General features: G+C 62.0%; 48 protein-coding genes (1 of these 48 cut by a window edge). 27 read left to right on the top strand and 21 right to left on the bottom strand.

Annotated elements, in window-relative coordinates:
• The 7 genes from BQ8794_RS14330 to BQ8794_RS14300 form a co-directional block, all read right to left on the bottom strand.
• Nucleotides 1–825: the 5' portion of a glycosyltransferase family protein gene (locus BQ8794_RS14330; protein WP_077378576.1), read on the bottom strand. The gene continues 462 nt to the left of window position 1, outside the view; the window shows 825 of its 1,287 coding nt (coding positions 1–825); its start codon is at nucleotides 823–825; its stop codon lies off the left edge, out of view.
• A 35-nt stretch (nucleotides 826–860) separates the two neighbouring features.
• The gene (locus BQ8794_RS14325; protein ID WP_244554959.1) at nucleotides 861–1,604 is read right to left on the bottom strand and encodes an SDR family oxidoreductase; all 744 of its coding nucleotides are present in this window, start codon (nucleotides 1,602–1,604) and stop codon (nucleotides 861–863) included.
• Nucleotides 1,601–3,034, bottom strand: coding sequence for an FAD-binding protein (locus tag BQ8794_RS14320; RefSeq protein WP_244554958.1), 1,434 nt, complete (start codon nucleotides 3,032–3,034; stop codon nucleotides 1,601–1,603). The genes BQ8794_RS14325 and BQ8794_RS14320 overlap by 4 nt, the downstream gene beginning before the upstream one ends.
• Before the next feature lie 11 nt (nucleotides 3,035–3,045).
• Nucleotides 3,046–4,053, bottom strand: coding sequence for an NAD-dependent epimerase/dehydratase family protein (locus BQ8794_RS14315; protein WP_077378573.1), 1,008 nt, complete (start codon nucleotides 4,051–4,053; stop codon nucleotides 3,046–3,048).
• A complete protein-coding gene (locus BQ8794_RS14310; protein ID WP_077378570.1) occupies nucleotides 4,028–4,483 on the bottom strand; it encodes an EamA family transporter in 456 nt (151 codons plus the stop codon). The genes BQ8794_RS14315 and BQ8794_RS14310 overlap by 26 nt, the downstream gene beginning before the upstream one ends.
• Nucleotides 4,484–4,767: 284 nt before the next feature.
• On the bottom strand, nucleotides 4,768–6,162 hold the full coding sequence (locus BQ8794_RS14305; RefSeq protein WP_143744555.1) for a UbiA family prenyltransferase: 1,395 nt from the start codon (nucleotides 6,160–6,162) through the stop codon (nucleotides 4,768–4,770).
• Between the two features lie 243 nt (nucleotides 6,163–6,405).
• Nucleotides 6,406–7,773 carry an exopolysaccharide biosynthesis polyprenyl glycosylphosphotransferase gene (locus BQ8794_RS14300; protein WP_167378740.1) on the bottom strand — a complete coding sequence of 456 codons (1,368 nt, stop codon included), beginning with the start codon at nucleotides 7,771–7,773 and terminating at the stop codon, nucleotides 6,406–6,408.
• Nucleotides 7,774–8,161: 388 nt separating this feature from the next.
• Here BQ8794_RS14300 and BQ8794_RS14295 point away from each other — a divergent pair, with 388 nt between their 5' ends.
• The 3 genes from BQ8794_RS14295 (at nucleotide 8,162) to BQ8794_RS14285 (ending at nucleotide 10,930) form a co-directional block, all read left to right on the top strand.
• On the top strand, nucleotides 8,162–8,884 hold the full coding sequence (locus tag BQ8794_RS14295) for a Crp/Fnr family transcriptional regulator (RefSeq protein ID WP_077378561.1): 723 nt from the start codon (nucleotides 8,162–8,164) through the stop codon (nucleotides 8,882–8,884).
• Nucleotides 8,885–9,409: 525 nt separating this feature from the next.
• On the top strand, nucleotides 9,410–9,703 hold the full coding sequence (locus BQ8794_RS14290; protein WP_077378558.1) for a hypothetical protein: 294 nt from the start codon (nucleotides 9,410–9,412) through the stop codon (nucleotides 9,701–9,703).
• A 255-nt stretch (nucleotides 9,704–9,958) separates the two neighbouring features.
• Nucleotides 9,959–10,930, top strand: a complete 972-nt coding sequence (locus tag BQ8794_RS14285) for a Vgb family protein (RefSeq protein ID WP_077378555.1) — start codon at nucleotides 9,959–9,961, stop codon at nucleotides 10,928–10,930.
• Nucleotides 10,931–11,023: 93 nt separating this feature from the next.
• On the opposite strand, the gene BQ8794_RS14280 is transcribed toward BQ8794_RS14285, so the two are convergent.
• The 3 genes from BQ8794_RS14280 to BQ8794_RS34685 form a co-directional block, all read right to left on the bottom strand.
• The gene (locus BQ8794_RS14280) at nucleotides 11,024–13,174 is read right to left on the bottom strand and encodes a GDSL-type esterase/lipase family protein (protein ID WP_077378552.1); all 2,151 of its coding nucleotides are present in this window, start codon (nucleotides 13,172–13,174) and stop codon (nucleotides 11,024–11,026) included.
• Nucleotides 13,171–13,590: a hypothetical protein gene (locus BQ8794_RS14275; protein WP_143744554.1), complete on the bottom strand. Its 420-nt coding sequence runs from the start codon at nucleotides 13,588–13,590 to the stop codon at nucleotides 13,171–13,173. Before BQ8794_RS14275 ends, BQ8794_RS14280 begins: the two co-directional genes overlap by 4 nt.
• A 524-nt stretch (nucleotides 13,591–14,114) precedes the next feature.
• Complete coding sequence (locus BQ8794_RS34685; RefSeq protein ID WP_143744553.1) at nucleotides 14,115–14,519, bottom strand: hypothetical protein; 405 nt, start codon at nucleotides 14,517–14,519, stop codon at nucleotides 14,115–14,117.
• Here BQ8794_RS34685 and BQ8794_RS14270 point away from each other — a divergent pair.
• Both BQ8794_RS14270 and BQ8794_RS14265 read left to right on the top strand, forming a co-directional pair.
• Nucleotides 14,499–15,782: a hypothetical protein gene (locus tag BQ8794_RS14270; protein ID WP_143744552.1), complete on the top strand. Its 1,284-nt coding sequence runs from the start codon at nucleotides 14,499–14,501 to the stop codon at nucleotides 15,780–15,782. The genes BQ8794_RS34685 and BQ8794_RS14270 overlap by 21 nt on opposite strands.
• A gap of 186 nt (nucleotides 15,783–15,968) precedes the next feature.
• On the top strand, nucleotides 15,969–17,318 hold the full coding sequence (locus BQ8794_RS14265) for an SGNH/GDSL hydrolase family protein (protein WP_244554957.1): 1,350 nt from the start codon (nucleotides 15,969–15,971) through the stop codon (nucleotides 17,316–17,318).
• 59 nt (nucleotides 17,319–17,377) lie between these two features.
• Here BQ8794_RS14265 and BQ8794_RS14260 read toward each other — a convergent pair whose 3' ends face one another.
• Nucleotides 17,378–18,418 carry an EscU/YscU/HrcU family type III secretion system export apparatus switch protein gene (locus tag BQ8794_RS14260; protein WP_077378542.1) on the bottom strand — a complete coding sequence of 347 codons (1,041 nt, stop codon included), beginning with the start codon at nucleotides 18,416–18,418 and terminating at the stop codon, nucleotides 17,378–17,380.
• A gap of 84 nt (nucleotides 18,419–18,502) precedes the next feature.
• On the opposite strand from BQ8794_RS14260, the gene BQ8794_RS14255 reads away from it, so the two are divergent.
• A complete protein-coding gene (locus BQ8794_RS14255; protein WP_077378539.1) occupies nucleotides 18,503–19,306 on the top strand; it encodes a tetratricopeptide repeat protein in 804 nt (267 codons plus the stop codon).
• An 80-nt stretch (nucleotides 19,307–19,386) separates the two neighbouring features.
• Here the strand turns inward: BQ8794_RS14255 and BQ8794_RS14250 are convergent, their stop codons facing one another.
• From BQ8794_RS14250 to BQ8794_RS14220, 7 genes are all read right to left on the bottom strand, one after another.
• Complete coding sequence (locus tag BQ8794_RS14250; protein WP_077378536.1) at nucleotides 19,387–19,836, bottom strand: hypothetical protein; 450 nt, start codon at nucleotides 19,834–19,836, stop codon at nucleotides 19,387–19,389.
• Between the two features lie 13 nt (nucleotides 19,837–19,849).
• Complete coding sequence (locus BQ8794_RS14245; RefSeq protein WP_077378534.1) at nucleotides 19,850–21,199, bottom strand: type II and III secretion system protein family protein; 1,350 nt, start codon at nucleotides 21,197–21,199, stop codon at nucleotides 19,850–19,852.
• Nucleotides 21,200–21,256: 57 nt separating this feature from the next.
• Entirely contained in the window at nucleotides 21,257–23,419 is a 2,163-nt protein-coding gene (gene sctV / locus BQ8794_RS14240; protein WP_077378531.1) for a type III secretion system export apparatus subunit SctV, read from the bottom strand.
• Nucleotides 23,416–23,727, bottom strand: a complete 312-nt coding sequence (locus BQ8794_RS14235; protein ID WP_023799520.1) for a tetratricopeptide repeat protein — start codon at nucleotides 23,725–23,727, stop codon at nucleotides 23,416–23,418. Before BQ8794_RS14235 ends, sctV begins: the two co-directional genes overlap by 4 nt.
• Before the next feature lie 23 nt (nucleotides 23,728–23,750).
• A complete protein-coding gene (locus BQ8794_RS14230; RefSeq protein WP_244554956.1) occupies nucleotides 23,751–24,185 on the bottom strand; it encodes a hypothetical protein in 435 nt (144 codons plus the stop codon).
• Nucleotides 24,182–25,156: a SctD/MshK family protein gene (locus tag BQ8794_RS14225; protein WP_077378529.1), complete on the bottom strand. Its 975-nt coding sequence runs from the start codon at nucleotides 25,154–25,156 to the stop codon at nucleotides 24,182–24,184. The genes BQ8794_RS14230 and BQ8794_RS14225 overlap by 4 nt, the downstream gene beginning before the upstream one ends.
• Nucleotides 25,157–25,268: 112 nt before the next feature.
• The gene (locus tag BQ8794_RS14220) at nucleotides 25,269–25,448 is read right to left on the bottom strand and encodes a hypothetical protein (protein ID WP_023799517.1); all 180 of its coding nucleotides are present in this window, start codon (nucleotides 25,446–25,448) and stop codon (nucleotides 25,269–25,271) included.
• Between the two features lie 215 nt (nucleotides 25,449–25,663).
• Between BQ8794_RS14220 and BQ8794_RS14215 the strand changes: the two genes are divergently transcribed.
• Together BQ8794_RS14215 and BQ8794_RS14210 are read left to right on the top strand one after the other, a co-directional pair.
• Complete coding sequence (locus tag BQ8794_RS14215; protein WP_077378669.1) at nucleotides 25,664–26,512, top strand: MurR/RpiR family transcriptional regulator; 849 nt, start codon at nucleotides 25,664–25,666, stop codon at nucleotides 26,510–26,512.
• Between the two features lie 89 nt (nucleotides 26,513–26,601).
• A complete protein-coding gene (locus tag BQ8794_RS14210; RefSeq protein ID WP_077378526.1) occupies nucleotides 26,602–38,184 on the top strand; it encodes a LysM peptidoglycan-binding domain-containing protein in 11,583 nt (3,860 codons plus the stop codon).
• Here BQ8794_RS14210 and BQ8794_RS14205 read toward each other — a convergent pair.
• Both BQ8794_RS14205 and BQ8794_RS37195 read right to left on the bottom strand, forming a co-directional pair.
• Nucleotides 38,157–39,119: a LysR family transcriptional regulator gene (locus BQ8794_RS14205; protein ID WP_077378523.1), complete on the bottom strand. Its 963-nt coding sequence runs from the start codon at nucleotides 39,117–39,119 to the stop codon at nucleotides 38,157–38,159. The genes BQ8794_RS14210 and BQ8794_RS14205 overlap by 28 nt on opposite strands.
• A 39-nt stretch (nucleotides 39,120–39,158) precedes the next feature.
• Nucleotides 39,159–40,214, bottom strand: a complete 1,056-nt coding sequence (locus BQ8794_RS37195) for a L,D-transpeptidase (protein ID WP_342188135.1) — start codon at nucleotides 40,212–40,214, stop codon at nucleotides 39,159–39,161.
• Between the two features lie 58 nt (nucleotides 40,215–40,272).
• On the opposite strand from BQ8794_RS37195, the gene BQ8794_RS14195 reads away from it, so the two are divergent.
• The 16 genes from BQ8794_RS14195 to BQ8794_RS14120 all read left to right on the top strand — a co-directional run bounded on the left by BQ8794_RS14195 (nucleotide 40,273) and on the right by BQ8794_RS14120 (nucleotide 54,307).
• Complete coding sequence (locus BQ8794_RS14195; protein WP_244554955.1) at nucleotides 40,273–40,749, top strand: type III secretion protein; 477 nt, start codon at nucleotides 40,273–40,275, stop codon at nucleotides 40,747–40,749.
• 20 nt (nucleotides 40,750–40,769) lie between these two features.
• Nucleotides 40,770–41,417: a hypothetical protein gene (locus BQ8794_RS14190; protein ID WP_077378520.1), complete on the top strand. Its 648-nt coding sequence runs from the start codon at nucleotides 40,770–40,772 to the stop codon at nucleotides 41,415–41,417.
• Nucleotides 41,418–41,426: 9 nt separating this feature from the next.
• A complete protein-coding gene (gene sctJ, locus BQ8794_RS14185) occupies nucleotides 41,427–42,266 on the top strand; it encodes a type III secretion system inner membrane ring lipoprotein SctJ (RefSeq protein ID WP_342188134.1) in 840 nt (279 codons plus the stop codon).
• A gap of 47 nt (nucleotides 42,267–42,313) precedes the next feature.
• Nucleotides 42,314–42,886 (top strand): SctK family type III secretion system sorting platform protein, encoded by a 573-nt coding sequence (locus BQ8794_RS14180; protein ID WP_167378738.1) that lies wholly within the window; start codon nucleotides 42,314–42,316, stop codon nucleotides 42,884–42,886.
• 5 nt (nucleotides 42,887–42,891) lie between these two features.
• A complete protein-coding gene (gene sctL, locus BQ8794_RS14175) occupies nucleotides 42,892–43,512 on the top strand; it encodes a type III secretion system stator protein SctL (protein WP_077378512.1) in 621 nt (206 codons plus the stop codon).
• Complete coding sequence (locus BQ8794_RS14170) at nucleotides 43,509–44,867, top strand: FliI/YscN family ATPase (RefSeq protein WP_077378509.1); 1,359 nt, start codon at nucleotides 43,509–43,511, stop codon at nucleotides 44,865–44,867. Before sctL ends, BQ8794_RS14170 begins: the two co-directional genes overlap by 4 nt.
• A 13-nt stretch (nucleotides 44,868–44,880) precedes the next feature.
• Nucleotides 44,881–45,342, top strand: coding sequence for a hypothetical protein (locus BQ8794_RS14165; protein ID WP_143744551.1), 462 nt, complete (start codon nucleotides 44,881–44,883; stop codon nucleotides 45,340–45,342).
• Between the two features lie 202 nt (nucleotides 45,343–45,544).
• Nucleotides 45,545–46,462, top strand: a complete 918-nt coding sequence (gene sctQ, locus BQ8794_RS14160; protein WP_167378737.1) for a type III secretion system cytoplasmic ring protein SctQ — start codon at nucleotides 45,545–45,547, stop codon at nucleotides 46,460–46,462.
• Nucleotides 46,455–47,108: a type III secretion system export apparatus subunit SctR gene (sctR, locus tag BQ8794_RS14155; RefSeq protein ID WP_023799504.1), complete on the top strand. Its 654-nt coding sequence runs from the start codon at nucleotides 46,455–46,457 to the stop codon at nucleotides 47,106–47,108. Before sctQ ends, sctR begins: the two co-directional genes overlap by 8 nt.
• Nucleotides 47,109–47,126: 18 nt before the next feature.
• A complete protein-coding gene (locus BQ8794_RS14150; protein ID WP_023799503.1) occupies nucleotides 47,127–47,396 on the top strand; it encodes an EscS/YscS/HrcS family type III secretion system export apparatus protein in 270 nt (89 codons plus the stop codon).
• Nucleotides 47,397–47,405: 9 nt separating this feature from the next.
• Nucleotides 47,406–48,221 (top strand): type III secretion system export apparatus subunit SctT, encoded by an 816-nt coding sequence (gene sctT / locus BQ8794_RS14145; protein ID WP_077378500.1) that lies wholly within the window; start codon nucleotides 47,406–47,408, stop codon nucleotides 48,219–48,221.
• Between the two features lie 165 nt (nucleotides 48,222–48,386).
• Complete coding sequence (locus tag BQ8794_RS14140; RefSeq protein WP_077378497.1) at nucleotides 48,387–49,208, top strand: D-glutamate cyclase family protein; 822 nt, start codon at nucleotides 48,387–48,389, stop codon at nucleotides 49,206–49,208.
• A 151-nt stretch (nucleotides 49,209–49,359) separates the two neighbouring features.
• Nucleotides 49,360–50,751 carry an endo-1,3-1,4-beta-glycanase EglC gene (gene eglC / locus BQ8794_RS14135; protein ID WP_077378493.1) on the top strand — a complete coding sequence of 464 codons (1,392 nt, stop codon included), beginning with the start codon at nucleotides 49,360–49,362 and terminating at the stop codon, nucleotides 50,749–50,751.
• A 91-nt stretch (nucleotides 50,752–50,842) separates the two neighbouring features.
• Complete coding sequence (locus BQ8794_RS14130) at nucleotides 50,843–52,597, top strand: type I secretion system permease/ATPase (protein ID WP_077378490.1); 1,755 nt, start codon at nucleotides 50,843–50,845, stop codon at nucleotides 52,595–52,597.
• Nucleotides 52,597–53,907 (top strand): HlyD family type I secretion periplasmic adaptor subunit, encoded by a 1,311-nt coding sequence (locus BQ8794_RS14125; protein ID WP_077378487.1) that lies wholly within the window; start codon nucleotides 52,597–52,599, stop codon nucleotides 53,905–53,907. The genes BQ8794_RS14130 and BQ8794_RS14125 overlap by 1 nt, the downstream gene beginning before the upstream one ends.
• Nucleotides 53,908–53,998: 91 nt before the next feature.
• Nucleotides 53,999–54,307, top strand: coding sequence for a hypothetical protein (locus BQ8794_RS14120; RefSeq protein WP_174654447.1), 309 nt, complete (start codon nucleotides 53,999–54,001; stop codon nucleotides 54,305–54,307).
• A gap of 415 nt (nucleotides 54,308–54,722) precedes the next feature.
• Here the strand turns inward: BQ8794_RS14120 and BQ8794_RS14115 are convergent, their stop codons facing one another.
• Nucleotides 54,723–54,950 carry a DUF982 domain-containing protein gene (locus BQ8794_RS14115; RefSeq protein ID WP_077378485.1) on the bottom strand — a complete coding sequence of 76 codons (228 nt, stop codon included), beginning with the start codon at nucleotides 54,948–54,950 and terminating at the stop codon, nucleotides 54,723–54,725.
• A 106-nt stretch (nucleotides 54,951–55,056) separates the two neighbouring features.
• Here BQ8794_RS14115 and BQ8794_RS14110 point away from each other — a divergent pair, with 106 nt between their 5' ends.
• The 3 genes from BQ8794_RS14110 to BQ8794_RS14095 all read left to right on the top strand — a co-directional run bounded on the left by BQ8794_RS14110 (nucleotide 55,057) and on the right by BQ8794_RS14095 (nucleotide 57,550).
• A complete protein-coding gene (locus BQ8794_RS14110) occupies nucleotides 55,057–55,581 on the top strand; it encodes a metallophosphoesterase family protein (protein WP_077378482.1) in 525 nt (174 codons plus the stop codon).
• A gap of 520 nt (nucleotides 55,582–56,101) precedes the next feature.
• Nucleotides 56,102–57,256, top strand: coding sequence for a DUF3182 family protein (locus BQ8794_RS14100; RefSeq protein ID WP_077378479.1), 1,155 nt, complete (start codon nucleotides 56,102–56,104; stop codon nucleotides 57,254–57,256).
• 72 nt (nucleotides 57,257–57,328) lie between these two features.
• Nucleotides 57,329–57,550 (top strand): hypothetical protein, encoded by a 222-nt coding sequence (locus BQ8794_RS14095; protein ID WP_077378475.1) that lies wholly within the window; start codon nucleotides 57,329–57,331, stop codon nucleotides 57,548–57,550.
• The last annotated feature ends 121 nt before the right edge of the window (nucleotides 57,551–57,671 follow it).

Below are 57,671 nucleotides of genomic sequence, written 5' to 3'. Positions count from 1 at the left end.
CTCGTCGAAGAGGTGGTCCACGGCTGATCGCGGATGGGTTCGCAGGAACGGGTTGTTGTTACGCGCCAGGTTCTCCTCGGCGGTCGTCGCGAAGAGGACGAAGCCGTTGTGAATCAAGTTCTGTGCCACAATATAGGGCCCGCCTATTGCGAGGAAGCCGATCAAGAACATCGCGCGGGCGCGCCGACACAGGCAGGCGAGCACCGAAAGGTAAAGCGCGGCGAAGAGGAAAACCGCGTGGGTCAGGCAGATGAGCGCTGCGAGGATTCCGGCCGTCCCGTAAGCGCCCCGCCAGCGGGCGTTCCCTTCATCGGCCGAGAACAGGCCCTTGCGCATTATTAGGAAGATCAGGGCGGTGATGAGCAGGATGGCAAGGTTCTCGGGCCGAATCTGGAAGTAGTTTCGGGTACCAAGCACGAACAGGACGGCGAGGATCACGCTCGCGGCCCGGAGACGCGCATCCGTGATGGCGGCCGCAAGGAGCACGAACCCGGCATAGGCCATCGCCATGTTGAACACGCGCAACGCAGCGAGATCGGCCCCGGTCAGGCGCTGCACGAACCCTATGGTCATGGAGTAGAGCGGCGGCCAAATCCCGCCGGCGTAAAAAGTCCCGATGGTGTTGAGGGAAATGTCTCCCCCCACCATGCGCGAGAACAGGAGGGCGCGGCGATAGTGCTCGGCCTCGTCCGAGTAGGTTTGCGGATTCCACAGGACGCCATTGCGGCTCAACATCCAGAGATTGAGCAGGAACAGGTGACCGAGTAGCACCACGTAGAGGTTGCGGGTGAGCCACCGGTCGTGCGGGGAATTGAGCTGGTCCATCGTTCGGCTCCCGAAACACCGCAGGCCCGGTCCGGTCAGATCTTCATCCGCATGAAGATCGGCTCCGGCAAGAGGCGGATGACGAGCATGATGAGACGCCAGCGCCCGAGGATGTAGATCACGGTGCGCCCCGCGAGCTGCGCCTCCACGATAACCTTGGCAACCTGATCCGGGCTGGCCGTTAGGGCCTTGGAGAGCTTCAGGCCGCGTGTCATGCGGGTTGCGACGAAGCCGGGCTTCACGGTCATCACCTGCACGCCGCGCCCGGCGAGCCGGTTTCGCAAGCCAGACAGAAAAGCCGTGAAACCCGCCTTGGCGGAGCCGTAGACATAGTTCGTCGCCCGGCCCCGATCGCCGGCCACCGAGCTGATGCCGATGATCGTTCCCGCGCCTCGCTCGCTCATGCGGTTCGCCAGAGCCGAGAGGAGTAGCGCCGGAGCGACATAGTTGGTCTCCATGATCATCCGCGCGGCCTCGGGATCGGCCTCGGCCGCCTTCTGGTCGCCCAGTAGGCCGACCACCGAAACCACCGTGCCGGGTACCTCGTTGAGCCCCACCAGAAACGCCTCGCGCTCGGCGGGGTCGAGGATGTCGAGCTCGACCGCCCGGGCCGTGGCCCCGTGCCGATGCAGGAGGTCGCGAAGATCGGGGTCGAGCCGCTCCACGCGACGGGCCGCCAGCACGAGGGAGGCGCCCCGGCGCGCATATTCATGCGCGAGGGCGCGGCCGATATCCGACGAGGCGCCGATGATCAGGACCGGTGACAGGATCGCGGTCAAAGCCCGAGCCTTTCCGACTGGACGGACGCAAAGTGGCGTTTGGGATCGAAGCGGTCGCGCAGGCGCGCGAAGTCCCGCAGGCGCGGATAGCCCCTTTCCATCACGGCGATGCCCGCGCGGGCGTCCTTGGCGAGATAGAGCCGCCCGCCATGGTCGGCCACGATGGCATCGAGCTCAAGCAGGAGGCTGAGATTGGCGGTCGTGCCGGGGAAGTCGAGGGCCAGGGTGAAGCCCCTCATCGGAAACGAGAGCGGGCCCGCGCCCTCGGCACCGCACAGCTTGAGCACCGCCAGCAACGACCCGGCGTCCCGGGCGGAGATCAGCGAGAGCATCGTCTCGAGCCCGTGCCGGCTCGCCTCCTCGGGCAGCACGCTTTGGTGCTGCACGAAACCAGCGCGGCCATAGATGCGGTTCCAATGCGCAATAGCATCGAGGGGATAGAAGTACGGATCCAGGGGAACCAGCGCGGTGCCTGGGCGCCCCCGGGCGTAATAGAGCTCGTTGAAGGCGGCCACGGTGAAGCGGTTCAATGTGAAGCCCGGAAAGTCGAAGGGGACCGAGCGCATCTGCCCACCGCGGGGGAGGTAGGGCCGGCCCTTGCGCTCCTTTGGCAGATCATCGAGGGCGACGTGTTCTCCCCGATAGACCAGGGACCGGCCGAGGCGGCCGCCCCGGGCCAGGCAATCGATCCAGGCCACAGAATAGTTGGCGATGGAGGCCTCCTTGAGCCGGGCCATGCTCTCGGCGAGGTTCTCCGCCCGGATCGTCTCCTGCCGGACGAGGTCCGTCTCGATGGCCCGGAGCCGGAAGGCCGCCCGCAGGATGACACCGGTGAGACCCATGCCGCCCTGGGTCGCCCGGAACAGGTCGGCATTCTCCGTCGGCGAGCAGCGAAGGGTGCGACCATCCGCCAGCGCGAGGTCTAGATACGCCAGGTGGGCCCCGAAGCACCCGTCCCGGTGATGGTTCTTCCCGTGCACGTCGGACGCGATCGCCCCGCCCACTGTGACGAACTTGGTGCCCGGCGTGACCAATGGAAACCAGCCCCGCGGGACGAAAATGTCTGCGATCTCGGCGAGAGTCACCCCGGCCTCGCAGGTCAGAAGCCCGCTCCCGGAATTGAAATCGAGGATGCGGTTCGAGGCGGTCATGACGAGGGTCGCACCCCGATTCAGGGCGGCATCGCCGTAGGAGCGGCCGGCCCCGCGGGCGATCAAGCTGCTGTTTTCCGCAATGGTTGCAATCACTTCTTCCTCGCCGCGCGCCTCGAGGACACGGCAGGACACGCGCGGAAACCGTCCCCAGCCCGACAGCATCATAGGGCGGGCGCCATAAATACGCTTCGGCTTGACGATCGACGCCGGCGCAAGCTCGGGTGCGGAAACGACGGCGCGGGGCCCGACCTCGGCCGGCCTAGCCATGACGGTCATCAAAGGCTCTCCTATCCGGAGGGAACGTGAGAGGCGGCCAGTGTGTGCCCCTTTTTCTTCAGTCGGTATTCCTTGTAGGCCGCGATCAGCATGCCCTCGTCGCGGTACTGCGGCACCCAGCCGAGCTGGTGCTCGGCCTTGGAGACATCGAGCACGCAGACCTCGTCGGCGATGAGATACTGCTCCGGATCCATGATCGGCAGGTTGAGGAGATCGAGCAGGTCGAGCGTGCGCTTCACCGCCCACGCCGGCGTCGGGATCAGCAGCGACTTCGAGCCGGCATGGCGGATGAGGTCGCCGAGCAACTTCTTCACCGGCGGCGGGTTGAGCGATCCGAGATTGTAGGCCTCGTTCGGCGCGCCAGCCTTGAACGCCAGCCGCGCGGCTTCCGCGCAGTCGAACACCGAGATGAACTGGTAGGGGTTCTTGCCGGAGCCGATCATCGGTACCGGCAGGTTCAGATCGATCAGCTTGAACAGCTTCTCCAAGATTCCGAGGCGTCCAGGGCCGATGATCAGGCGCGGCCTAAACAGCGATATCCGCATGCCGCGCTTGCGCCATTCTGCAGCGAGCTCCTCGGTCTTCAGCTTCGAGAGGCCATATTCGCCGAGCGGCGCGACCGGGTGCTCCTCGGTCATTGGATGCGTGACGGTGTGGCCGTAGATCATGTCGGTCGTGAATTGGACCAGGTTCGACGCGCCGGCCTTGTCCATGGCGAAAATGACGTTCTCGGTGCCGTGGAAATTGACCGGCCAGAAGAACTCGCGCCGCTTGGCGCGCACCTGGATCGGCGACAGCATCTTGGCCGACAGGTTGTAGACCATGTCGTCAGCCTTGATGCCGACCGCGGCGACCGCGGTCCGGTTGGTGACGTCGGTTTGGACGAAGCGCACGCCACGATAGTGCGGCAGGTCGCTGCGCTGGATATCGGCGACGATCACCTCGTGGCCGTCGGCCAGAAGTTTCGGCGCCAGGTGGCGGCCGACAAATCCGTCACCGCCGAAGATGATGTGTCTCATTGGGAAGCTCGCTGGAGTGGGCCGAGGAATTCGAGACGGACATGACTTCGCCGGCATGGCCGCGGCCACTCTGGGCGATCAGCACCGTGCCGACGCAGATGAAGGCAATGCCGGCGATGCGGTAGGCGTTGAGGTCCTCGCGGAAGACGAAATAGGCGAACACGGCAACCGCGACATAGGCGAGGCTGAGGAAGGGATAGGCGAAGGACACCTCGACCTTCGACAACACGTAGAGGTGCGAGGCCATCGAGATGACGAACACGCAGAGCCCGAAGAAGACCCAGGGCGAGAAGACGATCTGGATGAGCTTCAGCAACGGGTGAACGCCTTCGAAGGAAGCCGGTCCGAGCAACATCATGCCCTGCTTCAGCATCAGCTGAGCGGCGGCATTGGTCATCACCGTGCACAGGATGAATGGGAGGTATTTCATTGTCAGGCCCGCATCTTTGTCTTGCTAGTGAGAGTGTAGAGCGAGAGCTTCTTGGCATGCATCTTGGCGCCGCGGGATAGGTCCTGGAAGATCCACCGCTTGTCGAGCGAGTACTTCTTCACGAGCCGTCCCGCTCACCAAGGCGAACTGGAACGGCAACGTCTCGACCCCCACCCCGGTGCGGATCGCGAGGGTCTTGACCAGCCATCGCACGCCGAGGTTCGCCCCCGTCGCAACGAGGCAGAAGAGCCCGTACATCGCAATGAGACGCACGCCCGCCCACCTCACATGCTCGCCATAACGATGAAGGCGCAGAGGAGCCCAGTGACGAGGCTCACCCGATCCCGCACCGCGAACACCACCGGATCATCGTTCATCTCGCCCCGGCGGGTCTTGATGATGATCCGGCTGATCCAGAACAGGATCGCTATGCAGATCAACCAAAGGCGCTCGGGGTGGCGGTAGAGGGAGGTGACCGCCTCGCTGTTCAGGTAGAGTGCCATCACGAGGGCGGTGAGATAGCCGCTCGCCGTCGCCATTGCCTCCAGGCTCGGCAGGTCGCCGAGCTGATAGCCCCGGCCCGCCGGATCGCCTTGCCCGCTCTTGACGCGTTCCACCAGTTCCGTGCAGCGCTTCACCAGGGCGAGGCTGAGGAACAGGAACATTGAGAGGGCCTCGAGCCAGTGCGAGATCGCCACCCCGGCCGCGACGCCGCCGCCCACGAGCCGCAAGGCATAGAGGATCGCGAGGGTCATCACGTCCGCGATGATCTTGCGCTTGAGATAGAGCGAATAGGCCGTGGTCAGGGCCAAGTAGCCGCCGACGACCAGCAGGAAGGTGGGCGTCAGCGTCAGTGCCAGCAGCAGCGAGGCCAGGAGCAGGGCCGGCACCATCGCGATCCCGTGGATCAGCGGCACAGCCCCTGACGCGAAGGGCCGTCGGCATTTGCGCGGATGCTCTCGGTCGGACGGAAGATCGAGGAGGTCGTTGACGATGTAGACCGCCGAGGCGCAGAAGCTGAAGCTCAGGAATGCGATGATACAGTTCAGCGCTGAGGGCACGATCACGTGGCCAGCGATGGCCGGAGCGAAAACGAGAATGTTCTTCAGCCATTGGTGCGGCCGCAGGGCCCGCACGTAATCGCGCCAGTGCGATCCGCCCTCGTCCAGTGACACGGCGAACGGCATGGTGCCGCGCAATTGCCGTAGCAGCCGCGGGGTGCCGCCGGCCACCAAGGCCTCGCCGCAGCGGCTCCAGACGTGCAGATCCACCCGGTCCCCGCCGATATAGGCGAAACCGCGCTCGCCGAAGCGTTCGCACAAAGCTTCCGCCTTGGTCTTTCCAGCGAGATTTACCTCTTCGCCCGAGCCGAGCACGCCATCGAAGAGGCCGAGATGGCCGCTCACCGCCCGGACGAGGCGTATATCGGATGCAGAGGCGAGGTAGATTGGCCGGCCTTTCGCTCGCTCGGCTTCAATGTAAGCGAGCACGCAGGCATTGTAGGGAAGGCGCGCCACATCCACCACGAGTTCGTCCACAATCCGAGTCTTGAACGCTGCTTTGCCCTCGCGCAGCGCGGCCAACGTCCGGAGCGCCACAAATGGCTTATTGGCGAAGAGCGCCAGGAACGACTCCATCAGCAGGTCGGACTGGATTAGCGTCCCGTCGAGATCGACCACAAGAGGGCCCTGCCCAACGCCGGACGGCGGTTTCGCGGTGCAAGAAGGGGGAAGCTCCGAAGATGTAACGGACCGCTGGTCCACGCCTGTCAATGATGACACCACATCCTTCTCTTTCCCTCGGCTAGAGGATACTTGAAAAACCTTGCTCCCGATAACTTCACCCAAACTATCCGTTCAATCAATCAGTTGGACGACAGAGTGCATATAATCCATGCAGGCTTCCTGAGAATCTGCTATACATCAATAAGCGTTGCGATCCGCAAACATCAGTAAAGCAGTTTTCCAAATTATCTTAATGTCGAGAAGCATGCTCCAGGATTGTATATACCAGAGGTCATGCTCAATGCGTTTTTCCATCCTCCAGAGTTCCTTCGTTTCCCCTCGAAAGCCATTGATCTGGGCCCACCCTGTTAGACCGGGTTTTACATGATGGCGATAAGCATAGCTCGCAATGTTCAAAGTATAGGTGTCGTCATGAGCGACGGCGTGAGGTCGGGGCCCAACCAGGGACATCTCCCCCCGAAGCACGTTGAACAATTGCGGCAGCTCGTCGATGTTTGACCGGCGCAATATTCGGCCAAGTCGCGTAACCCGCGCATCATTACGCTGAGCCTGGCGAATTTGTGTACCGTTCTCCTGCACCGTCATCGATCGGAATTTGTAAATATTGAACGGCTTACCACCAAAACCTCGTCGCATCTGCCGGAACAGCACAGGGCGACCGCTCTCGAGCGCTATGGCACATGCGACCAAGGCCATCAACGGACACAGGAACAGCAGTAGCAGGGATGCAACAGCAATGTCGAACAACCGCTTGAGCAGGCGTTCGGCAGGCCTCAAAGGCATACGCTGGACTTCGAAGGCTCGCTGCCAGCCGGTGTGCAGCGGGCTTCCAGCCAGAATTCTATCTATGTAGGCGTCGGCGAAAAGATAAATCGGCAGCGGGAGGCGGGACATTTCCTCCAGGATGCGTTCGATCAACTTCCGCTGGTCCCAAGAGCAAAAGAGATAAACTGCCCCATACGAGCCACTACGGAACGCAGCCTGTGCAGCTGCGACGGCGGCATGCACCGATCGTGCTGCGATCGTGTCATCATGGTTCTCGATGTTCGAAACACCCCAAACCGCGATGCCCTGTTGCCCAAGCTTGTTGATTATCCCCTGTTCCTTTCCAGGAACGCCAGAGTAAAACAGATAAACTGTGCGCAACACGAGTTTCTCAGCCGCCAGAAGCCGTTTCAGCCCACGCGCTAGAACCACGTGGCCAGGCAGCAGGATTGGGAATCCGACCGCAAACGCCAGCGTCAAGGAGCCGCGCGAGAACGTCGACGTCGTCTTCGTGAGAAAGGCGAGCCAGAGAATTGAAAAGAAAACAAACAGCCAGCCGCCAAAGAGTGTTTTGATCCTGCAGTGATCGTCCAGGATGCCACTAACCGTGTAGGCGCCCCTGGCGGTCATGAATGCGACCAGCAATAGGCCGGCGGTAACACTTAGGCAGATCGAATCCCAGATATCTGGCGGCCTCATGCCGAAGGCCCTATGGTAGAGCTCAATTGACGCAAGAAGTATTGTCTGTCCAAGGAGGAAATCAGCAGTTGCGAGAAACACGCAAACTGCTCCCACGGGGAGCCGTAGCGGCTCTACGCTCCGCTTCCAGAGCGCACGCGACGCCTCGGTTGGTGCATGCCGCATAAGACGACCCCCCGAATCCTGTTGCATCCCTTCTCCTCTTTGGGTCATGGCACACGCCATCCCATAAGGAAGGGGGTTATCCCAACGGCTTCCAGTCGGTTAGATTTGGTTTAAATCTCTCAGAGACATGTCGCTGTTACCCCGGGCACAGACGAGTCGCTATTTTATCGTATCCTAATGTGTTAGTATTTTCTGTCTTGACGCGTTTGCGCGAGAACGGACTGGAGGTCGGACTCGTTCAAAGAGGTGGTCAAGGCAATGCTTTAGGGGGGCGGGGCGCATACCCTATCAGGGAGAGGGAGCCATGACAGAGAATGGCGCTGAGGTTCGGGTCAAACAACTGAACAACATACGCTTGTTCCGGCAATTTGGGCAAGATACTCTTAGTGAAATGGCGAAAGCAGCCATCTTACGGAGTGTTCCAAAGAATAAAGTCTTAACTCGCCTTGGAGACATACCGCGTTATATTTACTACATAATCCATGGAAAAGTTCGTCTTAGTGTTCCCCTCTCAGATGGCCGAGAATTCATCTATTCCGATCTCGGTCCAGGCGACACTTTCGACTTGACTAGATTGTTCATCGCGCGACACAGTAACATGAACGCTGCATCAGTTGTGGACAGCGACTTGCTCCAAATCGAAGCAGCTTTCATGGCTAGTGTCTTCGACAAGCACCCAGATCTCGCACTGAAGGTGATCCCGCACTTATGCCAAGCAACGCACGACGCGCAAGAGCGAGTGATCCACAGTGCGTCGAATGCCCTATCCATTCGATTGGCGAGCACGCTGTTGCGATTGACTGAGACCCCGCACAGCACGGCTACCGTGAATGGAGCTCTGAGAATCCACATTTCGCAGACCGACCTCGCGGCAATGATCCCGGCGTCTCGAGCGAAAGTGAATCGTTGCCTGAGAGAATGGGAACGGCGGTATCTGACCCAATACGACCACGGCTCGCTGACAATTCTCAATCGCACCGCATTAGAGTCTGTTGCTCTTGGCTACTCGCGTTTGATCGTTCAATGATGCCTTTCCCGTGTGCTCGGGCATCTCCACGCCACCCTCCCGGAAGATAATGAACCGGAAGTGGTGCCGGTCGTGCTCGGATCGCTCTGTAAAAGTCCTTTGCGTCGGCGTCGTAGGTCGCCGCACTGGACACTGCCGGCGAGATGGCAACGCACTCGCGCAGCCCCGAGCATCCCCCCGGACCCTCGGCTCCCGGTGGAATTGGAGCACCGCCAGACCGGCCGGCGCAACTCCTGGCCCAGATGCGGCTCGGCAGCTTGCGAAATGAAGCAGCAAAGGGTCGACTGTTTGCCCAAGGTCAGCTTGCCGCTGGAACGCGTCGCGAAAAAAATTATGGCTCGGCGTCAGGAGCCGCCCAGCCAGCTGCCGCGAGCGACCGGTAATCGGCGGCGCTTTTTTGTACCGCCCGAGATTGGACGATGGCACGCACCGGGGCACCGCCTCTTTGCCGTGCGTGGTGCAACTTTGCTGTTGGGGAATCCGGGACTATTATCGGCCGCCCATGTAGATCACGTCGGTGGAAAAATGGATCTGCAAGCCTTCAGGGATTCGATTGCGAAATCACAGCCGCCCGCCGGCTTGAGCCCTGCCCTGCAGGCGCTGTGGTGGGATGCAAAGGGCGATTGGGATAAGGCGCACGAGCGTGCGCAACTGCGCGACGATACGGCTTGTATGCGCGTGCATGCCTACCTGCATCGCAAGGAAGGCGATCAATCCAATGCGGAGTATTGGTATCGTCGCTGCGACGCCGTGCCGTCGACGTTGACGCTTGATGCGGAATGGCAAGAGGTGGCGTTGGAACTTTTGCGGCAAAGCTGACGCCTTCCGCGCGTCAAGTCTGATTGCGGGCCGCGGTTGCGTCGTCGTAATGCAGGTTTTCCCACGATGCTACCGCCTATCGACGATTCTGGGCTTGGAGGCCTAGGCGAGGGCAGGGGCTACATTAGCTCCTGACTTTGATCAGCAAGCGGCACCGCGAGCTCGCCATCTGCAGTTCGGCCGCCGCAGTGGCGCGAAAAGGATACGTGGATCGCTCGCTGTGCAAATTGAAACGCGCGATGTGAGGAGTTCGCCATGTTCCGTACGATTGCGTCGGCGCTGTTCGCCGCGTTGCTCTGCACGGTGGCCGCGCGTGCCGCTGCGGAGAAGGTCCGCTACCATCCCGTTCCGGAGGGCGCTGGCCCGCACGATGTCGCTCCGGCGCCGGATGGCTCCGTATGGTACACCGCCCAGGGACAGGGCGCGCTTGGGCGGCTCGATCCTGATACAGGCGCGGTCAAGCACATCACCCTCGGCGACGGCTCGGCGCCGCACGGGGTGATCGTCGGTCTCGACGGCGCCGCCTGGGTGACCGACGGCGGCCTCAACGCCATCGTGCGCGTCGATCCCGAAACGGAAGCGGTGAAGGCCTTTCCGCTCCCCGAGGGGCGCGGCAACGCCAACCTCAACACCGGTTCCTTCGACAAGGACGGGAGGCTCTGGTTCACCGGGCAGGAGGGCATCTACGGCAGGCTCGATCCGGCGAGCGGCAAGGTCGACGTTTGGGACGCGCCGCGCGGTCGCGGCCCCTACGGGATCACGACCACGCCGTCCGGCGAGGTCGACTACGCCTCGCTTGCCGGCAACCATTTCGCCAGGATCGATGTTTCGACCGGCGAGGCTTCCCCGATCGACCCGCCGACCGCGGATCAGGGCGCCCGCCGCGTCTGGTCGGATTCCAAAGGCCGCATCTGGGTCGGCGAATGGAACGCCGGCGAGGTTAGCGTCTTCGATCCGCCAGCAAATGATTGGCGCAGCTGGAAGCTGCCCGGAGACGAGCCCCAGGCCTATGCCGTCTATGTCGATGAACGCGACAAGGTCTGGCTCACCGATTTCAGCGCGAACGCCATCGTCCGCTTCGACCCGGAAACGCAGACCTTCGCGAGCTTCCCGTCCGACCGCGACAACGCCAACGTGCGCCAGCTCAACGGGCGCTCCGGCGAGGTATGGGGTGCGGAGTCCGGTACCGACCGCCTTGTCTTGATCGAGACCGAAACGGGCGAATAAAGCAAAAGAGGTCGAGGCAACGACGAAGGGCAATTTGCGCGAAGAGACCGCATGTCAGCGACTGTCTTTGACATAGCGTAGGGAGATGCCGCTCTACACGAAGAGAAAATCGCTGTTCGAGACGCTTGCGACGAGGACACCGTTTAGTGAAAGCGTGTCACTGTCGGAGAAGACGACCAGCGTGTCGCTCCCGACCTGCCGGAGTTCGCTATAATTTTGGTATCCTGAAATCTCCAGGAGATCATCGCCGGAAAGGTCGAAGTCGGTGATGGTGTCGTGGCCATGGCCGGCGGCGAAGACGAAGCTGTCGTTTCCCGTTCCGCCGGTGAGGATATCGGTGCCAAGACCACCGACGAGCCGGTCCGACGCGCCGCGGCCGTCCAGCCGATCGCCGCCGCCGAGGCCTTCGAGCGTGTTCGCTGCGCCGTTGCCCACCATGGTGTTGGCGAGCTCGTTGCCTTTTCCCGCCAGATTGGCAGCCGACCTCAGGAAGAGGTTTTCGACGTTGTCGGCCAGGGTCCAATTTAGATAGGCGTGCGTCTCGTCGAAGCCGCCATTGGTCTCTTCGATGGTTTTGTCACCGGCATTGTCGACATAGAAGACGTCATCGCCCGCGCCGCCGACAAGCGTGTCGGCGCCCGCTTTTCCGTTCAAGACGTCGCTGCCGTCCATTCCATAAATGACGTCCGCACCGGAACCGCCGGTAAGCGTATTGTTGCCGTCGTCCCCTACGATTGACCCCGGCGGCGGCTCATGGGGTGGATCGATCCAGACGAAATCCGAACTGCTCAAGGAGGCACTGGTCACGCCTTTGAGGAGAACAGTGTCACTGTCGGAGAATACGACCAGCGTGTCGCTCCCGACCTGCCGGAGTTCGCTATATCTTTGGTAGCCTGAAATCTCCAGGAGATCGTCGCCGGAAAGGTCGAAGTCGGTGACGGTGTCGTGGCCGTGGCCGGCGGCGAAGACGAAGCTGTCGTTTCCCGTTCCACCGATGAGGATATCGGCGCCAAGACCCCCGACGAGCCGGTCCAACCCGCCCCGGCCATCCAGCCGATCGTCGCCGCCGAGGCCTTCGAGCGTGTTCGCTGCGCCGTTGCCCACCATGGTGTTGGCGAGCCCGTTGCCTTTTGCCGCCAGATTGGCAGCCGACCTCAGGAAGAGGTTTTCGACGTTGTCGGCCAGGGTCCAGTTTGTATAAGCGTGCGTCTCGTCGACGCCGCCATTGGTCGCCTCGATGGTTTTGTCACCGGCATTGTCGACATAGTAGACGTCATTACCCGTGCCGCCGACGAGCGTGTCGGCGCCGACCCCGCCGATGAGTTGGTCGGAGCCGCCGCGGCCCTCCAGCAAATCATCGCCGGCCAGCCCATCCAGCAAATTGGCTCCCTCGTTTCCGCCGAGTTGGTCGGCAAAGGAAGAGCCTGTAAGATTTTCAATGCTGGTGAAGGTGTCGCGGTCGCTTCCGATACCGGTCCCGTCCAGGTCGAGATGTTGTTCCAAGGCGTCGATCCAATGTGAGGCGATTTTTGCATAGCCCCCGGCAGTCGGATGCAGCCCGCTATCAAGCGGTGGTGCGGTGATGTCATCCGGTGTCAGATCACGCATGTCGACAAAGGCGACCTTATGCCCCTGGGCGGCCAGTTCAGAGATCAGACCGGGCATTGCATCATTATACGCATCGACACGGTCTGCACGCGCTTGTGACTGTTGGCCGACGCGAACGGGAGGCAAGGAACCGACGAAGACGGTCAAGGCGGGATCGCTGGAGGTCAGGCTGAGCAAAAGGCTGCGCAGATCCTGCAGCATCGTTGGCACGCTATCGGTCGAGCTGTCGTTGGTTCCGGCGATCAGCAGCACGGCGTCGGGTTTCGTAGCTGCCACAACATCGTTGTCGATGCCGTTCAGTTGATTGAGCGTCCAGTTGCGGTGACCCTCGTGATCCCGATCGCCCATGCTGGCGGGTCCGTTGGACGAGGAACCGACGAAGTCGATCTTCACATTGAGTGCCGCCAACTGTTCCAGCATGAACTTCCGATATCCGCCGCTTTCGGTATCGGAAGAACTCGCGATCACTCCATATGTAATGGAATCGCCCAGCGGCAGTATCGACAGCAACTTGTAAGCATGACCGGAAGCCAAATCGGCGATGACTCCACGGGACGAAGCGCCGTAAGTGACTGCGTCCGAACCGGCACCGCCGACGAAAGCGTCTGGACGGCTGCTATCATAGAACACCGTCATGGTATTTTCCCCACCTGGCAAAGCTTCTCGCGGGGATCACCGCCTGGGCCGCAGCACAAAGGTTCGAGATCGTCATAGCTGATCGGCCAGTCGAGACCGATGCCGTCATGGCCTTTCAGCCTGAAGTCGTTGGCATGGAACAGCGGCGTCTGCCCGAACCAGTTGTTGGTTCCGCCGACCAGGCCGATCGTGTAATTCCACGATCTGCCGGCGTCCTCGTCCCGGATATTGCTGTTTGCGCGGCGTGCGAGCTGCCGATCATCCGTGTTGTGGCGTCCCCATTCGGGGACGAGAACACGAGCTTTCCTCCGTCCGACGAACTGGTGCAGGAAAAAGACTGAATCGAAGCCAGCGCCGATCACGACGATACCATGGTGCTCGCCGGCGACTTGTTTGGCCCGGGTGTCGAGTACCATTGTCCATGGCCTCTTCAGCCACTGCCTTGCACCTGACGCCGATGCGATCGGCTTCCTGCAGGTCAGCGAGACAAATTCAATGTTGCATCGCACACGCAAATATCGCAACGCAGCATTTGCTACTATTTTAGGTGGTCATGCAACACTTTTTTAACCTTCACCCTGGCGCGTCACCGGGCACGGTGGCGCTGCCCGGGCGATCACCGTTGCTGTTGTGTACGAAAATTAGGAGGAATGGCAATTTAACGCGGACCTTTATCGATAATTGGCGCAATTCTGCGCGCACTGGGCCAAGGCATCTTGAAACGCCGTCGTTGCCTGCATGGTTAAGTTGTAGTACGCTGCCTTGCTGCAGTGCAGCAATGTGGCGGCAAGTCCGGCCGCAAGACGGCTCATCCGGTCACCGGAAAGGTGAGCACCGAACACCGAAGAGGTGACGCGAAAATTCCGAAAGACGGGAGAAGCATGGGATGAGCATCGGAGCGGGCAGCGCCCGGCGTTGGCCGTCAGTCGGCATCGAGCGTTCACCCGTTGAGCGTTATGTCCTTGCAGCACTTCTTTTTTTCCCGTTGCTGTGCGGGGTCGTTCCGATCCTGCTGTACGAGAAGGCGGCATCCCGCGTGGCGTGGCACGATCCTGCCCTCGCCACGGTAAGCGCCGTCGGGTTGGCTCTGCTTTGCTGCCTTTTTGCATTCGTGCGCTATCCCGCCGAGGCGCGGGCTGCGCGAATTATCGTCGTCGGCCTGGCGATAACGCTGGGCCTCTTCAGCTTCGGGCTTGGAGACGAACTCGGCATTGCCGACGCAGCTCGCGCCGACGCGTTGGGCAATGTACTTGTCTATTCTCGCCTGATTGCGCTTGTGGCGGCGCTTTTTTCGATCCTGCGGCCATCCTTCGCCATTTTCCCGATGGTCTATTTCGCCTTCCACAAGAATGTCACGCGGGCAGTCTCCGGTGCTGCGGAACTGGGCCGCAACGACTATGCGCCGTTGATTGAGGTCGGTCTCTTCCTGGCCTGTGGCCTGTTGGGCCTTGGCCTGCTGCAGAGCTTAAGCCGGCTGAAGCCCTTCACCAGCAACCTGCCCAACCTTGACGAACTCGGAACCAGGAATTTCGCGGCCCAGGCTGTCGGCATACTGCTGCTGGCCGGGATCGGCGCCCATTTTGGCAACTACTTCATGTCCGGGATGGCCAAGGTCACGCTTGACGGAGGGCCGTTGAGCTGGATCCTCGAGAACCCGACCAGTTCCATCATGCTGGCCGGGTACGGCTTAGGCGCGGCCCCGCTGGGCTTTTCCGAATCGCTGCTCGCTCATGCTTATGAAGCAGTCAGGGCGGTCCAGATTCCGATGAATGTCGTTATCCTGGCTGCGCAGCTTCTATGCTTTCTCGCTTTTTTGCGCCGGCGGTGGCTCATCGGACTGACCGCGTTCTTCGATATCATGCATATCGGGATCTTCCTTCTGAGCGGCGCCCTTTTTCTGCACTGGATCATCTTGAACAGTCTGATCGTCGCGGCTCTGACGAGAACGAAGGAAAATTCGTTTTCCAAAATTGCCATCGTAACCGGGATTGTTGTCACCATATTCGGCGACGCGGTCTTTTATAACGCGCGGCTCGGCTGGTACGATTCAAGGCAAATCCGGCAAGCACATTTCGAGGCGCTGACGAAACAAGGTGACTGGGTGCGGGTCGCACCGAGCTTTTTCCGCGACGCTTCCTATCTGCTCTATGCCCGTCACTTCGGCTATCAGGAATATCGTCGTGAATCCGGCCACGTTCCGACCTCAGCTTGGGGCCAGATCGGGATCAGGAAGGTGCAGCCAAAGTCGTCGGACGTTGCCTCGTCCAACTATGAGGTCATGAAGCTTACCCGGGAGTGCGCCTATCCAGTCGAACTGCCAATCACGCCGCCTGACTACGATGCGGCCCGCCCGGCGCCGTTTATTCTTGGACAGCACAATCGCGCCGCGAACTTGGCGAACTCGGCTGTTGCGGTCGGTTACAACTTCTATCCACACCATCATTATTCCATGCCGTTCCTGCACCGCGCTTTTGAGGCGCTGGAGCCTCGCGACATCGTGGCGTATCGATACCTGGTCGATACCGTCTGCCTCGATGTCGCAGATGGCAAGGTCGTGCGGCGGGTCATGACCCAGACATTGGGACCCAGGATCGATGTCCGCCAGTGAATCCGGCGAGGGCGCAGCGGACGTTTCAGCACGCGAGTTTTGACTATAAGGCAGCACCAGCTTCCACGCTCGCAATCCTTGCCCCTGACGCTGGTCCAAAATTGCCACGGAAGTTGAATTTCATTCTCCAGGCAGCCCGTCATAATAAGGCCGGCGGCGGCATTACCAGCATGTCTCGAGGAGGAGATGAAAATGCGGCTCAACAGGCCTTTGGTTTTGGCGGACAAGGTTTCATCGGAGCTTTCTGCCGCAGCAGGGAGGAAGCGGCGTCGACGTCAGACTATCCTGATCTGTGCAGCTGTGGCGGCCGGCTCCGCCATCGCAGGTTTTTCGGCACAAGGCGCCGAAAAGGGAGCCTGGATCACCACTTGGGCTGCCACACCTGCTCCGCGCTGGTCGGACGATCTTCCTGCGCCTTTCGGAGTGCCGGAGGTATTGGAGAACCAGACCGTCCGCCAGGTCGCCCGCATCAGCGTTGGCGGCAATAGCGTGCGGGTTGTGCTGTCGAATTCTTTCGGCGAAAAGCCGCTGACCATCGGCGCCGGCAGCGTCGGAATAGCAGGCAAGGACGGCGAGGTCGACCCGGCGACCCTGAAGCCCCTGACTTGGGGCGGCAAGAGTTCTGTGGTCGTTCCGCCGGGAGCTCCGATCCTCAGCGACCCCATCGCTCTCCCGGCAGAAGCGCTTTCCGAAATCTCGGTCAGCATCTTCCTGCCGAAGAAGACGGCGCTGTCGTCGGTGCATTGGGACGGCGTGCAAACCGCCTACATCTCCGGCCCGGGTAATTTCACCAACGACGCAGCGTTCAAGGCTGACAGCACGCTCAAATCGCGCCTGTTTCTGAGCGACATATGGGTTGATGCCGCGCCGGAATCCCAGGCGGTCGTATTTTTCGGCGATTCCATCACCGATGGGAATTGCTCGACCCCCGACGCCAACAATCGCTGGCCAGACCATATCGCCAAGCGATTGCAGGAGGCCAACCGCAAGGTCGCGGTGGTCAACGAAGCTTTCTCGGGCAATCGCGTATTGACCGACGGTATGGGTGTCAATGCTCTGGCCCGTTTCGATTCTGACATCCTGAGCCATCCCAAAGTCGCGACCGTCGTCGTGATGATGGGCATTAACGATATCGGCTGGCCCGGCGAAAATGCAGTTACGCCGGACGACAAGGAACCGACCGCAGAAGAGATTATCACCGGATACAAGCAGCTCATCGACCGCGCTCACGCCCATGGCAAACGCATTGTAGGCGCGACGTTGACCCCCTTCGCCGACACCTTCAAAGGACTTCCCACCGAGGGTTACTACACGCCCGAGAAAGAAAAGATACGCGTCGCGGTCAACGAATGGATCCGCAACGGCGGCGGCTTCGATGGCGTGATCGACTTCGACAAGGTGATGGAAGACCCGGCCAAGCCGGGGTATCTGCGCGACGACTACGACTGCGGCGATAACCTCCATCCCAACGACGCGGGATACAAGGCGATGGCGGACGCGGTCGATCTCGACGTCCTGTTGGGTCCAGCTAAATAGGTCGCTGCCGACCTTGTCACGCTGCTCAGGCATTGCGGCAAGGTCGGTTCGAGCATGCCTCAAGTGAGCCCGAGCCGGACAAGATGGCGTACGACCGGTGAGAACATCTCCTGACCGATGTAAGCTCCGGTGTTCGTATTTTCGAAGAGTGGGCCGGCGACGACCGCATCCTCGATCACCGGAATACCTGCCTGGCGTGCCTGAGCCGTCATCTCGTCAGCCGCTCGGCCCTGGCCCTTGCCGACGACCGTCGGCACCGGCGTTTCACCCCTGACGTAACGCAATGCCACTGCGCGGTCACCAGCCACGAAGACGATGACCGCGTTTTTCACGCCCAGCTTCGCAGGTTGCATCACGGCCTCACGCCGCTGTCGCTGCTGTTCATGTCGAATCAACGGATCGCCTTCGAGGTCCTTGTGTTCGCGCTTGTATTCAGTTGTCGTCATGCGCATGTCGCGCAGGAACAGCCAGCGCTGAATAGGCACATCGATCACGCCGATGACGACAAAGGCCAGGGCGGCGGCAATTCCAAGCGGTATCAGCACCGCTTTGATAATTGGCTCCAGGCATGACGGAGCGCATCCCGGAGCATCGAAGAGCGGCTGCAGCCATGCGATCAAAAGGAATGCGAACAGGCCGGCCAGCAACACCACCTTGGCCAGGCCTTTGGTGAACTCGACGACGTTACGCAGCGACAGGATCTTCTGAAGACCCTTCGCTGGGTTTATGTGATCGAATTGCGGCTTGAGCGGCTCAAACGAGAAGACCGGCCCGAACGTTCCCAGCATGCCGAATACCACGGCGAGAACGACAACGATTCCGACGAGCGGCAAGGTGGCAAGCATCAGCAATGACAACGAATGGCGGATGGCCCGCAGGCTGACTTCAACGAACGAATCGCCGGGGGCGGTCACGGTCTGCACGAGTTCCGAAAGGTGCCCGAACAGCATCGGCCAGGCAAAATATAGATAGCCAAGCGCTGCGAAAAGCGTGAAGCCGGAGGCGAGGTCGCGGCTTTGCGAAACCTGGCCTTTGCGGCGAGCGTCGCGAAGCTTCTTGTCGGACGCCGGTAGTTTCTTTTCCTCAGCTTCTTCGGCCATGTTGCAATCTTATCGCACTGTTGTGGTTCCAGTCGGCCAAGGCCGTGTGTAAGGTGCGGCGGGCTTGAATACGGAGAGGTGGATATGCGGCTGCACGTCGTGTTCTTGCCCGTTGTCGCCATGTTGGCGGTGACCGGTTGTCAGACGACCAAAACCGACACCGAGCAGGCAAAGGCACAGGGCCCGTCGTCGCAATCGGAGCGTCTGATCAAACTTGCCGACGATATCCATGCGCAGGGAGATAGTGGCACCGCAATCGCGCTCTACCAGCGCGCGGCAGCGATGCCCGATGCCAAGCCGAGCGCCTTCGTCAAGGCGGGCGAGGCCTATATGCGAGCCGGCTATCCCGCCGAGGCGGCTAAAGCCTATCAGGCCGCGCTGGCAAAAGCGCCCAATGACGGAGGGGCAATGCTCGGGCTTGGCTCGGCGATGATGGAGACGGGCGATATCGATGCCGGCATGCGCGCGCTCGCGCAGGCCGCGCCGCTGGTCAACACCAGCAGCGCCTATATCAGGCTGGGCGTGGCGCAGACATTCGCCGGTCAGACGGGGGAGGCGCAGACCACTTTTGCTCAGGCGTTGAAACTTGCGCCGGGGGATCTCGACGTCGAGAGCAACATGGCGTTGGCCGCGGCGCTCGAAGGCAATTCCGCCACAGCACTCCCGCTGGTCCAGAAGATCTCCGCCGCACCCAATGCGCAGTTGCATCACAAGCGCAACGTCGTGGTGGTCTACGGACTTCTTGGCCAGGCCGATCAGGTCAGGGCCTCGCCGCCGACCGGCCTGGCGACCAAGGAGGTGAATACCTTGCTTGCGCGTGCCAGAACCATCCGGTCGAAGGGCAGCACACAGGCCAGGGCGAAAGCGCTCGGCTCTATCCTCGGCTAGAGCATAAAACAACAAACTAATGAGCGTCGCGTCGGGCCACGCGACTCGCTTTAGTGTACCGCGGGCAAGGCCGCATCGGCTCACTCGACTGGGAGCGTTGTTTGCGGCGTCGGCGGCCCGCTATTGGCTCCACCCATCGGCGCCTCTTCGCCATTGAGGTAGCGCCGCGCGGCATTTGCAGTCGGCGCGGCCGCCGCCGCCCCCATGCGCCGACCCTCGACGAGGTCCCGCTGGCTTTCGGCCATGCGTTGAAGATTGTAGGCGTTGGCGCAGCCGGGCGGCAGGTGGGAGCCGACGCCGGAGACGATCGTCAGACCGGTCGCAGCGGCAGAACGGTTGTCATCGGCCGGTTCGTTCAGACATGCATTGGGAGCAAGGACGGAGCCGCCGACGCCCTTCTGCGAGCCGCCGATGTCGGTCGAAACATAGCTGTAGCCGGGAGAGTATTCCTGCGGCTGTTGCCGGCCGTTCGCGCAGCCGACCAGAAGCAGCACTGGAAGAACAGAGCACAATGCGATGCGAAATGTCATGTCCGGTTCCCCGCTACTTGATGATCAGGCCCATCGCCGATGCGTCATTGGCGCGCTTCCTGTGTCGCTTGGCTGCCGGACGATCGAGCGGCGTGGCGAGGCTGTCGCGCACCGGCTCGACCAGGTAAGGCGTGATCAGGATCACTAGTTCCGTCTCCTCGCGCTGGAAGCGCTGTGACTGAAAAAGCGGGCCAAGCACCGGCACATCGCCGAGAACCGGAAACTTTTCCAGATTACGTGAGGTCCGCTGCTGGAAAAGACCGGCGATCGCAAAGGTCTGGCCGCTCGCCACTTCGACCGTGGTGTCAGCCCTGCGCACGACGAAACTCGGCATGGCAAAGCCATTGGCGCTGACTGAGCCTGCTTCCGACAAGGAACTGACTTCCGGCTGAACGTGGAGCGCAATGCGATCGCGGCCGATCAGCGTAGGGGTGAACCCGAGGGAAACGCCGAACGACTTGTATTGAACGGTAACGACGTCCGTTCCCTGCGGAATCGGAACCGGAATTTCGCCGCCGGCAAGAAAGCTCGCGGTCTGACCGGTCATCGCTGTCAGGTTCGGTTCGGCCAGTATCTTGACGACGCCGTTGCGTTGCAGCGCTTCGATGAGAATGTCGAAGTTGATGCCATGCGTCTGGTCCATGCTCAAACCAAGATTGCCGGTGCCGGAGGGCACGCCATTGTCCTGGAACATGTTGAATTCAAAACCGCCGCTCCTGTATCCGACAGACCAGTCGACACCGTACGACTGCAACTCAGTGCGCGAGACTTCGGCGAAACGGACCCTGATGTTGACCTGCTGCGACCCCTGCACGGTCATGTTGTTCAGCGGCGGTTGTTCCGACGGCGAGAACGTGCGGGCGATATTGTCGACATCCGTTGCCTCTTCGACGCCTCCTGCCTCGCCGGTCGCGACAATGCGGGTTCCGAAAATCGAGAGATTTGTCGCCGAGTTCGGCTGCATCGCGGCCTTCGCTTCGTTGGCAGGCGTGACATCGGGCGTGACGCGGAACTGGGCGGTTGCCTCGACCCGTTCATCGGCTGTGATTGCAATGAGGTTGGTCAGGCCGGGCTTTAGGCCGAAGACATAGACCATCCCCGGCGACACGACCTGAAGGTCGGCGATCGTGGTGTCGGCGATCAGGACCGATTCAACGGGTTCATTGAAGCGCAGCAGGCGTCCTTGCCCGACCGGCAGGTCGACCATTGGCCGGCTCGGCAATGGCGACACATCCTGTGCCATCGCGTCGGCATGTGTGAACAAAAACGCCAGCAAGACGCCAACCGTCGCGATAGCGAGCCAGCGCATCCGCCCGGCGAAAGTGGCGGATCGAACGCCTGCTGCGGTATCGTGAATTGTCATGCCGTTCCCCTCTTGAGCATGTAGTTCCCCCAATTGTCACAATTCGCCCAGCTGGCATCATGAGGCTGCCTCTTGTCCGGCTTTCGCCTCAGCCGATGGCAGCGACCGAGAGACGTTGCGTGCCACGCCCGAGCGGCCGGATATCGTGGCCAATGGCTGGACGTTGAATTCTTGTGCGAGTTCCTGGAAGGACAGGACCGGAAGCTCGATGGCATTGTGGGTGAGCAGGCTTCGCATATGACGGCGTACATCCATCGCCGCGAGGATGACCGGTGAGACATCGGTGGCGTTCTGCGACAAGGCTCGTTCGATTTCGGCGATCAATGCCTGTGCATCGTCATCCGAAAGGTTCAGGAACGTGCCGGTCGATGTGCTTTGCACCGCGTTTCGCAGGATATCCTCGGCCGAGCGCTGCAAAACATAGGCTGCGATGATGTTGTTACGGCCAGCGAAGCGGAAGCTGATCTGGCGTTTCAAGGACGTGCGGATATATTCCGTAAGCAGAACGACGTCCTGTTCGCGTTGACCCCATTCGATCAGCGCTTCGAGGATCAGGCGCAGGTTGCGGATCGGCACGTTTTCGCCGACAAGTCGCCGAAGCACCTCGGCGATTTTCTGCAGCGGCACGATCTCCTGCGCCTGTCTGACTAGATCCGCATAGTCCGGCTCCATGTCCGACAGCAGCCTGCGGGTCTCCTGGATCCCGACGAAATGGCCGGCATAGAGCCGAAGCGCATTTCCGGTCCATTTGGCCGCTGTTTGCGCCGGCGTGGAGAAGACGAAGCCGGCTTCCTTCAACGCCGAAAGGTGGCGATCATCGACCCACATGAATTTGCGCTGGCCGGCAATCGGAGTACCCTTTTCGTAAGTCACATCGAGCAGATCGAGATGCGTAGGGTCCGCTTCGACAAGAACGCGGTCGGCGGGGATTTCAGCATCCAGGATGGGTGCGCCCTCCAGATCGATGCGCATGCTTCTCGCTGAAAGCTTCTCGTCGACCTGCAGGCCGATAGCCGGAACGTCGACACCGAGATCGCCGAAAAGCTCGCGGCGCACGCCATCAGCGAGCGTGGCGAATTCGGGTTCCGGGACCGAGCGTCCGAGTTCGGTTCCGAAGCGTACGACGATGCGGGATGAAGAGGGCAGTGCTGCGACGGGCGTCGATGAAAGCGATGCCGGTTTTCCAGCTTGTTCGGCCATGGCGGTCTGGCCGATGTCCTTGAATTCGGCTTCCCGGGCGGTGCGGCGGTTGATGGCATAGGCGCCCGCGCCGAAGCAGGCACCAAGGATCAGGAACACAAGGGACGGAAAGCCCGGCACTACGGCAAGGCCGACCATGATCACCGCGGCGAGTGCGAGCGCACGGGAGTCCCGTAATAGCTGGCTGGTTATTTGCTTGCCAAGGTCGCTCGTGCCGTCCGAGCTGCCGACGCGCGTCACCATCGTGCCGGCGGCCACGGCGACGAGCAGTGCCGGTATCTGCGCCACCAGCCCGTCACCCACCGTGAGCAGTGAGTAGGTCACGGCGGCGTCGCCCAGCGACATATCGTGCTGCAGCGTTCCGATCGCGAAACCACCGATCAGGTTGACCAGAATGATGACAATGCCGGCGATGACGTCGCCCTTGACGAACTTCATGGCGCCATCCATCGCGCCGAACAGCTGGCTCTCACGCTCAAGCTGCTGGCGCAGCCTGCGTGCCTCCGCCTGATCGATGTCTCCGTTGCGCAACTCCGCATCGATGCTCATCTGCTTGCCGGGCAGCGCATCGAGCGTAAAGCGCGCGGCAACTTCGGCAACGCGTTCCGCACCCCGCGCAACCACGATGAACTGCGCAACGGTGATGATCAGGAAGATCACGAGGCCCACGGCAATACTGCCGCCGACGACGAAACTTCCGAAGGCCGAAACGATCTCGCCTGCGTCGGCCTGGAGCAGGATCAGTCGCGTGGTCGTGATCGTGATCGCCAGCCGGAACAAGGTGGCGATGAGGATGACCGATGGCAACGACGAGAACTGGAGCGGATGAGAAACGTAAAACGAAGCCAGCAGGATAAGCACGCTGACGGCGATATTGGCGGTGATGAGAATGTCGACGAGGAAGGTCGGCAATGGAATGAGCATCATCACCACTGCAACGAGCATCAGCATGGCAATGACCAGATCGCTGCGGCGTGACAGCTTGGCGAGGAAGTGCAGAAGGCGCTCCGATACCGTCATTCGGCGGCTCGATGCGATAGGAAGCTCCGCAAGGCATTGTGCGCCTCGGCCTTACGGCCGGCCACAAGCAACGCGCGGCTCTTCAGCAACGCTAGCGTCGGGTGGTCCATTCCCTCCAGCGTCTCCAGCCTGGCAATGGTGGCAAGCGCCTTGTCCGCTTCGCCATCGAGTATGAGCAGATGCGCCAGCGTGCGCAGAACGCCGGCATTTCCCGGCGACAGCTGCGCCGCGATAAGCAGGTAGGCCGCGCCCCGCTTTGCCTGCCCGTGACACCCGTAGAGATAGCCCAGGACATGCAGCAGATGCACTGTTTCATGCGGATCAGTCAGGTTTAGATTCCTTCCTGTATCCGGCCAAGCAGATCGCGATGACGCTCGATTTCATCCTCCATCAGCGTTCTGGCAAGTGTCTTGAGTTGCTCGCCACCCTCAAGGCCGGGAACCAGATGCGCTACAAAATGCTGGAGAATGGGTACCGAACGACGCAGGATGGCTGGCTCGGGAATAGCGGGCATGACGAAATTGATGAGCGCCTCGTCGAGCGATTCGCCAGCCGTACCCCGAGAGGACTGGAATTCCGCTGTTCCTGGCTTTTGCGTGCCAGCGGCCGATCTGGTCCCCTGAGCACGGCTTGCGGCCTTGTCGACGCCATTCATCCGCCGGCGGTTGATTGCCTGACCATGCACGCCTTCCGCCTGCCGCACCTCGCGGCCGGTTGTATCAATCCTTGCCGTATCGAACCGCGGCCCTTCAAGCCGGCGGTTCACGGATATTTCAGCGCGACCGTGGCGCCGCCCTTGGTCAGGAGAAGTTCCGTCTCGCCAATGCGTTTGACGGTCCAGCCGTCATTGGTGAATGCGCCTTCATGATAGCGTGCGCCGTCGGTGGCGATGACATAGGGCCGCTCGCCGTACCAGATCGCCTGCAGCCTCAGGCGCGGCGCCTGCTCGGCGTTGCCGACCATGACATTGGAGGCGAGGGTGATGTGCGCGCCGAACGCCTGGTCGAACCAGGATTGCGTTTCGGTCCAGGCACCATTCTTGTCATTGGCGATCATGCCCGAGACCACGAGCCGTCCAGGTGATTGCTGAACCGCCAATGTGCTGATGCCGGATTGCTCGAGGCGCAGCTTGAGCTGGCGTTCCGCCTCGGTGGTGCTGGGTGTCGGCGATGAATCGTCCACAACACTCTGCCCGGCCTCGCCGGCGAAGGCCACTGTGATCGGTTTATCGACTTGAGCGGATAGCTTTTTGCCACTGTCGGACTCGGCGAAGGAGAACCCATTGGCGGCGATGGAAACAGCGAAAACGGCAAAGAGAACGCTGCCCACGACCAGGAGGGGGCGATTGGAAACAGACCAGCGATTCGGCGGGCGTTCCGGGTTGACCAGCCGGATATGGGCATCGCCGACGCTTATCGCCAGCGGCAGCTTGCAGCGGCTGCCTTGGCCTTCACGGATGATCTCGCCGGTGGCGAGCGTGACATGGCCGCCGACAGCTTCGATTTCAATCTGGCTGCCCTTGCGCCGCAATCTTGCGTGGACCGGAGCGATGCCGGCGTCCCTGAGAACAACGTCCGACTCGGTGCTGGAGCCGACCGTATACAGAGGCGCGACCAGGCTGAGTTGGGCGCCGGCGTGAAAACCGTGCGTTACGCTGAGCGCAACGGAATGTCGCGATGCCGGGGTGCGGGCCGCCGCATCCCGATATTTGCCGATAGCCCAATCTTTGCCTCTCATGCCACTTCATCTCCCGCCGATGACAATTCAGACGCAGCCCGACAACGGCATCGAAAGCCGTGGACGTGCGCCGCCGGGTGTTTGCGGCGGCGCATGGTTCGAGAATCCCGCCTTAGGCCTTTTCGGCCGACTGGCCGAGCGTCCTCGCGGTGCTCATCAGCATGTCATGTTGGGACTTCGCGATCTCTTTTGTGATCTCGAGGCTAAACATGCGCTCCTGATGCTTGATCATCTTGTCCAGGTTCTGTTCCGGCGACCCGGCAGCGCCGGACGTAATGGGAGGGGTAGCCATCATTGTCTCCTTGAGGGACCATTCAAGTTACAAACTCCGGAATCACGTCGAAGCGATCCGGCAGGTTGCGAAAGCAGCTTAAGGCAGCGTGATCGAAAATGAAAGTCCACTTGGAATATATGAACCAGTTCGGGTCCAACTGTTGCATTGCCATCATTGGAGGAGTAACCTTGCCATCGGGGTAAATGGGGTATGGCAGAATGGAACAAGGTCCTTTGGCGGAGCTGTTGGTCGAACGGTTCGAGAATATGCCGCCGCAGCTGCGGGTCGCCGCGCGTTTCGTGCTGGACCATCCTAAGGATGTCGCACTGATGTCGATGCGCGAGCAGGCGCATCAGGCCGGCGTTTCGCACAGCACGATGATGCGGTTGGCGCGATGGCTTGGCCTTGAAGGCTATGAGGATATGCGCAGCCTTTATGCGCGCGCGCTGCGTGAGACAGGCGCCGGTGAGCCGGCGCGACGGGGTGGCGATCCGGGATATTCGACTGCAGGGGTTGTCGCCGACACGCTCGCGGCGCAGGTTTCAAGCCTGGGTGAGTACGGCAATGCCTCGCAATTCATCGCCGCAGCGGACCTCCTTGCACGATCACGCAATCTGTTTGGTCTCGGCTCGCGCTCCTTCTATCCGGTCGCCAGCCACTTCGTTCACATCATGTCGTTTCTGGCTGGCGGCGACCGCAAGGTGACGCTTGTCGGCGAGATGGGCGGACATGGTCTGGATGCCTTGCGGGGCGCGGGACGCGGCGATGTGCTGCTTGCTGTGGGCATGTCGCCTTATGAACGCACGACGATTGACGTGGCGCGCCAGTCGGCCAGGCAGGGTGTCGGCGTGGTGGCGATCACCGACAGCAGCGTGTCGCCGCTGGCCCGGATCGCGCGGGAGACCATCATCGTTACGGCAAATTCGCAGTCGTTCTTTCGCAGCATGGCGCCGGCGTTCGCCGCCGTCGAGATTCTGGCGGCACTGACGGCTGCGCAGTCTGACGTGAATGCTGCAGAACGAGTAAGACAGTCGGAAGAGCAACTCGCTGCTTTCGGCATTTATTGGAAGCCGCCCCGGTAAGCTTCCGGGGCTTCCACTGTCGGGCGCGGGGGCGTTGACGGCAGGCAGACTGCCTGAACCAGGACTGGACCGGCTCCGGAGGTTGTTTGATGATCCGCCCGATTAACACCGTCAAGCCGCCGCCGCCTCCCAGGGTCGATCCAAAGGCCAACGCCGAGCAGATTACGCGGCTGCAGGCAGAAGCCACGAAATTGCAAAATGAAATCCGGCTCGCCAACAAGATGGGCGAGGCCGACGCGGCCGCGGGCGCCCGCCAGCGGCTGACGCAGGTCAATGCGGAACTGACGACGGCGCAGCCGACCGCCCCGGCGCCACAGCAGACTGCCCAGTCGCCACAGCCGACTGCCCCGGCGCAGGCTGGACCGGAACTGCCTGCCGCGGTCACCACGGCAAACGGCAATGGCGGCGCCACCGCCGCGCCGGCGCTTTTCACGACGCAGGATTCCGGCGGCGCGCCAAACCTCCTGCTGGCCAGTGGTGGGCCCGACGACGTTTCACCCGAAGTCAAGGCGAACGACATTCTCAAGGCGATCGAGGGCGGCAAAAGCCTCGACAACATCGCCGACGAGCAGGGCCTGGCTCCCGAGGATGTGGTGGCGGCTCTGAATGCCGGCGACATGACGGCGGTAGCGACTGAGCATGCCAACGGCGACACACGCACGGTGGTGATCACCGTTGGAGACCGCACGATCACCGAAAACCAGGATTATCATCACGGCGGCTACTATACCGAAGAGACCGGCCCCGACATGCAGGCGACCTCATCGCCGATCCGTGACGATCTCGGCCGCAAGGAAACCACCAGTGTCGACCCGCAGGCCGGCGCGATCACGACCACGCTCGTCGACGATCTCGGCGACGGCGCGGTCACCGAACGCACGACCAATCCCCAGACCCGTGAAACCACAACCACCGAAACGAGTGGTGACGGCGCCGTCACCACCACCAGGAACCTGCCGGATGGGTCGACCGTGCAGACGGTGACGCCCGCCGGCGGCCCCGCATTGCCGGTAACCACGGTTACGGCTCCGGGCGGCGAGGAGACCATCCTGGCGCAATCGCAGGCAGCGGACGGCTCTGACGCGCCGTCGATCCAGGACCAGCTTGCCGAGGGCAAGAGCTTCGAAGAAATCGCCGAGGCGAGCGATCTTACGCCCGAGCAGGTAATCGCCGAGCTGAACGCCGCCGGCCTCGAGGTGACGCAGGGCGGCGACTCGGGCGAAACCCTGCAGATCGTCGTCACGGATCCGGAGACCGGCAAGACGGTCACCTACAACAACGATTACCAACACGGTTCGACTTCGGTGACGACCATCGAGGGGAATACCGAGACGACCGATACGGTCGACGGCAATGGCAGGACCAGCCACACCGAGCGCAACACCGAGACCGGCGAGCAGACCACCACCATCGTCGACCCTAAGAACAACACCGAAACGACGATCGTCGTCGACAAGGACGGCCGGCGCACCGAGACCATTGTCGAGACGTTGAACGACGGCGAGCCGATCGATTACGAGGTCCAACCCGGTGACAATCTGAGCGACATCGCCGAGGCGCATGGTGTGACGCTGGAGGATCTCGCCGAGAGCAATCCGGAACTGTTCACCTCTCCGCGCGATCCCGACCTTATTCATCCCGGGGAAACCGTGGTGATCGAGGGCGGTACCAACACCACCGTCAATGTGACGTTTAACGGCTACACAATGACCACGTCGCCGGACGGCAACATCACGCTGACCAACGCAACGACCGGCGCCGTCACCGATATCGCGGCCGGCACCGCGCAGGAAGCGTTGGCCGAGTTGTTGCTGGACATCAACCCGAACAGCAATGACCCGGAACAGGCCAAGGAAGACCAGATACTCAAGACGATGCTGGACGGCATATTCGGCGGAGCGACGCCAGAGCTGACCACGGAGGCGCTTGAAAAGCAGCAGGCCGTGGTCGCTGCAATGGAATTGTATGGTCGGGGACAAGACGCAACCGGCGCGACTCTCGACGGTGGCCCCACGTCGGTTGGTCCGTACGGGAACCCACCATCACCCACGGCTCCTTCGGGCGGGAAGTGGGTGCCATTGCTGGTCGACGGGAGCTGGAAATGGTTCGACCCGGAGGTGGCCAAGGCGATCGCAGCCGAGAACGTGGCGATTGCGAACTTCGGTGAGGCAGAAGCAAAGGCTGCGCAGAGCGCGGCACAGCTCGACGTCTATGCGCTGGACCCTGAATTCAAGAACGCCATGGAGGGTGCCGAGTCAACGCTCGACGAGGCGTTGGCGCCTTATGGACTGGATTGGAAGCCGCCCGAGCCGAAGGGCACGCTGGCAGATGCGCAAAGCCGGTTGACCCTCGCCAACAACGCGCTTGAAAGCGCCAGCACCGCCCGGGCCGAATACGAGGAGGGCCAGACGTCACTTCTCGAAGCGATCGACAAACAGGTAGACCTGCCGACGCTCAGCGATCCCAACCAGACTGCTGTCAGCAACCCGGATGGCCCCAGTGCCGAGGAAACCAACCAACAAGGAAAGGCCGCGCACGCGGAGGTCGCCGAGCTCTTTACAAACGTTTCGCTACACACCGCCAACGGCAACAAGGCCACGATCGATCAAATGATCAGCTCGACCGAGCTGGAGCTGAAGCTTACCGATGCCAAGCCTGGAAGCCCAGAATACACGGCCATCGAAGAGCGGCTTGAAGGTCTGCAAACGCTCCAGGGGGCCGCGGCCAATCAGGTGACCCTGGCCGAGGCATATCAGGAGTATGGGGTTGCACAGGCAGAGGCGGCGGATCTTGCCGTAACTATGGAGCCTCTCAAGCAGCAACTGCTTGCGCAGGCGCAGGAAAGAAACCCGCACCATTTCGATTGGGAAGGCTATACCAATGGACATGGTGACTTTACCGGCAAGATAAAATCGCAGGACATAGTCGAGGAGAACGGTCAGCTCTATGTCGTCACCGTCTATGAGAACGCCACTTTCACCGACGAGAACGGTGATGACACCAACATACATAAATCTGCCCTGACATATGACCTCAACGACGAGGGTATCAGGGAAGATTTCCGCAACGATGCGCTCAACAAGCAGTGGCAGGAGATGCTGGCCTCGACGCAGGACCCATCGGCGCCGGTATGCACAGCCAATGCAAACGGCTCGCAATCGGCGCTGGACGCGGCCAGGTCGAAGATCGTCGGCGCGCAGGTCGACCAGCTTGATGCCGGGCTGAGAGATGCGAAGACGGCGCTCGTCGACGCGACGACGGCGCGCGACCAGGCGATCACCGGCCACGGGCGGGGAACCGTAGAGGCGCCCGCCGGCACGCTCAAGCCGGGCGAGACGGCGGTGAAGATCGCGGTGAACGGCCGCGACCTGTGGGTCGCGCCGGAGGTTGCCGCGGCCTACGAAGAGCAGGGGCCGGGCGCGATCGGCGACAGCGGCAAGTGGGTCCAGATCGAGATGGACGGCCAGAAGCTGTGGGTGCACCCCGAAGTAGCGGCCGCGGAAATCGATCGAGGCCAGGCGGAGGCCGAAAAGAACCAATTGGAGGACTGGGAAGAAAACGTGCGGCCGGCGATGGTGGCGGGGCGCGACTGGTACGCATTTTCCGCAAGCCACCCCAAACTCCTCGAATACGGTTCCGCCGAGCATGAGGCGAAACTCAAGTACGAGTATTTTGAAGAACACAAGGACCAGGCGCTGGCTGGATATCAGGTCCAGTTGGAGAACCTCTACGAGGCCGGCTTCACCGGCGAATACGAGACATATACGCCGGACCAACTCAGCACTGCCGTTGGTCAGACCCTCGGGCCCGACGCGTCGAGTGAAGACGTCCAAAAGGTCACCGAAGAAATCACCGACCGCGGCGGCGACGACGCCGAGGTCAAGATCGTGCCGATCTTCTCCCTCGACGGCGGGAAGGAATCGACGACGGCTTTGTTCGCGATCAAGAGCGGCGGCGACGAAATCGGCTATGTCGACAGCTCGGGTAAATATTACAGCACCTTCGATGAATTCCAGCACGAGAATCGCCTCTTCAGCGAGAAGGGCAATCTGGTCATGGCCAAGGGCGGCGACATGTCGCTCGGCGAGGATGGTTTTTCGCTCGACGAACTGGAAGTGGCCGACGCGCGCAAGGTGGGTTTCTGGGACAAGGCTACCGACATTGGCCTTGGCATCGTCGCCGGTGTCTCCACCATCGTCTCGTTCGTGCCGGGCGGCCAATGGGCGATTCCCATCGCGATCGGCTCCGGTTCAATCCTTGGCGGCAAGGCTCTGATCAAAGAGGGTGATCACCTCCTGCAGGGCGGCGACTTCGACAGCCAGTCGGCCTGGAATGTCGCCACCGGCGTAACTGCGTTCTTGCCAGTGGGCGCGGGTGCCCTGCGCATGTACGGCCTGGCAAAGACCGGCCTGTCCGGAGGCAAGGCCTTCGCGGGCGGCTTCGGGATGACCCACATGAAGGATGCCAGCTGGGGAATCGGCAGATTCCAGGTGAACGTAGACAAGGCCAAGTATGCCGATGATGTCTCGGCGTTCATGCAAAGCGGCAACAAGCTGACCGCTGCAGCGTGGGACCTCGACGCCGCCGCCGTGATTACCGGTGTTCCGCTGCTCGGCAAATCGGTGCAAGATCTGGTGGCGCATGGCGGCGATATGTCCCTGCTCGAGCTCGCTAACGCAATCGTAGGCATAGGCGTCGGCACTGTCGGCACGGGGCTGGGCGGACGCTCGCTGTTGTCCAACATGCCTGGAACGGGCGGTACTCGGAGCGGAACTTTTCCGGATTCGGGGCCGCAACCGCGGGCCGTCTACGAGATGGGCCCCGACGGTGTCTACAGGCCCACCGGCGAGCAGGTCATGCCGGATCCGGATGAGATCATCATCGACGGCGACGTGGCCGGCGAAACGTCCGGCCAGCAGGGAGCCGGTTTCGGCGCACGGGACGATTTTGACAACACCGGTGCGGCTAACCGGCCAACCGGTCCACGGGCGCTGCCGGCGGGCGGGTCCGACGGTCCGAATCCACCGCCACCCACGGGCGGCAAGGGTGATCCATCAGGCGACGGACAGTCGTCGCGGCCGATGGTCGTGCATGAGCAAGGCACTGACGGCGTCCATCGCCCGACCGACAAGCTGGTCTTCCACGATCCAAGCCACCCCGTTGTCGAGGGGACGGTTGTCAACGTCCACGACGAAGGGCCGAGCGCCCCGGGCGAGCGCAGCGATCCCGAGAATCCCAGCGACCGAGACGCCCAGGGAGCGCGTGAGCAGAATGTGCGCGTCCCCGCCGACGGCGATCCGATTGTGGTTCCGCCGGCCCGCGGCGATGGAACGACGCGCCCGGCCGAGGGCGGCTTGCGGCTCGTCTGGGACCCGGCGACCAAGACGTTCACCGGCATGCCAAGCCCCAATCCCGCGGAATACGTCTACACCAGCGGCAAGGATCCGCAGCAGACGGGCTATCTCGACGGCGCTCGCCCTTCCGACCCGGCGGTGCTGGCCACCCCGGACGAGGTCCTGCTCCAGTCCGAAACGGAAACACGCGGGGCGGAAGGCACCCGCCCGTTGATGCGCTACACTGTCGGCAACCGCCATACCGGCGAGATGCTCGTCGATTTCAACCTGCCGGAAGGGCACAGGGTTGTCGCCATACCCGAACCCAAGGCGATCACGGCCGCGCCGGAGCCGGTGCCGGCTCCTGTCGAGCTCGACCCTTCATTGCCGGTGCTTTATCTCGGCGCCGATGGCCGCTGGACAGCAGATCCGAACGCCCGCACCGAGCCACCGGCCGTGACGGACACCGGGCACCCCAGCCGGTTTCGGCCCGACGGCACGCCGATCATCAATCGTTTCTCGTCAAACCCGTACAGCTTCGGCCAGACGTTCAATGCCGCCAAGGCCGGCCTGCGGCGCATCGGCACGCGTTACGCGAATACCGAACCCCGCTATGACTATCCGAAGCTCGGCGAGCTGGTCGACAGCATCTATCACCGGCCGGTTGCGCAGGACGGCGTCACCGCCGGACAGGACATCTATGTCGAGGCCGGCGGCAAATACCTGCCGGCCAAGGTCGTCGTCGCCGGCCCGCAGGCGAGCATGACCCGCGACATCGTCCCCGAAATCGTCCCATTGGGCGAGCATGCGACGGATGCCGGCTACCTGGGTTCGGGCCAGACCGTCGAACGCGCCAAGCGCGGGTCGATAACCACGCCGAACGGCCAGAACAGGGTCAACACCCCGGCACGGGAAGTCCATACGTTCGATCCTGCCAAGAATCCGGAAGTCAGCCATCGCTCGGCGCTCGGTGAAACCCTGGCCACGACCTTGCCGGCGCTGCCCGACGATGCGGCGACGCCCGCGCCGACATGGGCGCCCGAGCAGCTGCAACTCGTCGGCGACTACCTCAATTCCCTCGAACGTTCCAGCGATCCTGTCGTCCGCGATGCGGTGACCATGACCAGAGTGCAGCTCGGCGGCAGGAGCCTGCCTCGGTCCGGCACGGAGATGACGCCGGCTCAGCATCATGCGCTTGGCGAAATGCTCAACGCCGACCGCAACAGCCCGTTCACCGGCTCCAAGCCGGCCGGCCAGCTTTCGATGAACGGCCTGACGACCCTCCAGGTGTTCAGCGCTCAGGGCAAGCTGCCGCATCTGTCGCCGGGAGAAGTGATCGACCAACTCGGCCTGCCGTCCGACGCCAGGCTGCCGCGCGGCGAGCAGTTCCTTACCGCCGGGGCGCTGCCGGGAAAAGCCCGCTGGACCGACGCCGGCCGCGGCATCGTCGGCGATTACCTCAAAACTGCGTCAGGCTCCACCGATCCGAACCTTGCCGCGGCGGCAAATGCCACCTCGCCGTTTTTCAAGGGCCGCGCCACGAAGCCCGGCAAGGCGGTGACCGCCGCGCAGCAGGATGCGCTCATGCAAGTCCTGCAGGCCGACCGTGGCAGCACGTGGGTCTACGGTCCGAAGCTTCAGCCGGGCTCTTCGTTCAAACCCGCCGGCAAGCTTTCGCCGGAGGGACGCTACAATGAGAAGGTTCTGTCCGGCCACGACACCTGGACACCATATCTGTGGCGACAGATGCGCGGTTACGCCGCCAACCAGCAGAAATCCGCGGACCCCGCTGTCCAGTCGCTCGCGCACGCGCTGGAGAACGCGCTGCCCGCAAGCAAGCCCAGGGCCGGGACCGAGATCAACAGCGAGGTGCCCGTCCTGCTGGAGCGGTTGCTGGGTGCCGACAATGCGAGTTCGTGGCGCGCCCCGACATTCTTCACCGATGCACAAGGGGTCTGGCGGTCCGACCGCGCCACCGTTTCCTGGTTCCTGCAGGAGCACGAAGCCAATGTCCTGGGCGGCCCCGTGCTGAACGACGTGGTGACCAACGGCGCCCTCCTGGCTGCCGGGTGGATCCTCGGCCCCGACGGCCGCACGATCACTCTCGGCGGATCGATGCTCGGCATCGGCCTCAAAGTGCCGCTGCCCAGCCGGCAGGTCTATGGCGAACTCAGCCTGAAGAACAACGGCCCGGACGGCGGCACGGGCTTCCTGCTCCCGGTCCATCCCAACGACGCGAAGGGCCAGAAACTTTTCGTCAATGGATACCGGCCGAATTTCGCTTATGACGAGGCGGCGGCTCCCTCCGCCCAGTGGGTCGCATCGGCGCCGATGCTGTCGAAGAACACGTTCCAGAACGAAAAAGCCGCTGGCGTTTCAGTATCCATCTTTGGCTTCTCTCTGAGCGGGGCCTACGTCAATCGCACGCTGCGCTATCTCGGCGGCGAAGGCGGCCGGCCGGGATATACGCACAGGGAGCCTGGCCCGCTCAGCCAAAGGGCAGCCTCTTTCTGGGAGGAGGCGGCGAGAGGTGGCGCCAGCCACTATAGCTCCGAAGGCAAGGTGCCTGGTTTCGAGGATCGTCTCCTCTACCGCAACTACAACGTCATGGCGCCGTTCGGAGGCGGCAAGGAACCCTGGCGCGGCACCCCCGCCTTCGAGGGCGTTCCGCGCGAGACGGGCGCCGGGCCGCTCAACCGCCTGGACCGCAAGGACCACGGCGCCGGTCTCGCCCTGAACTATGGGCCTTTGCCGCTAACGACGGTGGAACTCGGCTCGGTGAGGAAGGATGTTGTCCCGCATGCCCGTACCGCCCGCGCGCATCCCGGATCCTCCGAAGGCGCGCAAAAGGTTTTCTCCGCGCTGGAGACTTCGGGGGGTCGACTGACGCCGGACGTTCTGCAGCATCTCGACGCCTATCTCGCCGAGGTTGCGGCATCGCCGCACGACGATTTGAGGTTCGCTGGTCAGCGCGTGTCGGATGTGTTCCCGGAACTGGGCGTGGCGCCATATCCGGACCAGTTCGCCGGCGGACGGCCAGACGGCATGAGCCGGCCAGCATGGAAAGCGTTGAGGCAACAGCTGGACCAGCAGGTCCGCAGCGAGATGACGCCCACGCAGGCCCATTACCTCAACCGGCTGCTCGAGCAGGACGTACTGCACAATTCGCCGCCGACCCCGCCGGCACTTGGCTCGGGGCCGCCGGATGGCACCCCGCCGGCACTGGGCCTGGGGCGGTCGGAAAAAACGCTGCGGATCTTCGACGAGAATGGCGAAACGGCCACCGTGAGGTATCTCGGGACGCCGCCCAAGAGCGCGGAGAACGTTTACGTGCCGCCTGCGGATGGTCCGCAACTCCGCGGCGACGACCCGACCTTGGCTCACAAGTCGCATATTCTGCATCGCGATCCGGAAACCGGGGAGCCGGTCGTGCTGCCATGGATGCGCGGCGCTTCCGATGACCATGTGCCGGGGAGCCTTTGGCATCCCGAGGAAGGCAATCTGCCCGTCGACGGCGCCGGCGACCCCGCAAGACCCTTGCGCGGCAATGTCGGCCCCTATGTTTTCCGCGCCGATACACGCGCGCCGAGCGAGATCAGGGACGCGGGCGGCTTCTCGCCACCGCCGCCGACCGGGATCTGGGTGGACAACCCGCAAGGCATCGTCCTGAGCAATTATGTGCTGGGCAATACCCATGGCCGTTTCGTCGGCACCAGCCAGTCGATCTCGGGCGCCAAGGCTTTCGTTTCGGAAGAGTCACGGGCCGCGCGGCAGCAAGGCTATACCTATCTCTACACGCTCAATCCGAGCAGGCCGCGTCTCCACGTCCCGACAGAGTTCGAGGCGATGGGCCGGCCGGTCAGCGACAGCATGGCCCGGGTCGACGAGACTGCAATCGACGGCAGCATACCATGGAACGAGGTCCATGGCTGGCGGATGATGGATCCAGACGGCAATTTCGTCGGTGAGTTCACGCGCAATGAGGATGCCGTCGCGCCTGGCGGATCGACACAAAAACGCCCGCAGGTGATCTTGCGGCCGGCCGACGAGTTCTGGGATGCGCCAGCGCAGGCCGAAGCGCCGCCGCCGCCGGTGGCCGAGGTGGTCGGCAACGAAACCCCGGCCGTGACTGGCGAAACGCCGCCGACAGAGAATATTGCTGCCGAAACGCCGACAGCTGCGACATGGCCACCTGCGCCTGACCGGGGCAGGGCGGTTTTTGACCCTGCCAGCGGAAACATCATCAGCCTTGAGCTTCCGGCGAGTTCCGCCGCGGAGCCGGGATTTGCCGAACCTGTGCGGGCACCGACGGGGCCGGAGGTCAGAGCGCTTGCAGCCGACAAGATTGCCGGGCTGACCGGTCCGCAATTGCACGCCATCAAGCCGGAGCACATCGCCAAGCTGGCGCCTGAGCAGCTGGCTGCGCTGAGCCCCGAGCAGGTCCGGCAGTTGACGTTCGATCAGCTTGCCGCGCTTCCGCCGAAGCAGTTGCGGGCGCTGGGTGGCGAACAGCTCCAAGCGATCAGGCCAAGCAAATTGCAGGCTGTTGCCCCTGGCCGGATCACCGGCTTGCGGCCGGATCAGGTCGCGGCCTTCTCACAAGAGCAACTCGCTGGATTGACCATCGAGCAGGTGCGCAAGCTGACGCCCGACCAGATCGCCAAGCTCAGCGACCAGCAGCGCAATGCCCTGACGCCGGAACAGGTCGCCGCCATGCGGCCTGCCCAATTCAGCCATCTCAATGCCACCCAGTTTGCGGCGCTGGACCCGGGCCTCGTCGCGGCACGCGATCCCGCGACAATGGCAAAGCTGTCGCCACGCCACGTCGCAGCACTGACGCGGGAGCAGCTTGACGCTCTGACCATTCATCAGATCGAGGCGCTGACGAAACAACAGATAGCGGCGCTGACGCCGAAGCAGCTTGGCGAGTTGAGCCCCGGCCAGTTGCGCAAGTTCACGCCCAGGCAGTTTACCTGGATGTCGACCGAGCAAACAAACGCGCTTTCGGTGCTGCAGATGACCACTTATCGGGCGACCCACAAGAAGGTCATGACGCCGGATCAAACTGCGGCCGTTGATCAGGCGCTGAGCCATGCCCGCTTCAAGGAGAACGCGCAACTGGTCGCGACCTTCGGTCCGATGGCCGGCTCCTCCTACGCGGTATGGCAGATTCTGCCACCGCATTGGGCCGCGACGGCCGCGGGCGTTTCGTTGGGCGTTCGCGGCGTCGTCTTCAGCGCGCAGTCTGTCTTTCAAAACGCCACGGCAAACCACAAGCCGCTGGGGCGTATCCTCAATGCCGCGAGCGGGGCGTCGTTTATCTTCTCGTCTCCAGGCTCGGCCGCCGGGCTGCTGCGCGGCGACAATGTCGGGTTGAACGGCTCCTTCTCGCTGGGCAATGTGGTCTACGGCACGAAATCCGCGCTGCAGTCGATCGTCGGGCGGCCGGTGTTGCGGAATGTGGCCGAGCATCTGGCCGGTCCCGGTTATGTCTTTGGTTCCCTTCTCTACACGGCACAGAACCTGCACTCGCCGCTGGCCGCGACGGCGGGCGCCTTGTTCACCGTCGGCAGCGCCGAGTTCTGGGTGTCGGCCGCGCGCACGGATCTGCTCAATCGCCGGGCCGTGCCGAGGACGGCAGAGCAGATCGACGCCCGCGCAAAGTCCGACGCGCGCTGGGCGGTCGCCGATCGCATCGCGCTTGGCGTGACCTTCGGCGTCGGCATGCTGCTGTTTGCTTGGGATGCGCTGGACGACCAGCCATGGAACAATACCGGCAAGACGCCGGCAACCGACCCGACCGCGCCGGGCGACGCACCTTCCGGCGTCGATGGCGCGCCTCCGGACGAAAACACCGACCAGCCTGATCCCGGGACGCAAACCCCGCCGCAGGACTTCCCGCAGCTCGCCGTAATGGCCGATGACGGCCTGAACTTGCGGACCCAGCCTGACGGAGATTCGACCGTGGTGACGGTTCTGCAACCCGGCACCTTCGTCGAGCAGACCGCCGGGCCTGCGACAGACCAGTCAGGAGACGCCTGGATACCGGTCGAAGGTTTCGGGCCGGACGGCGAAATGCATAGCGGCTGGGTTTCCGGTGACCATGTCGAGGCGCATCCCGACGGCAGCAGCAATGCTGCGGGCCGCACCAATCCAACGCTGGAGAAAGACGGCTACCAATGGGTCGAGGTCAAGAACGGCGACAGCATTCGCCTGATCGCCAGGACCCATTCTGCGGATGTGGCCGAGACGGTGGTGCTCAACATGGATCATATCCTGAGCCCGGATGTGATCTTCTCAGGCGACCGCATCTACCTGCCGGCAACCTTGGTCGGCTGAGAAACCGCCGGCCTGAGCGTGTCGGTTCTCGCAGCATAGGCATGCGCAACGCAGCCGGCCAGCTTTGCCGCCCGCTCCGCTATCGGATTGGAGGGTTCGGAAGAGTAGGAGGCGGTAAACTGCAGGTCGGACGGATGCCATTCGCATTCGACGATGCGCAGTTTTCCGCTTGCGAGATAGTCCTGGACGACTCCCTCGGGCAGCGAGGCTATGCCGATTCCGTTGAGTGTCATCGTGATCGAAGCGGCCAGCGAATTGGCCGGAAAGATGCGCGGCGACTCTTCGAATTCGCCGGTGAGCTTGCGGTAGAGTTCGCTGTAGGGTCGCGTGGTGCGGGCGTAGCTGATGATGGGAAACTGCATCAGGTCGTTCAGCGTCACCTCGCGGCGGTTGGGCAATTCCAATTGCGGCGAGCAGACCCAGACAAGCGGAAAGGACGGCATCTCGATATTCTCGATGCTGTACTCCAGGACAGGGCCCATCAGCACCGCAAGATCGAGCCGGTGTGACATGAGTTCGTTGCGAAGGGTCGTCGTCGCATCGACGACGATGTCGGTATCGACAAGCGGAAAGTTTGCCTTCAGTGCCGTGAGGAAATCCGGCAGCCAGGTGTGCACGATCGTTTCGGCGACCCCAAGCCTCAGCACCCTGGTCGTCTCTGAACTCTCTGAAAGAGAGCTGGCCATCAGTTGCAGCCGCTCCGCGACGCGCAGCACCCGTTGGGCAGGTGGCAGCAGCCGTTGTCCCTCGGCGGTCAGCCTGACTGTGCTGCTCTGCCGCTCGAACAGCTTGGCGCCAAGCGCTTCCTCCAGCCCGGCAATTCGGGTGGACACCGCCGGCTGTGTGGTGTTCAGGCGTTCAGCCGCCCTGCGAAAGCTTCCGAACGTCGCCACCAGGAGAAAGGTTTCGAGCTGCTTGATGTTGAAAGGTATCACGACTGGGGATCACTCATTTGCGGCTTTCGGGAACGGCCATCAATGCCGCACAATGATCTGGCTGCCGATCTTCACGCGGTCATAAAGATCGATGACATCGTCATTGGTCATGCGAATGCAACCGGAGGAGTTGGCCTGTCCGACGGTCCATGGCTGGTTGGTGCCGTGGACGCGATAAAGCGTGTTGCCGATATACAATGCGCGCGCGCCCAATGGATTGTTCGGTCCTCCCTCCACATGGGCCGGCAGGAAGCGGCCATTTGACGCTTCCCTGGATCGCATTTCGGCCGGCGGCCGCCAATCCGGCCAGGTCTTCTTGCTCGAAATCGTGTCGCGGCCGGACCACTCCAAGCCCTCCTTTCCAACCCCCACCGCGTATCGCAGCGCCCTGCCGTTGCCCAAAATGTAGTAAAGCCGCCGCTCCGTGGTGCTGATCACGATCGACCCCTTCGGTTGAGCCGCGCTGAACTGCACGATCTCCCTCGGGATTGCCGACCACTCGGGTCGGATCTCCCCGTCCGAAGTCTGGTCGGGAGCGGACGGCGAGACCAGCACATTTCTTGCCGGATCGTAAGTCCAGCTTCGTGGGTCATAACCGCTATTCGATTGGGCCTGCGCCGGCGCCATGGCGGCAATCGATAGGACAGTGATCAGAAATGCACGCAATCTCTGGTTAAGGCGCGGGGTGACCCGGACTTTGCGTCCCGCAACCTTGACGGGAACAGGCAGGTTCGCAAGCAGGATCATGATTGCCGCCAAGACCGATCTCTTCTGCATCCAGGCGTCCAACTGGCGATCACCTGATTCCAGCGCGCACCATATCGCTTTGCAGGCGGTTCGCAACATTTGGCACCAAATGCTCGTGCGCAATCCAATTGGACTTCCAATTCTGCAATGTGCACGATAGAGTGAATCGGCGGGTAAACCATGAAACCAGCGACGCGGGCCATCGCTCGTGCGTCCCTTTGCGATAGGACCAATGTTGACGGGACGCGACACCTGCCATGCGGATCGGTTCTTGCGAGCCAGGGCTGCTTTTGTCGCCTGCGGTCTTGCGATGATCCTGGCGTTCGGCCTTGCCTCGTCGCGGGCCAACGCTGCCGAACCGCGCTGGCCTGCCGGCCCGTACAAATACATCACCGTCGATCAGTCGGTGGCCGACGCGCTGGTCGAGCTAGGCCGCAACATGCGGGTGCCCATGCGTGTCAGCAAACTCGTAAAGGGGCGTTTAAGCGCCGGCATGCCGGTTGGAACGGCCCGCGAGTTCCTGCAAGAGATCTGCAATCGATACGGATTGGTCTGGCATTTCGATGGCATCGTCATGAACGTCGCGACCGAAGCTGAGGTCCGGACGGAAATGATCGCGCTTGATGCCAACACGGCTGCCGGTGCGGAAGATCGGCTTTCGCGGTTGGGGGTCATCGACCCGAAGTTTCCGATAAAGGTGTCCAGGCAAGACGATGTCGTCTCAGTATCGGGGCCGCCGTCCTATGTTGAACTTGTCAGGAAAACACTGGGAGTTCCTGCGGCGCCGAGCACGAAGCAGGATGTTGGCAAAGTTGTTCCGGTCCGCGTTTTCCGCGGCAGGCAGGCGGAGGCGCAGAATGTTCCCTCCGGCAAACCGAACTAAGCAAGCAGGAGGGCAGGTTCATGCAAATCGCGCCGATTGGAGCCCTGGAAGCCACACTGGCAAACTTGACCACCAGCATAGCTTCGCAGCAGCAGATCACCGCCGGCACAGCAGCGCAGCCGGGTAACCGGATGGTGGGTGCCAATCAGGAAAAACCTGATGCCGCCAAGATTGCCATGCCTGAACGCGGTGACGTCGCCGCGCGGGCAGGCCAGCAGGTGGCGCAGGCGTCTTCGGGAGCCAATCCGGCAATGGCCGGACAATCCTCCAAACTGGAAAAGACCGAGCCGATCGCCGAACACAAGCTCTTCGACTATCTGGCCGAGGTGGAGAAGGCTGGGGGCGGGGCGCTCACGGATCCGTCTGCATTGTTCGGTTCTGCGGTTCAGTCGCTGGAAGGGACCATGCAGCAGGTCCAGAGGGCCCTTGGCCAGGCAGACGCCCCTGTGAATGCTGAAACCGCCACCATGCAGGATGGCGCCGGGCAGACCGCCCCGTCAGGCAAGCCCCCGTCAAGCAAGGAAGACGAAAACGCCACTGCAAAAAATGCCGAGCAACTGCTCGAACGATCCATTTCGGTGATGTGGGCAGCCGCCAATCTCGAAGTTGTCACGAGCAGCGTAACGGCCGTTACGTCGTCCACCAGCACGCTGATCAAGCAACAGTAAGTCCACGGAGTGTTCGTGCACACGATATCCTTGCCGCGGCGGTCAACACTATTGAATCGATGCGGCGTCCGGTGCCGCGTCGCGCTCGTCGTGGTGAGCATGCTTGTGCTCCAGGCGTGCTCGGTTGAGCTGTATTCCGACCTCAACCAGCGGCAGGCCAACGAGATCGTAGCCACGCTGATGCGTCATGGCATCCCGGCCCAACGCGAGGCGGGCAAGGACGGCAAAATGACGGTTTCAGTACAGAAGGACCGTTTCGCCGAAGCCATGGCGATTCTCGACGAAAGCGGGTTGCCCAAACAGGAATTCCAGACGCTTGGCGACGTGTTCAAGCGAGACGGGCTTGTATCCTCGCCGGTCGAAGAGCGTGCGACGATGATCTATGGCCTGAGCCAAGAGCTGTCGCAGACGATTTCGGACATCGACGGCGTGCTCTCCGCGCGCGTTCATCTCGTCCTGCCCGAAAACGATCCGCTGAGACAGCGGCTGGTCCCATCGTCCGCCTCCGTATTCATCCGGCATCGCGCATCCGTTCCGATGAATGAGCTGATCCCTCAGGTCAAGATGCTGGTGGCCAAAGGCATCGCCGGGCTGACTTATGACAACGTATCCGTCACGCTCATTCCGGTGACTGCGGCAGTTCCCGAGCACGCAGCCGGCGAGCCAGGTTTCACAAAGTTCCTCGGCCTCTGGCTGCATCCCGACAGCGTCGCCGCCGCGATGTGGCTGTTTTACGGCATGACGGCGGCTATATCAGCGCTGGCTGCCCGCTTGGCTTACCTCCAGTGGTATCGACGACCCGGCGTTTATGCGCTCGACGCTTCGGCAATGCCGGTGAAGAAGACATGATCCAGGCCGGCTCGAAGCAAACTGCCAGCCCGGAATGGCAGACATTCATGTCCAATCCCGCATTCTATGCGGATGCGGCCCGGCTGGCGCAGTGTTTTGACGGCACGATCGGCGAGGCTGCATGCGAGCGTATGTTGCGGTCGCCGCGCCTGCATCAGCGATTGTCAGTGCTTCTGCTCGACCGGTACGGCCTCAGCGGCGCCGTCTCCAACGAACCAGCCGATGAGATAGACTTGGCGATTGCTTTGTCGTCGGCTGAGGAGTTGGAGGAACTTGCGCTTCGCGCCGGCGCGATCTACTGGGCCGGCAGTCTGGCCGCCGTCATTGATGGGCGCCAAGCCGCCGCGCTACAGGCAGCACTCGGCGCGGAAATCTGCGCTTTCGCAGTCGCCAACCGCGATCTGGCCGGTCCAATACAGCCGTTGGAGCCCCTGGAAGACATTGATCGTCGTGTCCATGCCGACGGCCTGCGTTGCCTTGGCGCCTGGTGTCAGGCGATGCCGGGCGAAACGAGCATGCGGGTCCGTCTCAAGCTGATGCCGCATGAGCTTGTGGACCAGCCGACCGCCGAACCATTTGCCAAAGCTGGTCCGGCGATTGTTCGACGGGCGATGGGTTAGGCGAGATGGTCGAACCGGGCAAAGCGACCACTACCGTGCCGAGGCGCCCCGTCGCCCGCATCCTGCGCGCTGCCGAGGCACGCGCCTGGCAGGATGGGCACGCTTTTCTCGACGAAGCCAAGCGTGATGCGCAGCAGTTGCGTGACGCCGCGCGGCGAGCCTATGCGGCCGAATATGCGCAGGGTTATGAAGATGGCAAGGCGCAAGGCGACGCGGACGCCGCGCGTTTGGTCAGCGAGACCGCGGTCAAGGTCGACCGCTATCTCGGTGGGCTGGAAGCCGAAATCGTCAATCTGGCTCTCGATGTCGTCAGGCGCGTGCTGGGAGAATTCGACGCCAGCATGCTGGTCGCCAAGGCGGCCGCGCAGGCCGTCACTGAAATTCGCCGCGTCAAATATCTGAAGGTCCGACTTCATCCTGCTTCCGTCAGCAGGGTTCGCGACGAACTGAACGCGGTCCTGCGCGAGAGTGACCTGGGCATGACGGTCGAGATCGACGCGGACGATACGCTGGCGACGGGCGCCTGCATCCTCGTAACCGACATTGCCGTCATCGACGCCAGCATCGAGGCACAGCTCGACGCCATTGCCGCCGCGATTTCATCAAAGGCCGAGGCGGCGGCATGACAAGTCCCGCCACCAAGCTCGAGAGCCGCCTCGCATCGATCGTCCCGAACCTGCGTTCCGGCCTGCGTGACGATGCCAGCCGACCCAGGAAAGGGCGTGTACGGCGGGTCACCGGCACGGTCATTCACGCGACGGTGGAGGAGGTTCGGATCGGCGAGATTTGCGAACTCCTCGATCCCAGGACCGGCACGGCGACCAAGGCGGAAGTCGTTGGGCTCATGGACGAGATGGCGATCCTTGTTCCGCTTGGCGATCTCACCGGCCTTTCAAGCCTCACCGAGGTCATCGCGACCGGAAAGACCCAAACGGTGCCCGTCGGGCCCGGCCTGCTTGGTCGGGTGATCAGCGCGTTCGGCGAGCCATTGGATGGCAAGCCGCTTGCGTCGGTTGGCATTGCCGGCAGCTATCCGGTCAACGCCTATCCGCCGTCGCCGCTGGAGCGCAGCTTGATTTCCGAGCCTATCCAGCTCGGAATCCGCGCCCTCGATGGGCTTCTCACCTGCGCGCGTGGGCAGCGCGTCGGCATCTTCGGCGAGCCTGGCGTCGGCAAGTCGATCCTGCTTTCGGATATCGTTAGCGGCACCGATGCAGATGTTGCCGTGGTTGCGCTTGTCGGAGAACGCGGACGTGAAGTGCGCGAATTCATCGAGCATCAGCTTGGGCCGGAAGGGCTGGTGCGCGCAGTCATCGTCGTCGCGACGTCCGACCGGCCGGCGATCGAGCGCGTCAAGGCCGCTTATGTGGCGACCAGCATTGCCGAATATTTTCGCGACCAGGGCAAGCATGTGCTGCTGGCAATGGACAACATCACGCGGTTTGCCCGTGCGCAGCGCGAGATTGGCCTCGCTTCAGGCGAGCCGCCGACGCGTCGCGGGTTTCCGTCTTCGCTTTTTGCTGTCCTGCCCAGGTTGCTCGAGCGCTCAGGGCTTGGCCGCGTCGGCTCCATTACGAGCCTCTACAGCGTTCTTCTGGAGGGCGATGGCACGCTGGATCCGGTTGCCGAAGAAATCCAGGCGCTTCTCGACGGCCATGTTTTTCTGTCGAACGAGCTTGCGCAGCGCAATCATTTCCCGGCTATCGACGTGCTGCGCAGCCGCAGTCGCCTCATGGACACGGTGGTGCCGGCCGAGCATCGGTCGGACGCCGGCCGCTTGCGGGAGCTGATCGCCCGCTACGCCGACGTCGAATTGCTGCTGCGCGTCGGCGAATATGAAAAGGGCAGCGATGCGGTGGCGGACGAGGCGGTGGCGAAGATCGACGCCATCAACGCCTTCCTGCGACAGCCGTCCGCCACCCACGAGACAATCGAGCAGACACGCGAACGCATGCGGGGGATCGTCAATGAAGGATCGTGACATGATCGCACGATTGCGCGACCTCAGGCGCCACGGTGAACAGCGCGCAAACGAAGCGGTCATCAGCCGATACGCCGCTGCGCAGCGGGCCGCCGGGGCGGTTCGGGAGGCAGCCGCCGCGGTCAGCGAACACCTGCAGCACACAGCCGACGCTGAGGATGCAGCATTCGCTTCGCTTGTTGGACAGCCGGTGAAGGCCGCCAGCCTTCATCGGCTTCAGGGACAGTTCGAGCGCGCCGCCAGGCAAACCGAAAAACTCCGGGAAAACGAGAAGATGGTCGGCCTCACCGAGCAGCGAAGCAAAGCCGAGTTATCGGCAGCCCGCAGCGATCATCGCGCCAGCATGAAGGCCGTGACGAAGCTGGACGGGCTGTTGCAGCATCTGACCAGACGCACTGCGCGTCGCAGCCTGGCGCTTGCCGAGCTTTCAGAGGAAGACGAGCGCAGTCCACTGCGCTTGCCCACAGAACGATAGTCCAATCCGTGATCGTGAATATGGAAGTGTGATGCCTCAGGCCTTGGCGTCGGCAAAAAAGAAAGCGCGCGCAGAACCGGTCAGACGCTCGAGCGTTGGCGAGCCGCTGACATTGGAATCTGTTGCGGCTGCGCAGGTTGAGGCATTGAACGCCTTCTACCGCCGCCGTGCTCCCGCGCAGATCACCATTGCTGGGAAAACCATGGCTATCGCGGCCGTGTGGCCGGCGCCGAACCGTCAGGACCAGCCGTTGTGCACGATTGCGTTCACTCTCGCAGACACAGCGGGCAAATTGCGCCTGCCGCTATCTGTTGTCGAACAAGGCCTTGCCAGGGCTGACGAGCTCATCGACGTGAAACGACTGGCACCCGCTCACGCCGCACTGCTGCTGGAGTCCGAATTCGAAAAAGATCTCGAATGGATCGAGAGCAAGCTGGGCGAGACGGTCACTATTTCGTCGGTCGAACAAGAAGGCAGCGTTCTGGACGAAACCGCTTTGGCTTTCGTCCTGACCGGCAACGACGAAACCATAGGTTGCGCCTTGCGCACCGACAGCGTCGATCTGGCCGTGCGGGCCGGGGCGTTTCTCGACGCGATCGGCAAAGCGAGCCCCCCGCTCCCTGCCGAATTCCCGTTGCCCGTCTGCCTTTGGCGCCACGCGCTTACAGTCAGTCACGGTGATCTTAAAAGCCTGCAACCTGGCGATGTGGTGCTTTTCGATGACGAAGAGGAAGAGGCGGCATTGGTCATTGCCGAGCGGCTTTATGCCCCGGCGGTGCTGACTGCCAGCGGGCCGCAACTGCTTGCCGCGCCGACGGCAATCGCTGGATCGAAATGGGAGTGGACCATGAACCAAGACACGCCGCCGCACGCCGACCAGGCACTGGAAGAGGCAACTCTGGACGAGCTGCCGGTTGCGCTTGCCTTCGAGCTTGGCCGCACGGCGATGCCGCTCGGCGAAGTAAGGCAGCTTGCGCCCGGCGCCATCGTTCCGCTCGCCAATGTGACGAAGGAGACGGTCGACATCATCGCCAATGGCAAACGCGTCGGCCGTGGCGAGATCGTGCGGATTGGGGAGAGCCTGGGCGTGCGGATCGCCCGCATGTTCGACAATGCTTGACAATTCGCCCAACCTGCTTGGGATCCTGATTGCCGTCGGCTTTGTCGGTCTGCTGCCGCTGGCAGTCGTCACCATGACCGGATTCCTGAAAATCTCGGTCGTGCTGTTCCTCATCCGCAATGCGCTCGGCGTCCAGCAGATGCCGCCCAATCTGGTGCTCTACGGCATAGCGCTCGTGCTCACGGTCTATGTCACGACGCCGTTGCTGAGCGAGATGTCGGGACGGCTCCAGGAAGGGCAGGTTCAGTTCCAGACTACCGACGACCTCGCAAGGGCGACGCAACTGGTGAGGGAACCATTGCAGCAGCACCTGATCAAGTTCACCCAGCCGGAAGAGCGGCAGTTCTTTCTCGACGGAACGAACCGCCTGTGGCCGGAACAGGCACGACAAGATCTGAAGGACGACGATCTTTCGATACTCGTTCCTGCCTTTGTCGCGTCCGAGCTTACGCGGGCGTTTGAAATCGGCTTTCTGCTTTATCTTCCCTTCCTCATCATCGACATCGTCGTTGCCAACATCCTGATGACGCTCGGCATGATCATGGTTTCGCCGGTCCTCATTTCGGTCCCGCTGAAACTGTTCCTTTTCGTCGCCATAGATGGCTGGTCGCGGCTGATGCACGGCCTGATCCTGAGTTACGTCTGACGCCGCTGGGAGGTTTGCATGAGCAATGACTTCATCCTGGCGAAGGTCCAAGGCGCGCTCCTGACGGTGCTGTTCGCGTCAGGCCCGGCGATCGTCGCGGCGCTGGCCGTCGGCATCCTGGTCGGGCTGGCCCAGGCGCTGACGCAAATTCAGGACCAGTCGCTGCCGCAGACGATCAAGCTTGTGGTGATCCTGCTGGTCATCATCGTCTTCGGCCCGCTGCTTGGCCAGCAGATTGCCGAGCAGGCCTCGACGGCGCTGGACGAATTCCCCGTCGTCACGCGTTGAGGCGCACGGATGCCGGTCGAACCCTTCTTCGCGTCGGTCAAGGAGCTGCAGTTGTTTCTTCTGGCGGGAGCTTTCGCGCTCGCCCGCATGACCGGGTTCATGCTGCTGATGCCGCTCTTTTCGCGTGTGCCGCTGTCGGGCCTTCTGCGCAACGGCGTTGCCCTGGCGCTGGCGGTTCCGGTCTTTCCGATGATCGTCGACAAGCTGACGAACACCGACGTCGCGACGACGATGATCGTCGCCTATATGCTCAAGGAGGTCGTCGTCGGGGTAACGCTCGGGCTGGCGATGGGCATTCCGTTCTGGGCGGCCGAGGCTGCCGGCGATATCCTGGACCTGCAGCGCGGCTCGACGATGGGGACGCTGATCGATCCGATGATGACCCATGAGACGAGCGCCACCGGCACCTTGCTCGCCGTCATCATGGTCACGGTCTACCTGGCCGCCGGCGGCCTCGAGCTTTCCTTGACCAGCCTCTACGACAGCTATGGCCTGTGGCCGATCGACCAACTTCTGCCGGTGTTCAGCAAGGATGCAGCCGGCATCTTCCTCGATCTCTTGAACCGCATTCTGATGATGGCATTGACCCTGGTTTTCCCGCTCATCATCAGCATGCTGCTGTCCGACCTTGTGTTGGCCTTTTTGGCGCGCGCCTCACCGCACCTGAATGTTTTTGCGCTTTCGCTGATCGTGAAGACGCTGGTGTTTAGCCTCGTCTTTGTCCTCTATTCTGCTTTCCTGCTCTTCTACATGGAGCGCGACCTTGGCTTCCTGCACGAGGCAGGCCGACAGATAGAAGCGATCGGCTGCCGCAGCTGTCAATGACATAGGGAAGGTTTTGCGCAAGCGTCGGTCGCAAGATGAAGCAATCGTTGGCCGGCCAATAAATACAATTTATCGTTGAGGAAAGATTCTGACGATTTGACAAGCTGCCGAGCCGCCAACGATCTTACGCCCTCCCGACTTGTCTCTGAAACGCGCTCGGAAGCAATGGCTCGCCTGACCACTTCACCGATCTTCGAGGACCTGCGACTGGTCGATGCGGATAGGCTGCGCAGGCTTGTCAGAATGGGCGCCTATGAGGGGCATACAGGGGGGCTGGCGCACGGCAAGCTCCAGGCCAATGTCGTGATTGTGCCCCGCAGCTTTGCCAGCGATTTCCACCAGTTCTGCATCCGCAACCCGAAACCCTGTCCATTGGTCGGCGTCAATCGCGCCGGCAGCCCATTGATCCCAGCGCTGGGCGACATCGACATCCGCACCGATGCCCCCCAGTACAACATCTATCATTTCGGCGAGCTGAGCCGTCGGAGGACGGACATCATCGACCTGTGGCAGGATGATTTTGCCGCTTTCGCGCTTGGCAGTTCGCTGACCGTCGAAGCCGCACTTGCCGAAAAGAAACTCCGCCGCATCGGCTGCGGCAAGGCCTCACCCAAGTACCGAACCAGGATCAAGACTTGTCGCGTCGGACCGTTTGGTGGCGAAATGGTCGTCTCGATGCGTCCGATAAGCCGTCGGGATGTCGACAGGGTTCGCGGCCTCACCGCTCGTTTCCCGCATGCCCACGGCTCTCCAATCCATGTCGGAGATCCCACGGTCATCGGAATAGCCGACCTGATGGCTCCCGACTGGGGCGATGCGGTTAAAATCATGGACGGCGAGGTCCCCGTATTCTGGGCCAGCAGCATCACCGCGCAGGATGCACTTGCTCGTGCCGAACTCGCGACCTCGATCACGGTATCGCCGGGGCACATGCTGATCACCGATGTCGATGCACGAGCCGATGCCGGCGCGTTCAAGGTCTACTAGCAGTTGATCTGGCTTCGGGCTGGCAAATAGTCCCACGACGTGTTAAGCTTTTGCTAACTCTCCTAAGTCGAAAACCAAGACGTGCTGGCTCCTTTTGCCCTTGATAGATGTTAGGGCTGCTATCCAGCTAGACAAAGGAGAAAACACCGCGATGGCCACGGTTCTGAACGCCAAGGGCGTTCCACTTCCCTACAGCGGGTCCTCCGTGAAGTGGTACTCGGCGACGAGTTCCAGCTCAACACTTTATGGCAGCACATACAACGACTCGATGTATGGGGACGGCAACGTCACCGTCACAATGCGTGGCGGTAAGGGCGATGACATCTATTATCTGTATTCCTCGAAAAACAAAGCGGTCGAGCTGTCCGGCGAGGGGGTGGACACCATCTCGACATGGATGAGCTACAAGCTCCCAGCCAATTTCGAGAACCTGACAGTCACCGGCGACAAACGCTATGCTTTCGGAAACGAGCTGAACAACATCGTTAGCGGCGGCTCCGGCCAACAGACGCTCGACGGCTTAAAGGGCGATGACGTGCTCAAGGGCGGATCCGGAGCGGACATTTTCGTCGTCAACCCCGGCAACGGCAGTGATCTGATCCTGGACCTTGGCGCGACGGATACGGTTCGCGTCGGCAGCTACGGCTTCACCTCCTTCGAGGAGGTGCGCGCCAACATGGTCCAGTCGGGAGCCAACGTCCGACTTAATCTGTCCGATAGCGAGTTTCTCGTCTTCGCCAACAAGACCATCGGCGATTTCACCGCAAGCCAGTTCAAGCTGGCCGTGGACAGGTCGGCTCTGGAACTCACGTTTTCGGACGAGTTCGACACGCTGGACCTGTGGAACGGCTCGAGCGGCACCTGGGATTCGAACTACTGGTGGGGGGCCGCGAACGGCAGCACGCTCACAACCACAAACGATCTTCAATGGTACATCGATACCGACTACGCCCCGACACAGTCCGTCAATCCGTTCAGCATTGAGGACGGTGTTCTCACGATTACCGCCGCCCGGGCTCCTGAGGCGATCCGGCCCTATATAAATAATTACCAATACACGTCAGGTTTGCTGACGACCTACGAATCCTTCGCGCAGACCTACGGCTATTTTGAGATTCGGGCCGATATGCCCGAAAAACAAGGAGCATGGCCGGCCTTCTGGCTTCTCCCGGAGGACGGCTCCTGGCCACCGGAACTGGACGTCATCGAGATGTTCGGTCAGGATCCAAACAAGCTCATTCTGACAGGCCACTCGAACGCGACGGGAACTCATACAACAGTGGGCTCGACGGCCTATACCGCGGATACCGGAGGGTTCCACACATACGGCGTGCTTTGGACTGAAGACGAACTCGTCTGGTATTTCGACGACGTCGAAGTCGCTCGTGCCGCAACGCCTGCCGACATGCATGACCCGATGTATATGCTGGTGAATATGGGGATCGGTGGCCAAGCGGGAGCGCCCGCCGACGGGCTCGCGACGCCTGCGGAAATGCAGATCGACTACATCCATGCCTATGCGTTGCAAGATTGGATTATCTAACATTTGACAGATGGGCTCGGCACCGACACGTTAGTCATCAGGCCTGATTTCGGGCGCGGTCATTGCTGCCTGAGACCGAACTGGAACTGATGTGAAGCCGACGTCGCATCCCATTCCACCTGAACCGCCGCGGACGACACTCGCGGCGGTTCTGGCCGCGTTTCGGCGAGCGTTGGCGGGAATTGCATTGATGAGCGGCGTCGTCAATGTTCTGGCGCTGACCGGCTCGTTCTTCATGCTGCAGGTCTACGATCGCGTCATACCCGGCCGCAGCGTGCCGACGCTCGTCGGGCTTGCCGTGTTTGCCGGCACGCTTTTCGTCTTTCAGGGCGTTCTCGAACTCATCCGGTCGCGTTTGCTGGTGCGCATCGGCATGGCGCTGGACGCGCGCTTGAGCGGACAGGTCTATGCCGCCCTCATGCGTTTGCCGCTGCGCACCAAGCTCGCAGGCGACGGCCTTCAATCCTTGCGTGATCTTGACCAGGTGCGTTCGTTCATGTCGAGCGCCGGTCCGACTGCGCTTTTCGACCTGCCATGGATGCCGCTCTACCTGGCAATCTGCTTCCTGTTCCATTTCTGGATCGGCGTGACGGCGCTGGCCGGCGTGGTCATTCTCTTCAGCCTGGCATTGCTTGCCGAAATTCGCACGAGAGAGCCCGCCAGAAAGGCAAACAGTCAAGCGGCAGCGCGCAATACACTTGCCGAAGCGACGCGCCGCAATGTCGAGGTTCTGCAGGCCATGGGCTTTGGCTCGCGCATTGCCGAGCGCTGGTCCAGCGTCAACGCCGATTATCTAAACACCAACGCAACGGCCAGCGACCTTGCCGGGACGCTCGCAACGATCGCGAAGATCCTGCGCATGATGCTGCAATCGGGCATATTGGCGATCGGCGCGTATCTGGTCATCCATCAGGAGGCGACCGGCGGCATCATGATCGCCAGTTCGATCATGATGAGCCGGGCGCTCGCACCGATCGAACTGGCTATCGCCCACTGGAAGGGCTTCGTCACCGCCCGCCAGGCCTGGACCCGGCTGACCCAGCTTTTGGTCCTGCTTCCCGAAACTGCGACAAGTGTCTCGCTGCCTGCGCCGAGATCTGCTCTTTCGGTCGAAAGTATCAGTGTCACACCGCCAGGCGAGCGCCGTGTGGTCGTGCAGGACGCCAGCTTCGCACTGGAAAAGGGCGTCGGCCTCGGCATCGTCGGGCCGAGCGCTTCGGGAAAATCATCGCTGGTTCGGGCAATTGCCGGCATATGGCTCCCAATCCGCGGCACCGTCAGGCTGGATGGCGCAACGCTCGACCAGTGGTCGCCGGAAGAGCTGGGCAGCCATGTCGGCTATCTGCCGCAGGATGTCCAACTGTTCGACGGCACCATTGCCGAGAATATCGCGCGCTTCGAACCGCAAGCGCCATCGGACAAGATACTGGCGGCTGCGCGCGCGGCCGGCGTTCATGATCTCGTCATCCACCTGCCGGAAGGCTACGAGACGCGCATCGGCGAGGCCGGATCGGCGCTTTCGGCTGGCCAGAGACAGCGGGTGGCGCTTGCCCGGGCTCTCTACGGAGACCCGTTTCTGGTTATTCTCGACGAGCCTAACTCCAACCTCGATGCGGAAGGCGAGGCCGCGTTGACGGTGGCGATCCAGGGTGTTCGCGCGCGAGGCGGTATTGCCATCGTGGTCGCACACCGGCCGAGCGCGCTGGCAAGCCTGGATCAGGTTCTTGTGATGGCGAACGGCCGGATCCAGGCCTTTGGCCCGAAGAACGAGATCTTGAACAAGATCACCCGCCCAGCAGGCGTTCCCTTGAAGGTCGTTTCCGGGCTTGAAGAGTCGGCATCCTGATGGCGGAACGCACGATATTCGCAGCCGATCGCACCATTCGACGCTATCTGCTTGGCGGTGTCGCAACCTGCATCCTGCTGGTCGGCGGGGCGGGGAGCTTGGCCGCCGTCACCGAACTTTCCGGAGCTGTTATTGCTTCTGGAAAGCTGGTCGTCGATTCCAGCGTCAAGAAAGTGCAGCATCCCACCGGTGGCGTGGTCGGTCAAATCCTCGTTCGAGAAGGCGATGCGGTAAAGGCGGGCCAGGTTTTGATCCGCCTGGATGAGACCATCACCCGGGCCAATCTGGCGATCGTCACCAAGAGCCTGGACGAATTCGAGGCGCGCCTGGCTCGCCTTGAGGCCGAACGCGACGGCAAAGCAAGCATCAGCTTTCCAACTTCGCTTGTGTCACGCCAGGATGCCCCCGAGATTGGTCGGGCGATGGCCGGCGAGCAATCTCTGTTCGAATTTCGCCGACAGGCGCGCTCCGGTCAGAAGGCTCAGTTGGCAGAGCGCATTGCGCAGCTTGCCGAAGAAGTTTCCGGCTTGACCGAGCAAAGAGATGCCAAGAGCCAGGAAATCAAGTTGATCGGCTTTGAGCTCGAAGGCATGCGTAGCCTGTGGCAACGCAAGCTGGTTTCCATCGATCGCATCACTGCGCTTGAACGCGATGCGGTGCGGCTAAAAGGCGAGCACGGGCAACTGACTGCGGCCATAGCGCAATCGAAGGGTCGTACCTCCGAAATCCGTTTGCAGATCATCCAGATCGATCAGGATTTGCGCAGCGAGGTGGCGACCGAACTGCGTGACGTCCAGGCAAAGATCTCTGAATCCGTCGAACGCAAGGTCTCGGCCGAAGATCAGCTCAAGCGGATCGATATACGCAGTCCGCAGACCGGTGTCGTTCATCAGCTTGGTGTGCACACGGTCGGTGGCGTTATTTCTCCGGGCGAGCTCATCATGCTGATTGTCCCGGTGACAGACGACCTGACCGTCGAGGCGCGCGTGGCACCCCAAGACATCGATCAATTGACGCCAGGGCAAAGCGCGACCCTGCGGTTGTCGGCATTCAATCAGCAAACGACGCCGGAACTGAACGGTGCCGTCAGCAAGATTTCCGCCGATCTCAATGTCGATGAGAAAACAGGCACCGGCTTTTACACCGTGCATGTTGTTTTACCGCGCACAGAGCTTAGCCGGCTCAAGGGCGTGGCCCTGGCGCCAGGCATGCCTGTCGAGGTGTTCTTTTCGACCGGCAACCGCACCATGCTGTCCTATCTCGTGAAACCTTTGGCGGATCAGATCCAGCGAGCTTTCAGGGAGCAGTAGGCTCTCTCGGCGAGCCGACGAGCTGAATTCCGGAACAAGGGCGCGATTTTGCCGTGTCGCCTGAAACTGGAAGCGGTCCCACATGTCCGAGTTGACGAATGAAGAGATCGCGGGGCGGCTCAATGCCCAGCGAGAGACTCTGGCGCTGGTCGTCGCGCTGCTTGCCGGCCTCGATGCGGCTTCCAAGCGAATATGGGCCGAGCTGGAGACCCGTTTTCAATTCCAGAACAATCAGGAAGACCCCGGCGCCCTGCCAAGCAGCGCGTTCGCCATTGAGAGCGCGATGATGCGGGAGTTCAAGCTGATCTTCGAGGAAACGCGGGCACGCAAGGCGGAATGGAACACAGGCAAGCCGTCCACAAGCGGCGCCAGTTCCTCTGCACAGGGGATGGCTCTTTGACTGACGGTGGCTGCCATCATCTCTGACGCTGGCCACAGGCCACCATGCCTTCGTCATCCAGGGCAGAGCAAGGAGCGAAGCGACGCGGCGCAGACCCTGGGGTCCATCCCGTGACATCGGCCGAAGAATGCAGCGGCCCAGGATAAATGCTGATCTGTAGTGATCCTTCGCGCCCCCCTCTGTCCTGCCGGACATCTCCCCCACTTGGGGGGAGATCGGCCGTGATTGCGGCTTTCGCCAATGTCCAACATTGGTGAACAGGCGCCGTCAGCGAAGCTGCCGATCTCCCCCCAAGTGGGGGAGATGTCCGGCAGGACAGAGGGGGGCGCCTCGCTCCGCCATCAATGGATCCCAGGGTCTGCGCCGCGTCGCTTCGCTCCTTGCTCGCCCTGGGACGAAGGGTGGTGTCGAGCAATTAGATTTGCTCGCCGAGCAGGATCCTCGCGTCCTTGGCCGCGACGATGAACGCCTGGCGCGCGACCCTTGGCGGCTTTTCCCCGCGGATAACAGCAAGGCAGGCTGCGATTGCAGCCAGTCGCGTCTTGGACGCTGGCGTCGGCCAGTCTCTCAGCAGCACATCAGCCGCATCGGAGACAGACAAAACAACCCTGTCACGATCGATCCGACCGGGTTGAACGACAATTGGCTTTCTGAAATGTTAGCCGCGGCTGATCTTGTTCGCCACCTCAAATGTCAATTGCAGCTGGAAGGCGAGGTTCGGACAACGTCCGCAAAGGCTGTGAACCACCATGATCTATTTCACGGCCGACACACATTTCAGCGATCCCCGCATTCTGCGCATCGATCGCCGCCCGTTCGGCTCGCTGGCCGAACACGATCGAGCGCTGATTTCGCTCTGGAACGAAACCGTCAGCCCGGATGACGAGATCTGGCATCTCGGCGACTTTGCCAAGGGATCGGCCGAATTCGTTGCATCGCTGCTGTCGTCTCTTCATGGCGAGAAGCACCTGATTATCGGCAACAACGATGGCACTGCGACCATAGCGGCTGCGGGTTGGGCCAGCACACAGCATTATAAGGAACTGACGGTAGACGGCAGGTTGCTCATCCTTTGCCACTATCCTTTCCGCACCTGGAATCAGATCGGCAAGAAATCGATCAATCTGCATGGCCATTCCCACGGCAGGCTGAGCCCGGTTACGCGCCAGTACGACGCAGGCGTCGACAGCTGGGATTTTCGCCCGGTCACCCTTTCCGCCATCCTTGCAAGCCGACGCCGGCGAACGGTCAGCCGCGAAATTCAACGCAGGTGATCAAAAACCCGGGTCATCCGGCTGTTGCCGCTCCGTCCAGTGGCAAATCGCAATCTTTATGATTGGCCGAAACACCCCTCCACTTCGTCATCCCAGGGCGGAGCAAGGAGCGAAGCGACGCGGCGCAGACACTGGGATCCACGCCATTACCTCAGCCGAAGAATGCAGCGGCTCAGAATAAAAGCGCTCCGTAGCGATCCTTCGCGCCCCCCTGTCCTGCCGGACATCTCCCCCACGAGGGGGGAGATCGGCTGTCGCGACCACTTTCGCCAATCCTCAACGTTGCAGAAAAGGCGCTGCAGGCGAAGCTGCCGATCTCCCCCCAAGTGGGGGAGATGTCCGGCAGGACAGAGGGGGGCGCCGACAGAGATCGTTCCGAAAAAGGGCGCTGCAGACGGCGAGCCTGCCAAGCCGGGCTGAACGTTTCTGCCATCTGCTGCGTTCTCCCGGGGCAGGGCGCGTAGGGACCCGCAACATCGGCGCCCAATAGCCATAACGAGGAAGCATCGGAACGAGCGAGATGACCGAGCACAGAGGCACTCAGCCGAGCCAGCCAAAAGGCACCGTGGTCGCATTCTCCGCGCCGGGCTGCGAGCCTCTCTACGCTCACGAGCGGGAAGCCATAGCTGCCGTCGCCCGCACGATTGCCACGCTCAAGGGGTTTGCCTTCCGGCAGGGTCTAGGCAACGGCAGCGGCAATGGCGGGGGCTTGTACTTCGTGCCGGACGAGAGTTTGCTTGCCAGCGATGCGGCGCGGCTGGGTATCGACGGGCCGCAAGACCTCTTCGGCGGCGTGGTGCCTTGGCGCTTCGCAACCACCAAGGCGATAACCCACGAACTGGTCGACGACTTGGCCGAGCGACCGAAAGAATGGTCAACCGGCTTCGGCAGAACTGTCGCCGCCGCAGTATTGCCTGGCTACACCGTGTTTTCGCGGCACGATGCGCTGCGAGCAGCGCGACGCCTGCTGAGGCTCGGGCTGGCCCGACTTAAGCCACCGCTTGCCTCGCGAGGCCAGGACCAGCACATCGTTCGCACGGTCGCTGACGTCGAGAGACTGCTCGAGCAATACCGCTCCCCCGACTTTGACGAGTGCGGTCTGGTGCTCGAAGCCGACCTTCGTGACGTCGTCACGTTGAGTGTTGGCAGAACCGAGATCGACGAAATCATGGTCGCCTACTACGGCACTCAAGCGACGACGACCGATAATGCGGGACAATCCGTTTATGGCGGATCGGATCTCATTGTAGTGCGCGGCGGATGGGAAGCTCTCGAAGACCTTCAGCTTCCCCGCGCACTGGCTTTGGCAATTGCGCAGGCGAGGGCCTATGACGCGGCGATGGCTGAGTATCCTGGATTTTTCGCCTCGCGGCGCAACTACGATATCGGCCAGGGTGTCGATTCGTCGGGCATCTGGCGATCCGGTGTGCTCGAGGCCAGCTGGCGCATTGGCGGCAGCAGCACTGCCGAGCTTGCGGCAATAAAAATTATGAAGCAGGACCCGGACATCCAACTGGTGCGTGCGTCCGCAGTCAAGACGTTCGGCAAGACCAGCCGGTTACCTGACAACGCGGACGTGCACTTTCAAGGAGAAGACCCCGATGAGGGTCCGATCACGCGCTATACCGTCGTCACCCATGCGGCCCGGAAGCCGCCAAAGAAAGCGGCAGATTAAATCCCAAAACGCTTAGGCCAGGGAACATCCGTGGGTAGAACGCGTTCAAAAACGGTACCCAGGGGAGCGGCCATGCCAACCATCTACAAGAAGCGACAGGATTCGGAGGGTCGGTGGGAAGTCTATGACGACGAGAGCGAGGAAGCCGTGATAGTCGACGGTTTGCCGCTTTCCGGCCTGGATGAAATCGAAGCCGACGAAGCCATTCGAAAACTCAAGCGAGGTGAGGTGACTTCCGACAACATTCCGCCGACGGCTCAGTCTGGCTGGCCTCCGACCAAAGACGGAATGTGAATCCGTCGGCAAATCGCAAACTTTGGGATTAGCCGAAACACCAGCAGCGGCTCAGGATAAATGCTGATCTGTAGTGATCCTTCGCGCCCCCCTCTGTCCTGCCGGACATCTCCCCCACTTG

This window comes from Mesorhizobium prunaredense (assembly GCF_900156895.1).
In the GTDB taxonomy this organism is placed as follows: domain Bacteria; phylum Pseudomonadota; class Alphaproteobacteria; order Rhizobiales; family Rhizobiaceae; genus Mesorhizobium; species Mesorhizobium prunaredense.
The sequence above is the reverse complement of the archived record's forward strand: the minus strand, read 5'-3'. Positions and strand labels throughout refer to the sequence as shown.

Excerpts from the sequence above, each read along its gene's own strand:
- BQ8794_RS14320 (WP_244554958.1), bottom strand. The coding sequence starts at position 3,034 with ATGACCGTCATGGCTAGGCCGGCCGAGGTCGGGCCCCGCGCCGTCGTT.
- BQ8794_RS14315 (WP_077378573.1), bottom strand. The coding sequence starts at position 4,053 with ATGAGACACATCATCTTCGGCGGTGACGGATTTGTCGGCCGCCACCTG.
- BQ8794_RS14310 (WP_077378570.1), bottom strand. The coding sequence starts at position 4,483 with ATGAAATACCTCCCATTCATCCTGTGCACGGTGATGACCAATGCCGCC.
- BQ8794_RS14295 (WP_077378561.1), top strand. The coding sequence starts at position 8,162 with ATGACAGAGAATGGCGCTGAGGTTCGGGTCAAACAACTGAACAACATA.
- BQ8794_RS14290 (WP_077378558.1), top strand. The coding sequence starts at position 9,410 with ATGGATCTGCAAGCCTTCAGGGATTCGATTGCGAAATCACAGCCGCCC.
- BQ8794_RS14285 (WP_077378555.1), top strand. The coding sequence starts at position 9,959 with ATGTTCCGTACGATTGCGTCGGCGCTGTTCGCCGCGTTGCTCTGCACG.
- BQ8794_RS14280 (WP_077378552.1), bottom strand. The coding sequence starts at position 13,174 with ATGACGGTGTTCTATGATAGCAGCCGTCCAGACGCTTTCGTCGGCGGT.
- BQ8794_RS14275 (WP_143744554.1), bottom strand. The coding sequence starts at position 13,590 with ATGGTACTCGACACCCGGGCCAAACAAGTCGCCGGCGAGCACCATGGT.
- BQ8794_RS14270 (WP_143744552.1), top strand. The coding sequence starts at position 14,499 with ATGGTCTATTTCGCCTTCCACAAGAATGTCACGCGGGCAGTCTCCGGT.
- BQ8794_RS14265 (WP_244554957.1), top strand. The coding sequence starts at position 15,969 with ATGAAAATGCGGCTCAACAGGCCTTTGGTTTTGGCGGACAAGGTTTCA.
- BQ8794_RS14260 (WP_077378542.1), bottom strand. The coding sequence starts at position 18,418 with ATGGCCGAAGAAGCTGAGGAAAAGAAACTACCGGCGTCCGACAAGAAG.
- BQ8794_RS14255 (WP_077378539.1), top strand. The coding sequence starts at position 18,503 with ATGCGGCTGCACGTCGTGTTCTTGCCCGTTGTCGCCATGTTGGCGGTG.
- BQ8794_RS14250 (WP_077378536.1), bottom strand. The coding sequence starts at position 19,836 with ATGACATTTCGCATCGCATTGTGCTCTGTTCTTCCAGTGCTGCTTCTG.
- BQ8794_RS14245 (WP_077378534.1), bottom strand. The coding sequence starts at position 21,199 with ATGACAATTCACGATACCGCAGCAGGCGTTCGATCCGCCACTTTCGCC.
- sctV (WP_077378531.1), bottom strand. The coding sequence starts at position 23,419 with ATGACGGTATCGGAGCGCCTTCTGCACTTCCTCGCCAAGCTGTCACGC.
- BQ8794_RS14225 (WP_077378529.1), bottom strand. The coding sequence starts at position 25,156 with ATGAGAGGCAAAGATTGGGCTATCGGCAAATATCGGGATGCGGCGGCC.
- BQ8794_RS14220 (WP_023799517.1), bottom strand. The coding sequence starts at position 25,448 with ATGGCTACCCCTCCCATTACGTCCGGCGCTGCCGGGTCGCCGGAACAG.
- BQ8794_RS14210 (WP_077378526.1), top strand. The coding sequence starts at position 26,602 with ATGATCCGCCCGATTAACACCGTCAAGCCGCCGCCGCCTCCCAGGGTC.
- BQ8794_RS14190 (WP_077378520.1), top strand. The coding sequence starts at position 40,770 with ATGCAAATCGCGCCGATTGGAGCCCTGGAAGCCACACTGGCAAACTTG.
- BQ8794_RS14180 (WP_167378738.1), top strand. The coding sequence starts at position 42,314 with ATGTCCAATCCCGCATTCTATGCGGATGCGGCCCGGCTGGCGCAGTGT.
- sctL (WP_077378512.1), top strand. The coding sequence starts at position 42,892 with ATGGTCGAACCGGGCAAAGCGACCACTACCGTGCCGAGGCGCCCCGTC.
- BQ8794_RS14170 (WP_077378509.1), top strand. The coding sequence starts at position 43,509 with ATGACAAGTCCCGCCACCAAGCTCGAGAGCCGCCTCGCATCGATCGTC.
- sctQ (WP_167378737.1), top strand. The coding sequence starts at position 45,545 with ATGGCTATCGCGGCCGTGTGGCCGGCGCCGAACCGTCAGGACCAGCCG.
- sctR (WP_023799504.1), top strand. The coding sequence starts at position 46,455 with ATGCTTGACAATTCGCCCAACCTGCTTGGGATCCTGATTGCCGTCGGC.
- BQ8794_RS14150 (WP_023799503.1), top strand. The coding sequence starts at position 47,127 with ATGAGCAATGACTTCATCCTGGCGAAGGTCCAAGGCGCGCTCCTGACG.
- sctT (WP_077378500.1), top strand. The coding sequence starts at position 47,406 with ATGCCGGTCGAACCCTTCTTCGCGTCGGTCAAGGAGCTGCAGTTGTTT.
- BQ8794_RS14140 (WP_077378497.1), top strand. The coding sequence starts at position 48,387 with ATGGCTCGCCTGACCACTTCACCGATCTTCGAGGACCTGCGACTGGTC.
- eglC (WP_077378493.1), top strand. The coding sequence starts at position 49,360 with ATGGCCACGGTTCTGAACGCCAAGGGCGTTCCACTTCCCTACAGCGGG.
- BQ8794_RS14125 (WP_077378487.1), top strand. The coding sequence starts at position 52,597 with ATGGCGGAACGCACGATATTCGCAGCCGATCGCACCATTCGACGCTAT.
- BQ8794_RS14110 (WP_077378482.1), top strand. The coding sequence starts at position 55,057 with ATGATCTATTTCACGGCCGACACACATTTCAGCGATCCCCGCATTCTG.
- BQ8794_RS14100 (WP_077378479.1), top strand. The coding sequence starts at position 56,102 with ATGACCGAGCACAGAGGCACTCAGCCGAGCCAGCCAAAAGGCACCGTG.
- BQ8794_RS14095 (WP_077378475.1), top strand. The coding sequence starts at position 57,329 with ATGCCAACCATCTACAAGAAGCGACAGGATTCGGAGGGTCGGTGGGAA.